The following is a 55,572-nucleotide window of genomic DNA, read 5'->3' as shown; positions in this document are numbered from 1 at the left end:
CGTCATCGACTGCGCCGACCTCGACGAGGCCATCGAGGTCGCGTCCAAGCACCCGATGGCGTGGGCCGGGATGATCGAGCTGCGTCCGTTCTGGACGGACGGCGAGGACTAGCCGCAGGTGAAGGACGAGATCGCCGGGATCTACGCCGACGGGTGGAGCCGGATCGTGGCCACCATGATCCGGTTCACCGGCGGCGACTGGGACCTGGCCGAGGAGTGCGCGCAGGACGCGTTCACCAAGGCGCTCCAGAAATGGCCGGAGTCCGGGGTGCCCGACCAGCCGCTGGCGTGGCTGACCACCACGGCCCGTCACCGCGCGATCGACCGGATGCGCCGCGCGGCCGGCGAGGCGGCGAAGCTGCGGGAGGCGGCCGCCATGGAACCACCGCCCTACCTGCGCGACAGCGAGATCCCTGACGAGCGCCTGGAGCTCATGTTCACCTGCTGCCATCCGTCACTGAACCTCGATGCCCAGGTGGCGCTGACCCTGCGGAGCCTGACCGGCATGAGCACCGCCGAGATCGCGCGGGCGTTCCTGGTGCCCGAACGCACCATGGGCCAGCGCATCTTCCGCGCCAAGCAGAAGGTCGCGCACGCGGCCATCCCCTTCCGGGTGCCGCCCGCGCACCTGCTGCCCGACCGCCTCCCCGCCGTGCTGCACGTGCTCTACCTGCTGTTCAACGAAGGGTACGGAGATCCGGCGAAGGCCCGGCTCTGCCAGGAGGCCATCCGCCTCGCCCGGGTGGTGACGGCGCTGATGCCCGACGAACCCGAGGCGCAGGGCGTGCTCGCGCTGATGCTGCTGCACGACGCCCGGCGACCGGCGCGCGTGGACGCGGCCGGAGACCTGGTCACCCTCGACGAGCAGGACCGCACGCTGTGGGACCAGGCGCGGATCGCGGAGGGCGCCGCGATCTGCGAGCGGGCGCTGCGCCGGGGCCGCGCCGGGCCGTTCCAGCTCCAGGCGGCCATCGCGGCGTGCCACGCGACCGCGCCGCTCGCCTCCCGGACGGACTGGCCGCAGATCGCCGGACTGTACGCGGAGCTCGCGCGCATCGCGCCGAGCCCGATCGTGGAGCTGAACCGTGCCGTGGCGATCGGCATGGTCAGCGGGCCCGAGGCGGCGCTCCGCCTGGTCGACGGGATCACCGGGCTCGACGGCTATTACCTGTTGCACGCCACCCGTGCTGAACTGCTGCGACGCGCGGGCCGCGGGCAGGAGGCGGAGGGACACTACCGGGCGGCGCTCGACCTCGCGCCCACCGACGCGGAGCGTCGTTTCCTGCGCGGCCGGCTACAGCAGCCGTAGCCGCCGCATCGCGTCCTCCTCGATGCGCGAGAGTTCACGGAGGATGGCCCCGGCCTGCTCCAGGTGCGCCGCGTCGCCGCTCTCCCCCGCCTTCGCGATCAGGCCGGACACGTCCGTCCACAGGACGGCGGCCTCCGCGTACAGCCGGTGACCCGCGCGGAGGTTGCCGTCGTCGATCAGCCCGGCGCACTCTTCGAGGAAGTCGCGGTAAAGGACGCGGAACAGGGCGCCGCCGGTGCCGGCCTGCTCCATGAGGAGGGCGGCCCGCGGCAGGTCCCGCGCCGGGTCGTCGGCGCGGAGCAGCCATCGGGGCACCTGTTTGGCGGCTTTCGCGATGCCGCGGTGACCCAGGTTCGCGATGGGCGCGGCGAGGAAGGCGTCGGCGCAGTCCCTGATGGCACCGGCGAGCTGCTCCTGCCAGGGCGGCGTCGGGTGAGGCGGCAGGGTGATGGTGAAGGACCGGTGCCGGGCGGTCATCGGGCCGCGTTCGGCCCGCGCCCTGGCGAGGCCGGCCCGGCTCGTGCGCACCGCTCCGCCCTGCTGGCCGGTGTCCACGAGGTGGACGTCCTGCTCGTCGTAGCCGTACATGGCGACGACATGGCCGCCGAAGTGCACCTTTGTCGAGAAATAGTCCAGATGGTACGAGTCGAGCTGGAGCCCGACCGGCCGGCCGGCGTCGATGGGGGCGGCCACGTTCTCCCACGCCTTGCGCGGTGAGGCGGTCTCCTGCACCGTCAACGTCAGCCCCAGCCTGGCCGCCAGGTTCCTGGTCAGCTCGAAAGGCTTGACGCGGCCGCCGAGGAACGGGAACGGCATGCTCTTGCCGTCCCAGTAGACGAAGGACAGTCCCGACCCCAGCCCGAACAGCAGAGGTTCGGACAGATCGAGCCCTTCGTGCCGCAGCAGCACCCCGAGCGCCGTCGTCTCGCAATGGTGCAGGCCGCGGGCCTCGATGTCCTTGACGATGGTCATGCGCCGCTCTCCTCGTGTCCGGTCACCAGCATGGGGCCTCCCCCCGTGGGAGAGTCCAATCGGCCTACGATCACGCAATGATCAGGAGACCGACAGACACCTGGCGCGCACATGTCGCCGACTTCGCCGCGCCCTATCCGGAGCCGTTCGTGGCGGCGGCCGAACGGGTCCTGACGTCTTTCGAGGCCGAGGTACGGCGCTTCGGCGCGCCCTCCGACGACGAGGTCCTCGCGGCGATCCGGCGGGTGGTCGAAGGGCTCAACGCCGTGGACGGGACGCACGACCACGACTTCGACACCGTCGAGCGGGAGGAGTTGTGCGAGTTCATCGACGACGTGCTCACCGAGGCGGGGATAGACCTCGACGTGCTCGCGGCCCGTCGCGGCATCAAGCGGTTCGAGCTCACGGACGAATGGCGCGACTGGTGACCCACCCCTTCTTACCGAACCCCGCACGCGCCCGGGACAGCCGCGTCTGGGACCTGTTGTGCGTCGGGATCGCCGTCGGGGTCGTCTCGTGGGGCGCCGTCGGCGCCTGGACGGCGGTCACGGTCGGGAACTACCCGTGGAACAAGTGGATCCCGTTCGCCTACGGTGCCACCAAGGGCGTGCTCCTCGGCCTGCTCGCCGCCGCCGGCGCCCTCGCCGTGCTCCGTACCGGGCGGCGCTTGCCGGTGTTCGTCCTCGCCTTCGTCGGCGGCGGCCTCCTCGGCACGGTGCGAGATCTTCTCGGCCCCCCGGCCCCCATGCTGTACTTCTCGGACCCTCTTCCGGCCGAGCGGTGGTACTGGACGACGACGATGCTGCTGCACTGGGCGGGCAAGGTGGCGCTGCCCGCCGTCGTCTGCGCCGCGGCCCTGACCCTGCTGGCGGCCCGCCCGTACCGGCCGCGCCAGTCGACCGCGGCCGGTGCGGCGCTCCTGCTCGCGGGCTTCGCGCTGCTCCTGCTGCCGATGATCGCCTCTTCTCTCTCACCAGAGATCCAGGGCAACGGTGAGCATACGAACCAGGAAGTCTGGGCGTTCCTGCGCTGCTGGGGGCTCGGGATGCCGGTGCTGGCGGCAGGGGCGGTCCGTTTCTCCTCGCATCTCGCCGGGCGCGGAAGGCCCGGTGGCGTGGGCGATCAGGTCCGTACGACGGCGGGTTCGGGGCGGTGCACGCCGCGCGGTCGGTAGCCGAGAGCGTCCGCGACGCCCGCGAGGTCGGACAGCAGCCAGAGGATCGCCAGCCACATCTCCGTCCCCTGCAGCCCCGGCACGGTCGCGGCGGCGCCGGCCGTGGTGGGGTGCGGGGCCTGGAACCCGAAGCCCTGGCCGTCGGTCCAGTGCCCGAGCGCGTCGGTGAGCAGGGTCCTGGCCAGGGTCGTCACCTCTTCGGCGCGGTAGCCGGTGTGCCGGGTCAGCCACAGCGGGTGCGCGATGTCGAGGACGTCGCAGGCGTTCTGCCGCTCCGGGCGGACGTACCGCGGATCGCGGGCGTGCCGCAGCACCGTGTCGACGACCCGCTCCGGGTACGGCAGCGGCACCCCGAACTGGGCGAAGGTGCCGCGCGACGCGCGGTAGAAGCCGTTGACGATCCGCAGCAGACCGTCGATCGGCCGCGCCGAGCCCCACATCCCGGTGTCCGGATCGGCGTGCGTGACCAGCCATCCGAACAGGGCCTCCGTGGCCCCGGGGCGGCCCCGTCCGTCGTTCCACAGGATGGCGGTGCCCAGGATGTCGACCCAGTGCCCCGCTCCCCAGGCGTCCCGCGTCCAGGGCAGGCTTTCCACGAAGGCGATCAGGTCGGCGGCCTCCATGTCGGCGACGGGCCGGACCGGCCCGGGGAACCGGCTGCCCAGCAGGTCGAGCGCGTAGCCGACGCACAGGACGTGGTAGCCGACATCCGGATCGGACAGCCCCGGCTCGGGCCGTCGTCCGCCATCCGCGAGCGGCGTCTCCGCCAGGCCCGCATCAGGCCGGCCGCCGGCCGCGAGCAGCGTCTCCGCCAAGCCTGGATCGGGCGCCCTCTGGCTGCCGTCCGCGAGGAGCGTACCCACCAGGCCCGTCGCCGGGTCCTGCCACGAACGCAGCCGGTCGGCCTGCTCGCCCGCCGGCATCGGGCCGGGGGCCCGGCCGAGCAGCAGGTCGGCGATCTCGATCGCGTCGCACTGGGCGCGGACGGTGACGGCAGCGCCCGGCCGGTCGACGAACGCCCCGCCGAGGAGCCGGGGGTCGAAGCAGCGTGCCAGGACGTCCTCCGCCTGCTCACGCGCGGTCTCCGCGAACCCCGCCACCGCCGCGGCCAGGTCGCCGGCGGGCGGCCTCGACCCGGGAACCCGCCAGCGCAGCACCTTCGCCGGGTTGCCGCCGACGATCGCGCCGGCCGGGACGTCCTTGGTGACGACCGCGCCGGCCCCGATCACCGCGCGGTCGCCGACGGTCACGCCGTCCAGGACGACCACGTGGGAGCCGATCCAGACATCGTCCCCGATCTCGATGCCCCGGCTGGTGAGCGGCTGCCGGAAGACCTCGACGTCGGGATCGGACATCGTGTGGTTGAACCCCAGCAGCGAGGTGTGGGCGCCGATCCGGACCGCGTCGCCGAGCCGCACGTCGCCCCGGACGACGGTGTAGGGGTTCATGGAGCAGTCGCGTCCCGTCCGCACCGAGCCGCTCAGGTAGGCGCCGGCGGCGACGTAGGTGCGCGGGCCGAGCCGCAGTTCCTCGTTCTGCACCGAGGCGAGCTCGGAGACGAAGCACCTCTCGCCGAACTCGTAGCCGGCGTGCCGTCCGGTGAGAGCGCGCTGGAGTTCGAGCTGCCTGTCCTGTTCTTCCTGACCGGCTTCGTCCCAGAAGGACCAGGGTGAGTAGTCGTGATGGTGACGGGCGAACGGCGCGTCGCCGTCGAGAGCGGTGGTGCCCATGCCAACCCCCGGGAAAGCGTTTGCCTACACGCTAACCCATGGTTCGCCGCCACGATCATGGCCCGGCTTCGATGGGATACGCTCGTCTCCCTCCGGAGCGTCCGAGGAGCGTGACCGCATGAGGCGCTACAGGAACGGCCGGCTCGCCGCGGTTCTCGCCGGTCTCTACGCCGGGCTGGTGATGCTCCTCGGCATCCCCTCGGTGGTGATCCTGCTGACCGTGCAGGACCCGATCCTGCTGTCCGGCTTCGCCCTCATGGTCGTCACATTCCCGCTCGGGCCGCTCATCTGGTGGGGATGGCACTCGGTCCCGCCGCAGCTGGACGACCCCGTACTGCTCATCGTGCTGCTCACCGGAGCGGGCCTGCTGCAGGCGTATCTGCTCTGGCGCGTCGCGCGTGGCCCCGCGACCTCGGAGTGATGCCACGCGGGCGCCCCGTCATGGGACGGGGCGCCCGTGTCGCGTCAGAAGTCGTCGGCGGTGCGGATCCGGTCGCGGACCCAGACACCGGCCTCCTTGAGCCTGCTCGTCCCGGCGAACGGGCCGCTCGGGCAGGTTCCGGTGGTGAAGACGGCGCCCGTACGGAAGTCGTCCGAGAAGTTCCAGTTCACCCAGCTGATCTTCTTCTGGGCCATGAGGTCGAGATACTGCTGCGACCTGGCGAAGTTGTTGGCCCCGTCGCCGGACGCGGTCTGCGTGCCGAACTCGGTCACGAAGATCGGCAGCCGGTCGGCGGCCCGGGACAGCGTGTTCAGGTACAGGCTGTCGTGCGAGGCCGCGTAGAAGTGGAACGTGTACATGATGTTGGCCGCGTTGACCGGGTTGTTGATGATCTCGGTCTCGTTGCCGCCGGCGGAGACGCCGAGTGACGACCAGCCCCGGGTGCCGACCAGGATCGGGGCGTCGGCGTCGTGCTGCCGGATCACCGGGATGAGCTGGTGCGCGTAGTCGCGGATGACGGGCCAGGTGACGGCGTCGCCGTTCGGCTCGTTGGCGATCTCGTACAGGACGTTCTTCTTGCCGTCGTGCCGCTGGGCGATCTCGGTGAAGAAGGTCTTGGCCCGGCTGAGGTTGTACATCGGGTCACCCGGGGTGAGCATGTGCCAGTCGACGATCGCGTACATCCCGCGGGCGGTGGCCATCTCGATCAGGGAGTGCACCCGGTCGGTGAACAGCCGGGGGTTGGTCTCGTACCCGCCCTCCTGGATGTACATGGAGATGCGCAGAACGTCGGCCTTCCAGTCGTTCGCCAGCGCGTCGAGCGACGCGCTGTTGAGGCACTGGTCGTACCACTGGATGCCGTGGCTGCTCATGCCGCGCAGCTGGATCTGCTTGCCGTTCTCGTTGCAGAGCTTGATGCCGCACACCCGCAGCTGCCCGTTGGCCTGGACCGGGGTGCCGCCGCCGCTGCCGCCCGTGGGAGTCCCGAAGACCTCCAGCTCCCACAGGGAGTAGCCCCACTGGGTGCCGCGCTGCGTGCCGTAGACCCGCACGTACCGGCCGCTGCCGCTGACCGTGAGGTCGTCGGTCCCCCCGTCACCGGAGGCGGTGGAGTAGACGTCGCTCCAGGTGGAGCCGTCGGGCGAGGTCTGCACCCGGTACGCCCTGGCGTGGGCGACCTCCCAGGTCAGCCGGACCCGGGAGATGGTGTGCGCGGCGCCGAGGTCCACCCGGATCCACTGCGGGTCCACCCCCTCGGCGCTGGCCCACCGCGTGGACGCGTTGCCGTCGACCGCCTTGTCCGGCTCCAGACCGGCGGCCTCGACCGAGGAGGCCGCGACGGGCCTGCCCTGCGACACCAGCGGGTCGGCCACGGCCGCGCTCGCGCCGGAGGGCACCATCAACGGCGCCACCAGCGCGGCCACGACCGCGAAGATCCTCGCACCTGCACTTCGCCTCACGAACGACTCCGATTTCTCCGGGGCGTATTCGGTTAGGAAAGTTTCTTAACGTGCGGCGCAGCATAGGTTGACACGGAACCCTCACACAAGGCCCAAGTTCCAGAAAAGGACGTCGGCCAGCGTCAGCCGAGCCCTCGTAGGAGGACGACTGATACCCGCCATCCGCAGCCCGGGATCCCGCCCCTCAAGGGTGATCGTCCCACCCACCGCGGCGGCGGTCTGCCCCTGTCCGGTTCCTGCCGGCCGGCGACACACCAGCCGGCACCGGCGATAAATTGAATTTCTCACCGCCCGCTATACCTGACGCCCGGCCGGACAAATTCCCGACCATTCCAGTTGCGGTAACGACTTGGCCACTCTTAGCTATCCGCCATTCCACCCAGGCCGATCGCATGTCAAATTCGAGGGCGTCATGCCGACAGGGGAGGGGTCGCATGCAAGAATTACCCACGCTCACGGTCTCTATGATCGGCGCCCCGGGTTCCGGAAAATCCACTTATCTGCATGCGCTGTACGCGACGATGACGCGCGGCGTCGGCAATTGCAACCTTCACGAAGTCACCAACAATGCCGATGTCCAGATCCTGGAGAGCTGGCATGACCTGGGCCAGGGCACTTCGCTGCCACAGACGTCGGTCAAGCCGATCAGTTACCGATTCGTCTTCTCGCGGGAGATGAATCCGTCGGCGCTGCTCGACTGGACCGATTTCCGCGGGGGCGCGCTGCACGATTTCGTCGGCGTGGACGGCTCGCTCGACACACAAACGCTGCTCAACAAGATATCGCTTTCCCAGGCCATCTTCGTGACGCTCGACGGGGAGCACTTCCGTAAGCCCGTGACCCCCGAACGCCGCGAACCACTGGCCCGCGCGATGGTCACCCACCGCATTTCCAGTGTGATCACGGAAACTCTCACCCGCAGGACCGCGCGCGGGCTCGCGTGGCCGTCGATAACCATCCTCATCACGAAGGCGGACCTCATCGACTGGGGCGGCGGCCCGGGGCGGACCCTGACCGGCGTCGTCGACGAGGTCAGGAACCTGCTGCCGGTGGCCTTCCAGCCGCGCGTGTGCACCGCCGTCTGCCCCGTCACGGTCGGTCCCCTGCAGACGTTGCCGGACGGCAACGTCCGGCCGGACGGCGTGGACCCGAACGACGTCCACCTGCCGCTCATGTTCACCATGACGCACTACTACCGGACCGCCGCCCACCTGGACGATCAGCACCTGGGGAAGCTCGCGGCCGAGCGCGGCAGCCTCAAGGAGCGGCTGGCCGCGTTGCCCCAGAGCAGCCGGCGCGCCGTACGCGACCAGCGGCTACGGCTGGAGCAGGAGCTGCGGGCGGTCGAAGCGGAGATCGGCCACAACCAGCGCCGTTACGACCAGTCCACCCAGGCGATCTCCGCGCTGGCCGCACGGCTCGGCAACCTGCGCGTGTTCGAGGGCGGGTCGCCGGCCCGCTGGGCGGCCGGCCGCCGTGCCTGAGCAGACCTGGGCGCCGGTGGTCTTCGGCCGTACCGCCGGGGCCGACGTGTGGTGGCGGGTCCGCCCGCCGGGCGCCGACCGCCAGTGGCTGGAGAACGCCATCCACACCGTCATCGCCGGCGGCAGGCGACTGGAGGGCCGTCCCCGCTTCCTCATCACCGTCCGGCCGGGCGCGCGGCTGGTGGGAGTGGCCTGCCGGGCGATCGAGCTGAGCCGGTCGATGCACACCGACGGCAGCAGGGAGATGTACTGCTTCGTCGGCTGGTTCTCCGCCGCCGACAGCGGCGGTCCCGAGCTCCCGGACCTGTACGACCACTACCCCGCCTGGGCCGGAGCCGTCTACGAACGCCACATGGAGCCCGTCTGGAACGCTCCTGTCAGCGCGGTGCGACGGCCCGACCCCGGCCGGCCGGGCCCGCCACCGTGGCCGGTCGCCCCGCCGCCTCCGGTCGATCCGCACCTCGTGCTCCCGCCGGTGATCCACGTGAACGACTGGGACATCGTGTGGAACCACGCCCTGGCGAGCCCCGCCCCGGCCAGTGTCATGCTCGGCTGGAGCGCGGCGGGGCGGCCCGGTGCCGGCGTCACCCACCTGGGCGTACTCGACCGCGGCGTCCCCCGTCTCGACCGCTCCGGCCCCTTGGAGCCTTCAAAGCGCGTGGGCCCCGTCGACCCCCACCCCCTGGAGCACCCCGAACGCCGACCACCACCGCCGGTCGCCGGAACCCCCGGGCCACCCCGCAAGAACGGATCGTCCCCGATCCTGCTCGGCGGCGCGGCCGTGTTCGTCCTGCTGGTCGTCGGCGTGGCCGTCTCCTCGCGCGCCCCGCTGGAGGCGTCGGCCCCCGAGCCCGCCACCCGGTCAACCGTCCCGGCGGCGCCGAAGCGTCCGCAGACCGGGCGAAGGATCGTCAACCAGCCCCTCACCCTCAAGGACCAGGCCGGGAAACGGCTCGTCCCCGGCTTCGAAACCGGCAAGGGCCCGTGGGTGAGCTACCGCCGCGGAACCGGCGTCTCGCTGGAGTTCGCCCCGAAGACCCCCATCCTGACCGGCACGGCCCGCACCCTCCCCGGATGCCGGAAGGCCGACATGTACCCGCACCCGGCGCCGCACGTCGCGACCGGCCTCCACGAGGTGACCTGCCTGATGATCGGCGAAAAGGGCCGGCTCATCGGAATCAGGGTGACGGAGCAGGGAGAGCGGACCGCGCGCATGACCGCGTACGTCTGGAGATCCGCGCAAGAGCCCGACGAAGAGATGGCGAGGCATGGTGGACGCTTCTGAGATTCAGGCCAGGATCAACGCCGTGCTGGACGCCCGCCGGGCGCGGCAGGCACAGGCGGAGGAGTCGTACACGGCCTGGGAGGCGCTGCGGCAGGCGTTCGCGGACCTGGTGGCCCTGGCCGAGGAGGCCCGGCGCGACGCCGCGGCCCACGAGCTGAGCCCCGGGCTGAGCACCGCGCTGCGGGCTTTCCTCGACGAGGGCGACGCCCGGTCCGTGCTGGCGGAGCTGACCGAGGCGGCCGGGCAGTTGCAGGCGGTCCGGGGACGCACCTCGCGGACGACGCTCAACATCGGCGTGGTCGGTCAGACCCAGATGGGCAAGAGCACGCTGCTCCGGGCGATCTCCGGGCTGGACCGCCTGCCCGTCGACGTCCTGCCGACCTCGCGGGACTCGCTGCCCACCACCGCGACCCGCAGCCGGATCTCCAACTCGGACACCGCGCGCGCGGAGGTCGTGCTGCGGGACTTCGCCGAGTTCAGGGACGTCTATCTCAGGCCGCGCCACGACGCCCTGGGGCTGAGCCTGCCGTACACGATCACAGAGTTCGCCCGTTACCGCTATCCGGCCTGGGAGGACTACCGGAGCGACCCCCGATCGGCCGGCCGGGACCTCACCGCCGCCCCCGAGCACCTGCGCCGGCTCCACGAGGCGCAGGCGTCGCTGCGCTCCTACGAGCCGCACCTGGTCCGCGACCAGGTGCGGGAGATCCCGCTCGACCAGGTGGCCGCGCACGTCTCCTATCCCCCGGCCTCGGGCCCGGTGGACGCGCCGCGCCCCTACCTGGCCGTGCGCGACGTCCGGATCTACTGCCCGTTCCCGAACAATCCCGTACGCGATCTCACGCTGATCGACCTCCCCGGCACGCAGGAGCGGGGCATCGACGTGGCCCAGCAGTTCATGCAGGACCTGCGGAACGAGGTGGACCTGCTGCTGCAGATCAAACGGCCCCGGCAGACCACGGTGCACTTCAGCGAGAGCGACACCGAGATCCAGCGGCTCGCGCGCGCCGCGAGCGCCGGAGCGGCCATCGGCGACTTCATGATCATCTTGCTCAACCACGACGCCGAGCACACCGACCTGACCAAGAGCCAGTTCGACACCGCGACCCAGCAGGCCCGCGGCGCCGTGGGCATGCACGGCATCCAGGTGCTGACCGCCGACGTCGTCCAGGAGCACGAGGTACGCGAGCGCGTGCTGGTCCCCGTCCTGTCGCATCTGGCCGCGCGGCTGGCCACGATGGACCAGGCCGCGTTCGGCGCGGCGCGGCAGGGCACGGAGGCGGCCGGGCGCCGCGCGGTCGAGGCGGTCGCCGGCCTGGCCGAGACGCTGCGGCGGGAGAACGTCGCCCTGCCCACGGAGGACGCGCTCGTCAGCGAGCTCGTGACGCGGATCCGCCGCGGGCTCTCGGACGCCCTCGGCGACATCGCGGACGACTACCTGCGGCGGGTGCAGGAAGGCAGGCGGACGGACGAACTCGACGCGGCGGTGGAGAAGGCCGTCGAGGAGGTCAGGGCGTGGATGGCCGCCGGGTTCGGCCACAGCGCCCCCGGCGAGTGGCTCAGCGAGGTCCGCTCCGACGCCAAGATGCTCCGGCTCGACACCGTGGAGCAGGAGTTCATCCGCAGCCGCCACTACGTGTCCGACACCTTCAAGAAGGTCGTGGACGCCTCCATGGACCAGGCGATCGTCGAGCTGCAGCAGCAGGTGACAGAGGCGTTGTGGAGCCATCTGCCGGAGGAGACGCTGCCGGAGCGGCGCTCGCTGACGGTGCTGGCCGAGTCGCTGCGCGGCGACGGGCACATGGCCCTCGCCACGACCGTGGCCGACCTGGCCGACCTGAGCACCGGCTACGGGGTCCGGAGCCTGTTCCTGCGGATCGTGCAGCCGATCGTGATGGACATCGACGTCAGGGGGAAGATCCCCGGCGGCCACGCGCGGGAGGGCAGCTCGTACGACCCGCCGCGTGAGGACGCCCGCCGTACGGACCCGGACGACGACGTGCCCACCTGGGCGAGGAAGAAGGGAACCGGATCGGACTCCAGGCCGGCTCCCGAGGAGGACTTCGTCGACCACAGGACCGAAGGGCTGACCGTGGAGGCCGCGCTGAAGGTGGTGTCCACCCGGCAGCGCGCGGAGGAGACCGCGCAGTGGGTGTCGGAGACGCTCACCGACATGGTCGAGCAGGCGCTCGGCCGCCTGCGGGAGGAGCTGGAGACCGAGTCGGCGACGGCCGTCCGCGCCCTGTACGCCTGCGCGGACCAGTTCTTCGACGGTGTCCTGCGCGGGCAGCGCACCAAGCAGGAGTTGCGGGACCTGTGCCGGGCCGCGCTCGACCGTACGCCGCCCGGCGACGGACCCGCCAGGCTGGCGGCGCTGCTGCGGGCCCTGGCCGCGGGCGGCACAGCCGTGCGCGACAGCTATGACGCGTACGAGCGCGCGTCGATCGGCTGAGGGCGCGCGACGCTCATCCGTTTCACAGGCACCGCTCAGCACTGGTGAAACAGAGTGTGATGTACGACACTCCTCCTAGAACACTGTTTTAGAACCGTGTTCTGGCGCTTTCCGTGCCCGGAGCCCCACCCCGGGGAGCGCCCACCGCGGAGGAGAAGTCATGGTCAAGGCCGTCGCCCGCCAACGCCGCAGACTCGGATCCCCGCCGCCCGGCGGCATCAGCCCGACCGACCCCAACCCCTTCGGGTGGGGGCCGTTCATCGTCCTGTTCGTCGTCGGCATGGTCGATCGCATCGAAGCCAACCTGCTGTCCGGCGTACTGCCTCTGGTCCAGGCCGAATGGGGCTTCAGCGACACCGCGGCGGGATCCATCCCCACCGCCGCGGCGCTGGCCGCCACCCTCGTCGCCCTGCCCGCCGGCTACCTCGCCGACCGCTACAACCGCACCAGGATCCTGGGGATCGTGGTGCTCTGCTGGGCTCTGGCCACCCTCGGCACCGGCCTGGCCGCCGGCTTCGCCGTCTTCTACCTCATGCGGGTCCTGCTCGCCGCCGCCGAGAACATCGACAACCCCGCCGTCAGCAGCCTGCTCGCCGACTTCTACCCCGCCGCGACCCGCATGCAGGTGTACGGCTGGACCCGGATGACCTCCTACCTCGGCGGCGTCGGCACCCTGCTGGGCGGCGTCATCGGGCAGGCATTCGGCTGGCGGGCGGCCTTCGTGCTGATGGCGATCCCGGGAGCGCTGACCGCCCTCCTCGTCTGGCGCCTGCGCGAGCCGGAACGCGGCCAGATCGACAAGATCATGGCCGCCGTGTCCGTACCCCGGCAGGACCCGGCGCCACCGCGGGAAGCCGAGGCGAAACTGCTCTTCTGGCCCCAGCTCCGCCAGGTCCTGGCCACCCGCACCCTCGTCCTCGTCTCCGTCGGCGTGAGCATCCTCACCCTCGGCCTCGGCGGCGTCTACTACTGGCTGCCTTCCCTGATGGTCCGCGTCCTCGGCATGCAGACCGGCGTCGCCAGCAGCATCAGCGGCGGCGTCACCATCGTGGGCGTGCTGGCCGGCACCCTGATCGGCACCCACTTCGGGAAGCGGGTGCACGGCCGCGTCAAGGGCGGCCGGCTGCTCATCGGCGGCTCCGGCATCACCGTGGGCTCGGCTCTCCTCGGCGTCGCCCTGCTGATGAACTCGCCGGTGGCCATGGTGACCCTCATCCTGCTGGCCGTCACGATCTCCGCCACCGCCATCCCCACCTGCACGGCCTGCATCGCCGACGTGGTGGCGGCCAGGTCGCGCGGCGTCGGCTTCGCCGTCCTGCAGCTGCTCCTGACGATCGGCGTCGCCTTCGGTCCGCTGATCATCGGCATGACCTCCGACGCCACCGGCTCCCTCCTGATGGCCATGTACGCGCTGATCGTGCCCATGATCCTGGGCGGCCTGGTGGTGCTGGCCGCCCGCGCCCCGTACGAGCGAGAGGCCGCCCGCGTCCTCGACGACGCCCGCGACTCCTGACCACCCCGTGTCTCTGGTCACTTTCCGTGGCGAGCGGGAGCCGCCTCCCAGACGAAGCCGTCCGGGTCGGTGAAGGGCCCGGTGTCACCGCCGATGGCGAGCCGGTGCGATCCGGCGCCCTCGGGAGCGACGCCGGCGACCTTCGCCAGGGCACGCCTCTTGTAGAGCGACAGTGTGACGGGACTCGACGGGGTGGCGAGCTCGACGTACTTGCGGCCGTAGCTCTTCGCCACGGAGAAACCGCGGTCGACGTAGAACTTCTTGCTCGCGGCCACGTCTTCCACTCCCAGTTGGAGCACGATCTCGTCGATCTGCGGGGAGGCCGGGCCGGTGTCCTTCTTCGACGAGGAGGCGACCGTCCAGATCGCCCCGCCCGGGTCCTGGACGACACCGCCATACCCCCACAGCGACTTCGCGGCCGGCTTCAACGCCGTGGCACCGGCGTCGACGGCGGCGTCGATGAGACCGTTGACGGTGGCCGGCTGGGACACGACGAGCGACAGCGTGAATCCGCGGAAGCCGGTCGTCGGCGCCTCCGAGGCCCGCAGACGCAACCAAGCGTCCGAACCGGGAACAGTGGTGGTGAACCGGGTGGCCGCCGTGGGGTCGGCAACCTCTAGGGTGACGAATTCGATGGAAGCCATAGCAGTCACGCTAGACGCGGCCCGGTGATCCCCACTTCTCGAATCCTGATCGGTCTGGTCATGCCGGCTCCGGCCCACAGCGGGGACCGGCGCCGCGGCGCTCGCGGGTCAGCGTGGACGGCTGAGAGCGGCCTCGGCCAGATCGGTCCACTTATCGGCCGAGGAGTGAGGCACGACCACCCAGTCCTTCACCACCCTGCCCTGCCCCGTGGGGTCGAACAGGGACGCCCCGGCCAACTGGAGCGCGGCCGCATGTTCGGGGGTGTCCCTGACCAGCCGGAACACCATCGCGCCGTCACGCTGCAGGCTCGCGAACACCTTCCCCGCCTGGTCCTTGAGCGCGGGACGCCCCATCATCCTGGAGATCCCCACACCCAGATCAGCCAGCTCCGCGCCGACCTGCTGGAAATCCTCTTCCGCGCTCATCGTCAGTAGGCCCCGGAACTCCCTCGTGACGCGATCGTCTCGACCCCGCCTCCTGCAGCACGGCGATCATGCTAATCGTCCCGGCAGCACCGATCAAGGCCGGGCGAAAGGCGCCGGCTCGGCGATCCGCGCGTCCACCTCGGCGATCTTCGCCTGGGCGCCGGCCCGCAGGTCCGGGGTGGGGTGGCCACGCCGCCCGGTGTCGATCAGCTCGGCCACCTCGTCCAAGCCGAGCCGCTGAGCGGCCTTGATCACCGATAGCAGGACGACGGTCTCCGGCGGCAAGTACCGGCTTACCGTCGACACATGACCACTACCAGCGCAGATCCCCACCATGATCACGATGGGTCACTGAAGTACTGGTCGGTCGTTCGCTCAACAGGCGCTCCACAGATTCTCAACATCGGCCTGACTACCTTCGCGGTGTCCAGTACGACGAGCACCAAGGAGAACCCGATGCGAACGCTCAACACGATGGTCCTCGGTGCGGCGGTCGCCGCCGCGGCTCTGACCGCGGGCGCCCCCGCGCAGGCCGCCGTCCAGACCAGCGCCCAGACCTCCCCCACCACCGTCACCCCGGCCGCCGCGGCGACCGGCTCGACGGCGATGTCCTGCCGTGAGGTGCGTGTGTACCGTCCGGAGATGCGCAAGGGACACGTGGCCGCGACCGGCTGGTCGAGAGGCTGCTCCCGCAACCAGCGCACCAAGATCATGCTCCAGCGCAAGCGCTGGTACGGCTGGCAGAACATCTCCAGCGCCTCCTGGTACGGGGCCGGCAAGAAGACGTTGTACAAGGGCTGCAAGCGGGGAACCGTCTTCACCTACCGCCTGCAGGGCCAGGTCAGCTACTACGCAGGAAGCAAGTACGTCGTCCGCAACGGCTGGAGCCCCAAGATGCGCGCGAAGTGCCCGTGACGCGCTCCGATGACCACCCAGTACTCCAGTGACTGATCTCGAGGCGTTGGGGTCGCGTGGAGACGGCCACCGCGTGATCATCCGGAGTTCGCGGACGCGCGGTGGCCGCGAGCGTAGGCCCTGACAGCTGGATGGTCATCGTCGACGAGCCGGCCTTCCACCGCTGCCACGCGCCAGCCCGGCCTGAATCGCAATCACCCGACTGTCACGCGCCAGGAGCCCGGTACGCCACCTCCATCCGCGTGGCGTCGTCGATCTCCTCCGTCGTCAGCAGGACGGTCGTCTTCGTCCGTACGGCCCCGGTCGCCGATATCGTGAGCCCCACAGCGGCCGAAGCCGCATTGTTCGGCAGGTCGAGAACCACATACGTGTCCGTCTCCCCGAACGCGAAGTACATCTGCTCGACCCGGCCACCGACGCTTTCCGCCATGCGCTCCACCGCCTGCCGACGCCCGGTGCCGCCGTCTCGCAACACTCCTTTGAGGCCGTCTGCGGTGTAAGTCGCCTGAATCAGGTACTTGGGCATGGTCGAGTCCCTCTTCTCGTGCCGCCACCCTGCACTGGGGCGGCCATCGCGGTCACGGGATCGAAGTTCTCGGCTTCGGATGACGGTAATCCCACCCTCTGTACTGATTTTCCCCTGTCGCAGCCTTAGCTCGGCCGTGGCAAGCCGCCTGCCAGGCATGCGTTCATCACGTCGTTGATGCGTACAGAAGCTCAAGCTGTCGAGAGTGTTCGGAAAGAGGCGGACGAGTCATGCTGACAGGTGTCGAGGGCGTGAGCGGACTCTGGAGCAGGCAGATGATCAACGAGACGCCGTACCTGCGGCTTCAGGCAGACTACGTCGGCCGGTTGGGGGCCGAGGTCGGCATCTTCGTCGCCGTCGACCACCTGCGACGCAAGAACTTGCTCACGCCGGAGGAGGAAGAGCTCTACTTCGACATCGACGACTGGTTCCGCGAGCACCTACCCGAGCCGCCTTTCTACGCGGACGGAAACACCATCGGCGCGATCACCTGGTTCAAACACGCCACCACAGGCGCGATGCTCGCCCGTCTCAGGCCGCTGCGGGACCTCCTGTCGGTGCACGACGTGCGATGCGACCTCGTACGGGCGAGCGATCCAGGCAAGCTCGTCTACGAGGACCAGTACCAGGTCGGCGTGATTCCCAGGATCCGGAAACGCCCCTCACCGCTGCCGCCCGGCGTCACACTCGGACCGACCACCTCGGGTTCCAAACGGCACCTCGCCCGCCGTCCACCCGAACCCAGATGACGCGCCGGATCTGGTCTCGGCGATCTCGGCCATGTCGAAGGACTCCTCGGTGAGACGGCGTCCACGCGGCCGCGCCGAAGCCGCTGACCAGGTCTTGACGCCTGCCTTACCGACGCGGGCGGATGCCCGGATCTAACCTTGAGCTGGAAGGGGCATGCCATGATCACCACTATCGTGATCGGGCTGATCGCCATCCTCGTAGCTTTGCTGGTGGTCAGCGTCCGAGTCGTCAACCAAGTCGAGCGAGGCGTGGTCTTCCGCTTCGGCAAGGCTCAGCAGGAGATCCGCCCGCCAGGGCTCACCTTCCTCATCCCGGTCGTGGATCGGATGAAGAAAGTGAATATCCAGATCGTCACGATGCCGGTGCCCACGCAGGAAGGCATCACCCGTGACAACGTCTCCGTCCAGGTCGACGCCGTCGCGTACTTCCGGGTCGAGGAGCCGATGCGGGCGGCCATCGCGGTGCAGAACTACCTGTTCGCGATCGAGCAGGTAGCCCAGACGTCACTGCGCTCGATCATCGGCAAGAGCGATCTGGACGACCTGCTCTCCAACCGCGAGGAGCTGAACAAGGGCTTGGCGCTGATGATCGACAGCCCCGCGCTCGGCTGGGGCATCCACATCGACCGCGTGGAGATCAAGGATGTCCATCTTCCCGAGGGCATGAAGCGATCCATCGCCCGCCAGGCCGAGGCCGAGCGGGAGCGCAGGGCCCGTGTGATCACCGCGGACGGGGAGTTCCAGGCCGCGCAGAGGCTCGCCGACGCCTCGGCCATCATGAACGAGGCCCCCGGCGCGCTCCAGCTGCGCCTGCTGCAGACCATGGTGGAAGTGGCGGCCGAGAAGACCTCCACGCTGGTCATGCCGGTGCCCGTGGAGCTCCTGCGCTTCTTCGAACGCTCCGCGAACAGCGCTCCGGTCGCGGAGACCACGGAGCAGCCCGCCAGTTCCGCAGAGGAGGAGCCCGAAAGGCAGCCTGCCGTGACGAACTCCGCCACGCCCGAACTGGCCCCGTCAGGGCGCTCCTTCGACCGGTCCGCCGCGGAATCGGCCATGAAGAACGGCGCCTCGCGTACTCCATAGACCATCAGCCTCTCCAGGACCGGATGGGACGGTGTGCCGGCGCAGGGGTCCGCTCCGTCAGCGGAGGATCGCGAAGTTGAAGTCCGAGGTCCGTAGGGTGCCGCTAAGGGATATCCAGAGCAGCACGAGGGGCTCGACGCAGCGGGCGGCAGCCAGGCCGCCGAGGTCGAGGATCTGCCGATCGGCCCACCCGAACGACTTCAGCAGATCCGCGACTTGCACCCTGGCGGCCTGGTCGTCCCCGCACACGAACACGTTGTGCGGTCCCGGGACCTGCGCCGGATCAGTCATCAGTGTGTTGTGCATCGTGTTGAGCGTCTTGACGATGCGGGTGCGGGGGAAGGCTTGCTGCAGTTGTTCGGCGACGCTTCCAGCCGCGGGCACGACCAGCCGGGGCGGGAAGCCCTGCGAGAAGTCCAGCGGGTTGGACACGTCCACCACGATCTTGCCGTCGAGGTTGGCGGTCCCCGCGGCCTTCAGGGCGGCGAGTGCCACGAGCCCGCCGGTGGCGTTGACGACGAGCTCGCCGTGGGTGGCCGCGCCGGCGAAGGTGTCGTGGTGCCCTTGATGCTCGCGCGCCCACGCGGCGGCGACCGGATTGTCCGCCGTACGGGAGCCGAGCGTCACCTCGTGGCCGAGACCGGAGAGCCTGGAGGCGAGCCGGCGGCCGACGTCTCCGGTGCCCAGGACCCCGATCTTCACTGCTGCGTCCTTGGTGCCGGTTCACGGTCGTCGGCGGCCAGCTCCGCGGCGACGGCGTCGGCGCCCAGCCCGACCAGCCAGTCCATCCGCGCATCGGGGGAAAAACGCGTCATGGTCCGCGTGAGCTCATGCTTGTCGTCGTCAGTGAGGCTGGAAGCTCCGCGGGCGAGCCGTTCGATCGTCTCGCGGTACATCATCAGGTACCGGCGTTGCGCGTCCAGCATGGAAGCATCGCCGGACGGCCCGTGACCGGGCAACAGCGGCACCCCGCGGAGGTCGCGAGCGATCCGGTCGAGGGCGGCCAGCCAGTGCCCGGAGTGGCCGTCGCTCAGGTACGAGTGCATCGACCCGAACGCCAGGTCCCCGATGAACGCGGCACGCCGGTCGCCGCTCCGGGCCACGATGTAGGAGTCGGCGTGGCTCTCGGCCGGGCCGATGTCGTGCACGGTCACCCGCAGGCCACCGACGTCGACGCCGTCGCCGGTGGCGAGCAGATGCTCAGGCACCCGGTAGCGGTCGGGCCACTGGTCGCCGTACACGGGCCGCCATTGCTCCCGCTTGGCGTCGGCGCTCTGCTCGATCTCCTTCGCGACTGCCGCGGTGGCGTACACGGGGACGGTTTCGGGCACGACGTACGGCAGCCCGTTGAAGTGGTCGGGGTGTGGATGGGTCACGAAGGCGGCCAGCAGCGGCTTGCGCAGCGCGGCGAGGCGGGCGGCCAGGGCCTCGGCGTCGGCGACCAGCAGGTTCGCGTCGATCAGCACTACGCCGTCGTCCGTCTCCAGCAGGTAGCTGTTGGCGAAGATCCCTGGCTCTGCGGCGGTGTAGACATGACACTGGAAGTCCGTCATCGGCGGCGTCTCTCTTCCTTACGTTCGCGGTGCTGTCGAACGTAAGGGCTGGGACGCCCCTCTCCCAGAAGGCACTTTGAAGTGCCCTTGCCACTCCCGCCGGAGGCGCCCGTGGACCTGACGATCCCTGACGTGCTGGAGGAGTCCTGTGCCACCCGCCAGGCGTTGGAGCGGCTGGCGGCCAAGTGGCGGATCCTGCTGATCTACGCCCTGATGGACGGCCCGCAGCGGCCTGCCCGCCTGCGCCAGCGCCTGCCCGGCATCACGCAGAAGGTGCTGACCGAGACGCTGCGCGGCATGGAGGCGGACGGGCTCATCACCCGTGACGTCCACAAGGAGACCGTTCCGCAGCACGTCGAGTACGCCCTCACCGATCTCGGCAGGTCCCTGCAGGAACCCCTCGCGGCCATCTGCGCCTGGGCCGTCGAGCACGCCTGACAGTCGGCGAAGACGACCCGGGCTACGCGGCGCGTCCTGCGGCGAAAAATGACACAACATCAATTGTCCGGCGAGAAAGCCATGTACATCCCGGCAGTACGGTTGAGGTTTGACAGCGATCGCGCACGAGGCAGGATCGGCATGCTCGGGGAGGACTCGCCGTACCCACTGGTGGTGACCGGCGTCTCAGGCGCCGTCGAACAGGCGAACGAGGCCGCCCGGTCACTGTTCCACGACGGGCCGGCCTGGCTCGCCGAAGCCCAACGCGGGCTCTCGGCTCGACTGACGACGGGCCGGGAGGGTCTGGCGTGCGCGCCGGTCCGCGGACCGATCGGTGAGCGAGTGTTCGAGGCGCATCCCGTGTGGGCCGACGGCGGCCACGTCACCTGGTTGCTGATCGACGTCACCGGACAGCAGCAGGCCATGGAGACCTTGCAGGCCGAGCGCGACTCCGTCTTGTCCATGGTGCAGGCCGCCACCGAGTTGTTGTCCACCCTGAACCTCGACCGCTGCCTGGAGACCACCGCGCGGCTGGCGGTGCGGCATTTCGCCGAGTCCGCGCTGGTCGTCATGCCGCTGGGAAGCCGCCAGTACGAGCTCGCCTTCCGCACTTCGGAGGGCGAGGCCGGACGCGAAAACGTGGACCTCGACCCGCGGACGATCCCGGGGCTCAACGAGGCGTTGCAGGGGTTCCCGCCGGTGCCCGCCCGCTGGATCGACCCCGCCCTGGTGCCCGGCCGGGTGCTCCCCGGCCGGCGGCGCGGGATCCGTTCCGCGGCCGTGATCTCGCTGCCCGGACACGGCATGCCCGTAGGCGCGCTCATCCTGCTGCGCCATACGGCCGGGTTCTCCCCCCGCGAGGAGATGTTCGCCCGGCTGTTCGCCGCACGGGCCGGCACCGCGATCTCCATCGCCCGCCTGTACTCCGACCAGGTGGCCATCACCGAACTGCTGATGGCCGGCCTGCTGCCGCCGGTGATACCGCAGCTGGACGGCGTCGAAGTGGCGGCCCGCTATCGGGCGGCAGGCGGCAGCTCGCGGATCGGCGGGGATTTCTACGACGTGTACCCGGCCGTCGGCTCGGGGCGGCACTCCCTGGTGGTGCTGGGCGACGTCTCCGGCAAGGGGCTGGAGGCCGCCGTCCTCACCGGGAAGATCCGTGACACGTTGCGCGCCCTGCTGCCGCTGGCCGATGACCACCAGCAGGTGCTGGAGCGGCTCAACGACGTGCTGCTCGCCGGCGAGAGTCTCCGCTACGTCACGCTCGTGCTGGCCGGCGTCGAGCGCCGCGGCACGCGAGTCGCCTTGCGGCTGACCAGCGCCGGGCATCCGCCGCCGATGATCGTGCGCGACGACGGCCGGGTGGACGTCACCACAGCCCACGGCACGGCGATCGGTCTCCTGGACGAGGTCACCAGCTCCACCGAGACGGTGCTCCTGCAGCCCGGGGAGAAGTGCCTGCTCTATAGCGACGGCGTCATCGAGGCCAGAGGGGGGCCGCTCGGCGACGAGTGGTTCGGCGACGAACGGTTGCGCGAGGAACTGCGGCGGAGCGTCGGCGTGCCGACGGACACCCTGGCGGAACACGTGCAGATGCTCGCGTTGCAATGGGCGGGCGACCGTGAGCACGACGACATAGCGATCGTCGCCATCGGCGCCCCAGGTGAGGCACCCCCTGCGGCGACCGGAGGACCGGGGCCGTGAAGGACGACATGGAGCAGTACGTCGAGGCGCTGCGGGCGGCGGCGACGGCCGGCGACGAGTACGCCGCGGTAAAGGTGGCGCAGGACGCGCACGACGCCGGTGTCTCCTTGGAGCGCCTCCTCCTCGACGTCGTCGCCGTCGCGCAGGCACGCATCGGCGAGGAGTGGGCGGCCAACCGCCTCACCGTCGCCCAGGAGCACATGGCGACCGCCGTCAACGAGGGCGTGCTCGCCGTCCTCGCCAACACGATCGACACGACGGACCACGGTTCCGCGCCGCTCAAGTGGCGGATCTGCGTGGCGTGCGTCGAGGGCGAGTGGCACACCTTCCCCGCCCGGTTGCTGACCGAGGTGCTGCGGCTGCGCGGCTGGATGGTCGACTACCTGGGAGCCCATGTGCCGACCCGGCACCTGATCGTGCACCTGCACAGGACGGCCCCGGACATGGTCGCGCTTTCCAGCTCGATCGCCACCCGCCTGCCCGCTGCGCACTCCGCGATCAGCGCGTGCCAGGCGGCCGGCACGCCCGTGCTCGTGGGCGGCGCCGCCTTCGGCCCCGACGGCCGTTACGCCCGCCTGCTAGGAGCCGACGCCTGGACGCCCGACGCCCGTGCCGCCGCTGACCTGCTCGACGCCGGGCCGCTGCCCCGGAGGCACGCGCCCGGCCTGAGCGCCGAGCGGCGACCGCATCTCGCCTCCCATGAGTACGCCCTGTTCACCGACCGCAAGCCAGACCTGGTCAGAGGCGCCCTGGAAGAGCTGAGCCGCTGCGTCCCCGAGACCGGGCCCCGGCCTGCGGAACCGCCCGTCCTCACCGCGGAGGACGTGGCGTTCACCGTCGATTTCCTGGGCACCGCCGTGTACGTGAACGATCCCGAGCTGTTCGTCTCCTACACGAGGTGGCTGGCATGGACGCTCACCCAGCGCGACGCGCCGCCGCACGCACTGACCGCCGTACTTGACGCCCTGGGCGCCCGCCTCACGGGCCTCCCGCACGCCCTCGACACCCTGGCACGGGGCCGTGAGGCGACGGCGGGCTCTCAGCAGGCCGGCGAGTCTCCAGAAGGTGAAATCCCTCCCCGCGAAGATGGACAGAGGTAATAAACAGGTAGTGAGGGTGGGGAAGGAGACATGCGCAGGTCGGCTGCTGTACTTCCCGGCTGTACCGTGCGCATTTCCTTGGGTGGCCCGAAGCACACCCAGCCACCAAGATCCTTTGTACGTACGGTGATGGGCCGCGGCATACGGTCGCCTTCGATGACACCTGGCTGCGTACCCCAGAAACGCTAGAAAAGGCCGCGAAGCCATCGCAAACGGCAAAACTTCACCCTGCTTCATGACGACTCAGAGTGGGCTCACCGGAGCTGGGGCAGCATCTGTGAGCGGTTCCGACAAGCCGCTCACCGGCGCCACTTCAACGTCCCGGAGGATCCCGATGCAGATGCCTGTAGTGAACGAATGCGATGTGGATGCGTGCGCCTACAACACCGACCGCAGGTGTCATGCACTGGCCATCACCGTAGGTGATATCCGCCATGCCCATTGCGACACCTTCTTCCGCACTTCCGCCAAGGGCGGCGATCCCACCACCGTGGGCCACGTCGGCGCATGCAAGATGTCCGACTGCCGGCACAACGTCCAGTTCGAGTGCCAGGCTCCCAACATCACGGTCGGCTATGTGGAGAACACCGCGGACTGTCTCACCTATTCGCCCGCCTGAGGCCCACTCGAGCTCGGCACGGTAGCGGGTCTTCGACTCGACTGCCCGCCTCCTTGTCCTCAAGGTCATCGGAGGTTGCATCCCCACCGAAGGCAGACTGTCAAGCGGCCATCGTCAGCGTGGGGGTTCCCGGCCCGTCAAGCTCGTCCAGCGCCACTCGTCGCCCTGAGATGGCCAGGAGGAGCGAAAGCGCGGTTCCGCTCACTTCCAGGCCGTCTCCGATCGACAGGTCGGCGTCCGTCGCCGTAAGCCGGATACGCGCCATCAGTTCCTTGGCCCCACCGAAAGCCGCTGGCGTACGAGCCTGATAGCGCAGCGATCTGACCACAGCCGCCTGCGGGTAGACGCGGGTGAGCCCCAAGGGCCGAGGGATCTGCGGCAACAGGCCGCTCACGGCGGCATCCGGCTGCATGACCCCTGAAACGCAGAAGAGGCCCCGTAGGGCCTCTGACCTGCTGCTACTGCTGGTGGCAAGGTGCAAGGGTCGAAGTTCCAGGCTGCGTTAGGCCTCTGACCTCCGCGTACAGCTCTCGCTTGCCTCCACCGGGGAAGGCCATCCCGCGTATATCTCACGAGGCCAGGCACGATTGAGAACCCAGCAGATGACTGATTAGTACCTATGCCCGATTAGTAACACCTGCCAAGATTTGTTGGAGCGGATCGATCAGGCGGTAGCGGTGGAGGCGCGGGCATGAACTGGGCAGAACCGTACGGACCCGTGATTGAAACTCGCGTGCGCCTACTGACCTGGAACGTGTGGGGCGAGCACGGCCCCTACGCCGAGCGCGCCGAGCGCATCGAAAAGGTGATAGGTGAACTGGCGCCCGATGTAGTGACTCTGCAGGAGCCGACCGGGCATACGTTCGGCTACAAGCACACCGCAGTGGCCTCAGAGAAATCCTCATGCGCGTTACTGTCACGCTGGCCGATCGCGCGAAGTGAGGAGCGGCACCTGCCGGGCGGTGCACTGCCGGGCCACGCGTTGTTCTGTGAGCTGGCGGGACCACGGGGCCCGCTACAGATATTCAGCGTGATGATCGGCGCGTATCGGCTGGATGAGTCGGAAGCTCGCCAAATGCAGGTGCGGGCATTAACCGCTTTCGTGGGCGAGGTGGCCTCGCGGCGACGTCCAACAGTTGTCTGCGGGGATTTCAACGCGTCGCCCGACAGTGACGAGATCAGAATGCTGACCGGACGTAGCGCACCAGGGACGCCCGGCGTGGTCTTCTACGACGCTTGGGAGATCGCTGGCGACGGCGGTCCTGGGTACACATGGAGCAACGCCAACCCATGGGCACGTCCTGGACTTTATCCCGATCGCCGCTTTGACTACGTCCTGAGCGCCTGGCCGCGTGCAGGAGGGGCGGGGCATCCGGTGCGCTGCGAGGTGGTGGGCGCTGGCCCCCAAACCGCCTCTGACCACTACGCCGTACTGGCCGAGCTGCGGTATTGATGCAGTTCAGGCAGTAGCAGCGATCGGCCCCACCGCCCCGGTGTGGCCGATCGCCCCCAAGCATGTACGGCGTCCAGCCATGCAGCGGCGATCGTGGGCCTGCATCTGTGCGGCGACGCGGTAATCCCCGACCGAAGCGTTCGGTTGGTGCGGCGGGGCCGACGTGCAGTGCCCGGCCCGGTGTCCCGCCGCCGTCCGGGACCCGGCCCTCAGGCCGCACGCCCGGGCGGCGGGCGGGCGGAGGGCCGGGGGTACGGCGGCACGCCGCGCCGCCGCTTGATCTCTACAAGAACAATTCGGCAGTGTGATCGCCATGGCCGGATGTCCTGTCTCGCTTAATGGTTGACACTCTGGCCTCGCTTGATGCTTGACACCTTGATCGTTTCCTGTGCCTGCTCGTGGCGTTATCGACGCTTCGGGGCAGGCCGGGATGGCATTGGTGGAGTTGAGCGTCGCGGAACAGCGCTATCACGCGGTGATCGAGGTGTTGTCGGGGGCAAAGGTCACCGACGTAGCAGGCCGGTATGGGGTGTCACGACAGTCGGTGCATGTCTGGGTGCGCCGATATCAGGACGGCGGTCTAGCGGGGCTGGCCGATCGGTCGCATGCGCCCAAAGCGCAACCGATGCAGACGCCGGCGGCGATCAAGGCGCTGATCTGTGAGCTGCGGCGCGCCCATCCGCGGTGGGGCCCGCGCACTCTGTTGTGGGAGCTGGGCCGGCGCGGGGTGGAGCCGTTGCCGTCACGGGCGAGCATCTATCGGGTGCTGGTGCGTAACGGGCTGGTCGAGCCGGTCACCCGCCGGCGCAGACGCGAGGACTACCGCCGCTGGGAACGGCCGGGGCCGATGCAGCTGTGGCAGATGGACATCATGGGCGGGCTGCTGCTGGCCGACAACGGCAAGCAGTTCACCGGCCGGTTCGGCGGGCCGAAAGCGGGTGAGGTGCTGTTCGAACGAGTCTGCCGGGAGAACGGCATCAAGCTGCGTCACACCGCTCCAGGACTCCGACCACCACCGGGAAGATCGAGCGTTTCCACCAGAGCGTGCGCCGCGAACTGCTGACCGAGGCGCTGCCGTTCGCCTCACTCGAAGCCGCCCAACCCGAGGTGGACGCGTTCGCCGAGCATTACAACACCGCCCGCCCGCACCAGGCGCTGGACATGGCCTTGCCCACCGACCGGTTCTTCATCGAGCGCAGCGACGGCCTCCGCCGGGCCGAGCGCGAACTGCCGCTGCACCTGCCCGCCGGCCTGACCACGGTGACCGCTCCGGCTCTCGGAGCCCCTTTGCAGCTTGTCCTACTCCCCCGCCCGCCGATCCCCCGGTTCCTGCCGCCGATCAGCCCGAACGGCCCGAACCCATCCTGACGACCACGATCGATCCGCTGTCGCGCCAGGCCATCGAGGTCGACCGGATCGTGCCCGCATCAGGCAACCTGTCAATCGGAGGCCAGCAGCTCTGGCTCGGCCCCGACCGGGCGGGCATGCCGATCACCTTGTTGATCAGCACGCAACGGCTGCATGTGTTCACCACCAGCGGCGGCAGGCTCAAGAGCGTGGCCTCCCGACTGACCGTCAAGGACCTGGCCGCGCTGCTCGCCTCGGGCCAAGCCCGCCCGGCACCGACCGAGCCCGCCGGTGAACCGGCCATCGAAGCGAGCGCCGTCGAGGTCGACCGGCAGGTCAGCTCGATCGGTTGCATCAGCCTGGCAGGCCGCGCCCTGTGCATCGGCGCCCACCTCGCCGGTCGGCGCGTCACCGTGCGCCTGGACGGCATCACCGCCCGCGTCATGGACGGGCAACGCCTCCTGCTGCGCGCCGTGCCCTGCCCGCTTCCGCTCGCCGAGTGCGGTAGCCTGCGCAACGCCCGCCCCGCCGGGCCACCGCCCACCTCCCCGTCCGAACCTGTCACCGTCCAGCGGGTGGTCTGCAGCCGCGGCCACTCCGCCGGTCAGGCAGAACGCCAGCGGTCGTCCGGTGCCTTCGCAGACCAGGTGGATCTTGCTGGTCAGCCCGCCGCGGGATCGGCCGAGGGCGTTATCTGCCGGCGAGCCTGTGACGAGCCCCCTTTACGGGCACCGGCGGCGTGCTGGTGCGCACGCACGATGGTCGAGTCCACCGCCACCAGCCAATCGAGGGCACCGTGCGCATCGGCCCGGGCCTGCACCGCATGCGGCATCGCGGTGAACGTGCCGTCCCTGGCCCAGCGCCGGAACCGCGTGTACAGGCTCTGCCAGGACCCGTACCGGGGCGGAACGTCACGCCATGCCACACCGGTACGGATCTTCCACACGATGCCGTTCAGTACCCGCCGGTCATCCTCACGCGGACGACCTAACCGCGAGACAGGCAGAAACGGCCGCAGCTTCTCCCACTCCTCATCAGTGAGCTCATGACGCCGGATCACCACACCATGATCCCCTACCTAGATCACTTTGAAGACACGACCTAGCAGCTCGAGATCAGCAAGGGAGGTGGTGGCCCAACTCCTCCGGCGCTGCCACGGCCGACGGCCCTGCCGCTCCGCTCGACCTCGCGAAAACAATCACCGGAGGATCGTCATCTGATGCAGAATTTACGGGGGACTACCGCTAGGAGCTTCGGGCATGGGTGAAGGCGAGTCCAAGCGGCGGCGTCAGACCACATTAGCTGAGGTCTCACACCTCAGAGGCGTCGGCCGGTACGAGGAGGCCGCCACCGCGCTCATTGCCGAGCTGATGCAATCACCCCACGTCGAGCTGCTCATGGCAAACGACAATCTCCTTGGCGAGTGCATCGCCCGCGGTGAACTGATCGCGGCCAAGGTTCTCGCCGAAGCCGGCTGGACGCTGACTCGGGCCGTACGCCAGGCCGACGACCCGCCGGTCCTTGAACGCGCCACCACAGTCATGCTCCTCGCTGACCGACTTGGCGACTCCGCGGAGGCCTCACGGATGGCTGAGTACATCCTCGGCGCCCGCCGTGGCTTCCTCCCTGCCCGCCACCCCGACCTGGTGCAGGCTCTGGAGGACAGCGCCAAGTACCTGATGGAGGCCGGGGAGCCGGAGCGGGCCAAGGCGGTGTACGAGGAAATCGCCGGCGGCGCTCCCGAGGACACGGGGCGGCCTCCTGACCTGGGCGACGCCCGTTCCCGCAGCGCCGCTCACTACCTGCTCGGCAACTGGTGTCTGCGTCTGGGCGACGGGGACGGCGCCGACGAGCACTGGACCAGGTGCCTGCAGTGGAGCGAGGCCCTGCCGCCGAGAGAAGGCAGACCGCTGCGGGTCGCCGCCCTGGCTCACCTCGGACGGCTGATGTACGGCTTCGGCGACACGTCGGGCGCGCTGCCTAGGCTGGTGCAAGCCTACGAGCTCGCCTGCGAGGAGTTGGACGACTCACGTGAGCCAGCCTGGATCGGCGAGGACGGCGACGCGCGCCAAGTGGCCACCGACTTGGCCAACCTCGGGATGCTCCAACGGGACAAGCAGGACCTGACGGGAGCGGAGGGGTCGCTGCAGCTCGCCGTCGAGCTGTACAGGCGGGTGGGCGAGCGCGCGGGTGTGGCGTCGGCCTTGAACGCGCTCGGACAGGTCTACCACTCGGCCGGCGCGCTCGAATCGGCCGAACGTCACTACCGCCACGCCCTGAAGGTGCTGCGGGGATCGGCTCAGGCGCCGCCGTCCCGCGCGACGTCGGTTCTCATCGCCCTGGGCGCGCTGCACGAGATGCGCGGTCAGTACGACGAGGCCCGCACGCTCCTGGAGGAGGCCGTCGGCCTGCTGTCGAAGGACACCGACCCGGCGACCCACGCCACGGCTCTGAACAACCTCGCCCGGCTAGCCTACAAGACGCACCGAGACGAGGAGGCGGAGCAGCTGCTGGCACAGGCCATCGACCTGATTCGCGGGCTCCCCGGGCCCCCGCACAACCTCAGGGACACCCTGTTCAACCTGGGCGAGTTGCACGCCGCCAGTGGGCGCCCCCATGACGCGCTGGCCGTCTTCCGGGAGGCGCTCGAACGAGAGGACGACTGGCTCAGCGCCGTGTTCGCCACGGGCTCGCGGGGGCAGTGGCTCACCGCGCTGTCAGGGAGCCGGTTCCGCGTGGACCAGTTGCTCGGCCTGGTGCTCACCGAGCTGAACACGGACGCCGACGCGGTGGCCGTCGCCGCCGACGCACTCCTGAGGCACAAGGGCCTGGCCGCGCAGCTCACCATCCTGCAGCGGGACGTGCTGTACGCTGGCGACCACGATCCCCGGCTGCGTGACCTGCACAAGCAGCGGGACCGGTTGCAGGCCGCCATCAACGCCAGGCAGCTGGCCGGACCGTCGGACGGCGCGATGAACACGCATCGGCAACGGCTGGCGGACGACAGGCAGCGGCTCGACGCAGTCGAGTCGGAGATCGCCCAGCGCACACACAGCGCGGGCCATCGCCTGTTCGAGCTGACGTGGCAGGACATCGCCACCACGCTGGCCTCCGACACGGCACTCGTCGAGCTGCGCCGGCGCGCCGTCTTCGACTTCCACGCGGCCGACCGTACCGAGGGAGTCCACGCGGGCGCCCGCTACAGCGCGCTCGTCCTGCGTCCCGGCGCGCCGCCTGCCTTCGTCGACCTGGGCGATGCAGAGCACATCGACGAGCTGACCAGCCAAGTCACCGCGATCATGAGCGGGCGAAACCAGGAGGAGGACACCGGTGAAGCGGCCCGGCTGCGCCGCGCCGTACTGGATCCCCTGACGCCTGCGCTCGGCGCGGCCTCTCGCCTGCTGCTGGCTCCCGATGGCGCGTTGAGCACGCTGCCGTACGAGGCGCTGCCGCTAGACGACGGACGGCTCGTCATGGACCGGTGGCTGGTGTGCTACCTGCCGACGGGCCGGGACGCGCTGCACCTGAGCCTGCCCTCGCCCGCACCTTGCGGCCCGCCACTCGTGCTGGCCGACCCCGACCTCGAGCTCGGCACACCGGGCGGCCGGAAGGCCAGCGAGCGAGCGCCGTTCACCCCGTTGCCGGGAGCGCGCGAGGAAGGCCTGCAGATCGCCGAGTTCCTGGGCGTCACGCCGCTGGCAGGCGCCGACGCCGTAAAGGGACGGGTGACGGGCGCTCGCAGCCCGCTCGTCCTGCACATCGCCAGTCACGGGTTCCTCAGCCCCAGCGTCCCGCGCGCGATAGACCTGGCGGACATCGCCGTCGGAGACATCGTGACGCCGGTCGACGCCCATCGCCGAATCCTCGTGCTCGACGGGGCGCTGGCCACCCCCATGGACTTCACCCTGGCGCGCGACGACCCCTTCGAGCGGCTGTCCGGCCGGGACGTGGACGACCCGATGCTCCGCTGCGGCGTTGCGCTGGCAGGCGCGAACACCTGGCTCTCGGGTGGCGACTTGCCGCCTGAGGCGGGCAACGGCGTGCTGACCGCCGCGGATCTCGCGCTCACGGATCTGAACGGCACCCGGCTGGTCGTGCTGTCAGCGTGCGACAGCGCGCTGGGCGAGGCATGGGTGGGCGAAGGGGTGTTCGGGCTGCGCCGCGCGGTCTCCATCGCCGGAGCCCGGTCGCTGGTCATGAGTTTGTGGAGGGTTCCCGACCGGCAGACCCGCGACCTGATGACCGACCTGTACCGGCGGCTCTGGGCGGGCGATGGCTTGGCTGAGGCGCTGACCGGGGCGCGGCAGGCGATGCGCCGTAAGTATCCGCACCCGGCCTACTGGGCTGCGTTCGTCTGTCAGGGCGACCCAGGACGCATCATCGACACCCGGCACCAGGAGGACCGATGACGAGTATCGCCACGCTCACGAACCGGCTCGGCCGCGACCGCTCCGAGGGCGGAGCGGTGATCATCGTGGACGCCGAGGAGGACGTGGCTCCGGCACTGGCAGCCGCCCTACGCTACTTCGACGCCGACGACGCGCACGAAGTGGTCATCGTCCTGAACCAGGGCCGTGTCCTGGGCTCCCTGCGTCGGTTCGACGCCTACAGCCTGCCGCCGCCCATCGGGCATGAGGTTCGCAGCTACGGAGCGGCCGACCAGAGCCTTCTGCCGGGCGTGGCAAGGTACGACATGGTCACGCTGACATGCCCTCGCCCCGGCTGCCCCACCCGGCTCGGGCTGGTCCTCTACCCGGCGCATGAGCCTCGCTGCCCCCGGCACCCGGACCAGGTGCTGGTTTCATGAGCATTCCCGGGCTGCCCGGTCTCGGGCAGGACCTCGGCCGCCGCTTCACCGTGACCGGTGCGCTCCCCGTGCTCGCGGTGATGCTCACCGTGCTGGTCGAGCTCGGGGCGGGCGCCCCCGCCCAGCCGCCGAGCAGGCAGCAGCTGACGCAGACTCTTATGTCGCTCACGGCAGGCGAATGGACGCTGCTCGTATTGGTCCTCATCGTGGGTGCCCTGCTGCTACAGCCGCTGCAGCGGCCGACCGTGCGGCTCATGGAGGGCTATAGTCTGCTGCAGGGACCCGCCCGGCTGATCGGCATCCCGCTACTTGCACTGTGGCAAAGGCGCTGGGACCGGCTGGAGGCGCGCCAGCGCGTCACCGAGCCGAATGCGGCCGATCTTCCAGCAATGGTCGACGCAGCGGCCCGCCTGCGCAGGCTTCCGCGCGAGCGCGACCGCCTGCTGCCCACCCGGCTCGGCAACACGTTACGGGCGGCGGAGGACCGCCCCGGCGACGACTACGGGCTCGACGTGGTGGCCACGTGGCCGCTGCTCTACCCCCTGCTGCCCGAGCGGACGGCGGCGATGGTGGACGATGCCCGCGACCAACTCGACGCCGCGTGCCGCCTGTCAGGCTCATTCGCCCTCATGGGAGTGATCTCCGCCGCGCTGCTTCCCCTGGGCTGGTGGACACTCCTTGCCTTCACCATGGTCGTTCTCGCCGCTCTGGCCTACCGGGGCGCGGTGCACGCCGCGTACGCGTATGGTGAGCTGGTCTACGCGGCGGTCGCCCTCCACCGCTTCGACCTCCTCGCTGCCCTCCATCTACCGCTCCCCGATACCCCGGAGCAGGAACGCGACCGGTTCCTCGCCCTGTCGCGGCAGCTTCGCCAGGGCTGGCCGGGCACCAAGGCCTACCAGCACGACACCTGAGCATGCCGGGTCGGTCCGGCTGGTGCCCTTGCGTAGGCTGTGCCGACGGTTTACAGTGCGTGACCGTTATGAATGACACAAGGCCTCCCGCCTGCACCGGAGCCATGTCTCATGGACGCAAGGTCCATGATCATTGCACGCATATTGCACGGCGGCTGCTGAGCCGGGACCACCCAGGACGCGAACACAGGGGCCTTCGGAGCCCAGCGTCGCAATGGTCGATGATCTAGGAGTAGAAGCCCCGCCCGTACTTTTCGCGCGGTTCGACGAAGTCTCCGGGACGAGTCTCCCGAAGGCGCTCGTAGCGCTCGGCGAACCTGTCGATGGCTTCGTGAATGGTGTCGCCATGGCTTCCCGGGGATCTTCCACAAGACCATCTTCCCGCTGTCAGCTTGGGAACTGCATCGATCACATCTCGTTCGGGCGCTGAACTGGGCGGAGAGCGGCACCGGCCCGGGCGGAGCGGGCCGCGGCCGATGCCGCGCTCGCCGAGGAGATCAGGCAGATCCACGGTGAGTTCGACGGCACCTACGGCAGTCCGCGCATCACCGCTGAGCTGCGCGCCCGGGGCCGGGCGGTCAACCACAAGCGGGTGGCGCGGGTGATGCGCCGCTTCGGCATCGTCGGGCTGCACCTGCGCAAGAAGGTGCGCACCACGGCGCCGGAACCCTCGCATCAGAAGGTGCCCGACCTGATCCGGCGGGACTTCACCGCGCCGGCTCCGAACCAGCGTTACGTCGGTGACATCACCTACCTGCCCGTCGGTGACGGCCGGTTCCTCTACCTAGCCACCGTGCTGGACCTGGGCTCACGCCGGCTGACGGGCTGGTCGATCGCCGATCACATGCGCACCGAGCTGGTGATCGACGCGCTGCGGGCCGCGGCCGCGACGCGGGGCAGCCTGGACGGGGCGATTTTTCATGCCGATCATGGGGCGCAGTACACCTCGGCCGAGTTCGCCCAGGTCTGTGCCGAGCTCGGGGTGCGCCAGTCCATGGGAGCGGTCGGCTCGAGCGCCGATAATGCCGCTGCGGAGGCGTTCAATGCCACCCTGAAACGCGAGGCCCTCCAGGGCGCTACGTGCTGGTCCTCGGCGTGGGAGGCTCGCCTGGCGGTGTTCAAGTGGATCGTCCGCTACAACACGCGCAGGAGGCATTCCACCATCGGCTACCTCAGCCCGATCGACTACGAGCAGCAGACCATCGATAAGGTGCAGCTCGCCGCATAACGACCGGTGTCCACACTTCGGGGCGAGCCCCCGCATGTACTTCGCCGCGCTCCGGCCCGAAGAGGTCGTAGACCTACGTCAGGAACACCTCGTCAGCCTTCCTGCGGACGACTGGGGAGAGATGCGGCTCACCAACGCGGAGCCCCGCTCAGGCAGTCACTGGACCAACAGCGGCAAGGTGAGGGAACGCCGGGAACTCAAGCACCGAGCCGTAGGCGAGATACGGCGAGTGCCCATCCACCCCGAGCTGTCCAACATGCTGATCGAGCACCTCAAGGAGTTCGGCGCCGGCCCCGGCAGACGCATCTTCATCGGCCCTCGCGGCGGCCTCATGACCGACCGCGCCGACCTCAAGGTCTTCCACGCAGCCAGAGCGAAAGCCTTCACACCGTCGGAGGCCGAGTCGCCCCTGATGGAGGTCCCCTACGCCCTGCGCCATGCCGCCGTCTCCACATGGCTCAACGCCAGCGTCCCCGCACCCCAAGTGGCCGAATGGGCAGGCCACAGCGTTGACGTCCTGCTACGCGTCTACGCCAAATGCATCTACGGACAGCAGAGCGAGGCCATGCGCCGAATCTGGGATGCGACACGATGAGATGCCCAACAGCGCCAAGCCGCAACAGGCTCGGCAGCTATGAAGGGCGCTGAGGGGCGGTGCGCCGCCTCTCAGCCGCATATAAAAGTCAGATTGCGCCTCACTGGCCCCACGAAACTTGTTGCGCTACAAGGCCCCGCGCATCCTGCAACCCCTAGCGATATCTCTTTCGCAGCCTAGACCCCAAGCTGCGCGTTCTATGACTTTGAAAAATCTGGCGGCTCGGATTTTTAGTCCCAGCCGCCCTATCCAGAAGTGCGGAAGCAAGCAGAAGCCGACCACTATATACGAGATCTGGCACCCTTTCTGGATCCATTCGGTATGCAACATCATGCTTGAGCATGTTGTAGGTATGCCAGAAATCTTTGCACCAATCCTCCGCGTTGCCCACCCACGCGCTGAAGGGCTTGCCCACTCGGCCAGCCAACGCCTGCATATATTTGCCATTGGCCCATGCAGCTGGACGATTACTCTTAACCCAGTACTCGATACCAGCAGCAACGTCCCTTAAAGCCACCTCGGCCGTCGCTGGACCGAAGCGATAAGGGTTCACGACAGGGTTAACTGCCCGTGGATGTGCGCCGTACAAGCGAATCCAACGAGCCAACCCTGGAACTCCACCTAGATCAGCTAGATCGAAAAGAGGATACTCATTTATGGACTTCGGACCTTGAATCCCTGGGAGGGGGATCATAAGAGCACCATTCCAGAGCCTAGGCCTCGATGTCTCACCTCCATCGACAGGATATGTGTGCAGGTCGGCCGCACCGTCGGCAGCTGTGACGAAACCTTCCCATGCCAGGTTTAGTAGATCCTGCACGAAAAGCAACGGCTGCAGAAGATCCCATACGTCGCGTGGCCGCTTGCTTGAGCAGGCGAGCGTGACAGGCGCACTGGCGATTCGTCGATCTTGATCGCCGCCCACTTGCCAAGTGGTTGACAGGACAACTTCTCGACCGTGAGAGATTTTGCGACTCTCAGGCTCTGTCGCACCGAGAGTAAAGGTCCACGACTTGGGTCGCCCGTCGTCCCCATGCGTAACGCTTTCCTTCGCTGCCGACACACCGGCCCAATCGCTGACACCATGAAAGCGGGCTTCGACGCATGTTACTCGCGCACTCTTCAATCTATCGAACGGAATATCTCCAATCATGGTGCGCGCACGGTACCGCTTGGACGATGCCCGATATCCCGAACGCGTCGTCCAACCACTCCCTATTACTTCCAAAAAAAGGGCTGACTTCTCCGGCATGAGAGCCGCGATAGCTTCCGGAGTCCCTTCCGCCTTGCGTTGAGAGTATTTCTTTCTGATATTTTCATCCAGCGTCTCGATGAGAAGCCACCCACCATCGCGACGGACATACCCGCGCTCCGGGTCCCCGTTCAAGCTTGGAACCTTCTTCGTGAAGGGCCAGAAGAATCCCAAACTACCTTCGATAACTTGGCCGAGAGGAACATCGCTCACGATCGTGACCTCCTGGTTCCGTCCAAAGCCTCGCTGAGGATACGTTTCTCCGTCGTCGAAGAGGCCATGACGTTCGAAACAGCAGACCCTACTCGCCCGCCTTAAGTCAACCTCCAAGAAGCACCATGCAGGTTCCCTGGTTGTAGGGGCAGGCAAGCATCCGAACCTTCACACCTCGTCCTAGGGACTCCAGGGGTCTCGATCTCTTCAGCGGTCGAGCCATGATGAGCGAGACGCTCAGCGACTTTCGGCCACCCATCGCGCGAACAGCAGGGCCTGCAAGTCTCAAGGCGCCACTGTCGTTAGCGTGCACAGCCCGAGGTACGAAGCACTCGGAGTCTCCCGTAACTTCGCCTCCCGCCTTGACGACGAGGTCGCCGACGTCGACACACGAAGGGCGGAACGCCCGGCAGCTCATCTGCGCTCAGGCGTCCACCTGTACGCAATGGTCCCAGTCATGCCCTCAATCTGCCCCGGGAAGTGGGGTCGAGCGAGGCGGTGATCTCCTCTGAGCTGCCAAGCAGGACCTGAACCGTCCGTTGCCGCTTCAGATCGGCAAGCTCGGCGAACTGGCCACGGCCCCTCTCCTTGATCACTAGGGAACGTCTAGGGAACGATCAACCGTAGAGCGCCGGTCTCAGCCGTAGACGGCCGGACACAACGTAAGAGGCCCGTCACCGTGTTTCCGCTGGTGACGGGCCTCTTCCCGCTGGTGTGGCAGGTGCAAGGTTCGAACTTGCGTAGGCTGAGCCGACGGTTTTACAGCGGGTCGACGTTCCTAGCCGCATCAGGCCCCTGACCTTCGGGGACGGCTCTCGCTTGTCCGGTGCCGGGGAAGATCATCCCGCGTATATCCCGCGAGGGAAAGGCAGGCACGATCGTCTCTGGAACCTGCGGATTGAAAGATCGATCTCGCACTGTTCCGGGCAGTTCGATGCAGGTCAGGGCGGGTGCACGGTCCCGCTTGAAGGCCTCGCGATACATATTGCCGACAATTCGGATCCGAATCCAATCAAGGCCATCAAGACCATGAACCGGAGCTACCCTAATGACATGGTCGACCTTAGCCTCCCAGACGCGTGGAATCTATGGCTTTCCGGTAGATCCATCAGCGACATGACCCTATGGGGAATCCCGACCATTTGGTGGGGAAGAGGTGGGAAAGTATTATCATTTCTGGCCGCGGCTACCGTGATCCTAGACATTATTGGCCCAGAGACCCTGAAAGCATATGCACAGCGGGCGCGCGAGAAAGACAAGACATGGAACGATCATCCTCTCTATTCGACCAAACCTCGGCGCACAATAGGCTGTTTAGCGCTATTCATTGTGCCACCAATCATTATTGCCATGCTCGCAAACCCCGACGTTGTACAGGCCATACATCCCCTACTATATGAGCAGATTCTCTTTTGGATATCCATCGCAGGTATGGGCTTTGTCTATGTATACAACTTCAAGCGCTACATCGTTGAAAGCGTGGCACTATTCGCCGGACTACTTGAACATCGCCGCTTCGCCGCCGTGGTCCGCATCTTAGGGTTCACCGCTCTAGCGATAGGCTTTCATTTCGACCTACTCGCAACTTGAATTGTGAGAAGTTCGATGTAATGGCTCGCCGCGCATGCAAAGTATGAGGCTCTCGGAGAGCCGCCACGATGCTCGGTGAGCCAGGGTGAGGAACGAACCCTGGATCGTCGATCGCCCCCAAGCACTTACGGTGGCCAGCCATGCAGTGGCGATCGTAGGGCTGCATCTGTGCGACGGCGCGGCAACCCCGGTCGGAGCGTTCGGTTGGTACGACGGGGCCGGCGTGCGGTGCCCGGCCCGGTGTCCCGCCGCCGTCCGGGACCGGCCCCCAGGCCGCACGCCCGGACGGCGGGCGGGCGGAGGGCCGGGGGTACGGCGGCGCGCCGCGCCGCCGCTTGATACCTATGAGATCAATTCGGCAATGTGTGGCGCTCAGGCTGATCCCGTCTTCCGGGACTTCAGCACAGACTTCACGAAGGCCACACGAGCTCGGATCTGGATGGAGAAGGCCTCAGCGGTTGCGGTGGCAAGCGGCTCGTTGTAGACGATGCCTTCGTCGGTGACCTTTGTCGTCACGAACCAGCCGGCTTGATAAATATTTTCTCCGAGAAAGCGCCGAACCATCTCCTGGTAGCGCTGATTGTAGGACATACCGCCGAATACAGGATCGGTCGGGAAGAGCGCACTTGTCCCCCGATCCCTCTGCTCGCTCTCGTTGTCTTCTTGGAGGATGAAGACGTATCCTAGCCAGGCCCCCACATCTCCGTAGGGGTTGTTCTTGATCTGCGCTGCGTGAGTGTCTGTTGCGGAGCCAAGCGCTTCCTCGAATCGATTGTTGAGATTCTTGCCCACACTGCCAACCATGGACTTGAACTCGAAGGCTGCGACTAACATATCTTCGAGGATCACTACAAGGTCCCATTGCTTGCGAACCCTGTAGAATCCGGGCAGGTATGCTTGGCGTGTTGTGATGCATTCTGCCGGAACGCCTGCATTTAGAAATTCATCGGCAACAATCTTCTCGATGCCACCCATATGACCATTTGCGCGTGCTGCACCGCCCGACTTCCCCGCATCTTCAAGTCTGGCCCTCTGACTCTCCCTCGTAGACCAGAACGATTCGATTGCGCGCTGTACATCTTCTTTCTGCACCCTAGGTGCTCCCTTCGGCCCTGGATCTGGTCCCCGAATCCGATCAAGGTTAGGGCATGACCCCGGTCTCATGCTGGGCGAAGTTCGGACCTGCGGGCTGCCCTCCATCCCTACTCCCCGTAAGGTGGCGCTTGTGAGAACGCTCGCCCTGGACATCAACCTCGTCCCTCGTGCCTCTCTGGGGGAGATCCCTGACGAGGCCGTTGAACACGGTGAGGTCTTCACCCGTCGATGGATCATCGAGATGATCCTCGACCTTCTCAACTACCGCTCTGACCAGGACCTAGCTGCCCTCCGCCTGATGGAGCCGGCCTGCGGCGGCGGAGCATTCCTAGAAGTCATAGCCCAGAGAGTCAGTGACTCCTGCCGGGCGCACGCTCGCAACATCATCGATGCGGCCGACGCCGTCTCGGCCTACGACCTCCTCCCCCGGAACGTGATGGCTGCCCAGTCACGCGTCGAGAGACTGCTGACGGAGGAAGGGTGGTCGACAGCTGAGGCGACCAAGGTAGCCGAATCATGGGTTCGCCGCGGTGACTACCTTCTGGAACAGGAAGCACGGCCTAGCGTGGATGTCGTGGTCGGCAACCCCCCGTACATCCGTCTGGAAGATGTCCCAGAGAAGCGGACGAGCCTCTATCGCGCGCTATGGCCGACGATGGTAGGCCGAGCAGACATCTACATCGGGTTCTTCGAAGCGGGCCTCCGCTCCCTCAAAGAGGGGGGCCGACTCGGCTTCATCTGCGCCGACCGGTGGATGCGTAACCAGTACGGGCGAGAGCTACGCAAGCTAGTCAGCGAGGAGTTCGCTCTAGACGCCTGTGTGACTATGCACGACGTCGATGCCTTTGAAGAGCAGGTAGCTGCGTACCCGGCGGTGACCATCATCCGACGCGGAGAGCAGGGGCCGGCGGTTGTCGCCGATACGAAGCGAGAGTTCAACGACACTGCGGCCCGCGACCTGGTGAGCTGGGCGCGCCACAACAAAGAGGCATCGAAGCAGACCCCCACCTATGAAGCGGCCCGGATGCCGCATTGGTTCTCCGGTGATGACCTGTGGCCGTCCGGCTCCCCCGCAAGGCTTGCGGCACTGGAGGACCTGACAGAGCGCTTCACGGTTCTTGGGGATAAGGCATCCAGGGTCCGGGTGGGTATCGGTATCGCGACCGGCGCCGACAAGGTCTTCATCACCAACGATGCCGATCTGGTGGAGGCGGAACGTCTCCTCCCTCTTGCGATGGTGCGCGACACCACAAGCGGGCATCTCTCGTGGGGCGGACACTATCTCGTCAATCCCTGGGATGAGAACGGACGGCTCATTGAATTGAGCCGTTATCCGCGGCTCGCAGCATGGTTTCGCCGAAACCGTGCGGTACTCAGCGGGCGTTACATCGCCAAGAAGGCCCCCGATAAGTGGTACAAAACGATCGATAAAGTTGAGCACGGCCTGACCGGCCAACCCAAGTTGCTCTTTCCGGATATGAAGCTCAGCAGTCACCCGGTACTGGACGAAGGCGGCTTCTATCCGCACCACAATCTGTACTTCATCACCTCGGACACGTGGGACCTTGAGGTTCTCGGCGGTCTGCTGCTGTCCAAGGTTGCTGAGGCCTTCGTCGAGGCCTTTGCCGTGAAGATGCGCGGTAAGACGCTCCGTTTCCAAGCTCAGTACCTTCGCCGAATTCCCGTGCCCGACCCTGGCGACATCAAAGACGAATACAAGGCTCAGCTCGCTTCAGCGTTCCGTATCCGGGATGTCGACGCGGCAACAGCAACGGCCTTGAAGGTCTATGGGCTCGACGAGTGGCCGAGCTGAACGACCATGCATGTGCACATAGAAGTTCGGGTAACCGTCGCCAATCTCGACGAGGTCGAGCGAATCGCATCGGCGATCATAGATCGGCGGTTGGCTGCTGCTGTGCAGATCACCGCGCCTATCACGTCCATCTACTGGTGGAGGGGCGCGGTGCACCGAACTCAGGAATGGCTCTTGCTGATCAAAACGACAGGCGACCGGTTCAACGAGCTGGCCGCCTGCGTCCGTGAGTTGCACTCGTACGAGGTGCCGCAGATCATCGCCGTTCCGCTGGTGGCCGGGACGGCCGACTACCTGGAGTGGATCAGGCAGGAGACGTCCCCAGAGCCCGGCGCGTAGCGATCAGGTCACCGAGCAGTTCGCGAGCGGCGGGGTCCTGCTGACTGGTGAGGGTCTTCTCTACGGTGCCCAGGTGTTGCAGGCCCCACGTTGACTCAGTTCGCTGGGCCGAGTCCAGAGCACGGCGAGCGTAGGTGACGCCGGTCGGGATGTCACCGATCTGGAACTGAGCTTGGGCGACGTCAGCGTAGATGACGGCGATGCGCTTGTGGTCGCTGTCATCATCGAGCGAGCTGAGAGCCTGCTGCCCTGCTGTGATCACCTGGCGTTCGTCGCCCAGCCGGACCTGAACGGAGAGCTGGAAGGCGGCCATGCGCCCGCCGTCCAGGAAGCGTGTCCAGGCACGTTCGCGATGCGGGCGGGAGCGGTCGAAAGCCTCTTCGGCCTGCCGTAGCCGTTCCGCAGCTTGCCTGTCCCCCAGCGTGGCGAGGTGTTCGGCCTCCAGGCAGAGCAGCCATGCCCGTGTGGCGTCGTCGCCCTGGGCCGGTAGGAACTGCTGCGCCCGCCGTACCGCCTCCAGCGCGGCTCGGCCCTCCAGCATGTACGAGCGGTAGGCGTGGGTGCATGCCTGGATGATCGGGTGCCCGCTCTCCTTCGCGGCGAGTGCTGAGACGCGGTTGAACGATGCCGACTGCGCGGGCCGCTTGAGATCCCAGGCGAGCCACGATGCCAGCGTCGCCGCTTCTCCAGCGGTGGCAGCCAGTCTGCGGCGGAACCGCTCGGGTGCGCCTTGAAGCAGCGTGCTCAGCTCGTTGAGGTGGCTGGTCAACCCTTGGTAGAGGGCGCTGGCTGGAAGTTCGTACTCCAGCCGGTGGAACCCGATGGTCCGAGCTTCGAGGCGTTCGACGGTGTCCTCGTCGAGCACCTGAGGGCCGGCAAGTGCCCGGGTCAGTCGTTCCCAGGGGTCGGCGACGGAGGCGGCGGCTTCGGCGGTCAGTCCGGCCGCGAGCAGGAGCATCGTTCGGCGGTCCACGTGTGCGTCCAGCCTTCCCACGATCCAGGCCAGCGTCAGCACGTCAACATCAAGAAGGTCGGCGCTCTGGCGCGGGCTGACAACAAGTTCGACTTGTTCCACGCTAAGAAGGCCGCTTGCTGGTGTTCCATCCCGAGCCGGGATGGGTGCTGACAAGACCGGGGTGCCGGTGATGACGCGCGGAGCCAGACCGAGAGTCATCCGCGCCGCATCCGGCAGTCGCAGACCCTCGGCGATGCGCTCGAACACCTCGAATGAGGTGACCTGGACTGCGCCGTTCATGATCTCGCTGACTTTGCCCTGGCTGAGGCCGACGGCGACGCCGATGCGGGTCTGGCTGACGCCTGCGTACTGGCGCACGAGCCGGAAGAGGTGGCCGATGTCGCGATTTGTGAGCGCGGTGAGCATTTCGGGGCGTTGCCACAGGTCAGCCGGTACGACGACCGGTTCGGCCCCGTCTGCGGGCATCTGCCGTTTCCCCTTGCGTCCTTGGACTGCCGGTGACTCCACCGTCACGGCTCGCAGTCATCCCGTCAAGGGATAACACCCATCCCGTCCAGAGATCTCGGCTCGGGATGGGCTGTCTCCGTCCAGGTCAAGACGCTTGTCCCATGACTGCGAACAAGCTGCTGACACGTGAGAGGTGCCGCGCCTGCCGGGGCAAGGGCTGGCGCTGGGTGAGGGCCAGCCGCGCTGACGCGCTGCGCCGTATCGACGGCACCACGGTTGATCTTGCCCAGGTTGATTGCTTCGAGTGCTCCGGCGTGGGCAGAAGGCGGGCCGCGTGATGGAGATCGTCACTGACTGCGTGGCCCCGCACGTGCCCAGGGCGCTGCCGAATCACATGGAGATCGTGTGGCTCGACAGGCTTCGGGCGGAAGACCGTGTACGGGTGATCACCTGGACCTGCGACTGCCAAGCCGTCTACTACGAGTTGTGTCACGCCGCCGGTCGCGCGTACATCCGGCGTACCCTGCGCAAGGACGGCACGGTTCACGAGACGTACCGCTGGCTGTTCCGCGAAGCCGCACAAGTCTGGGACGCGCTGCTGCTCGGCCAGGCCCAGTAGGCGGGGTACGACTTTCTGACCGAACCGAGGGTTGCCCAAGCTACCTGCGCTGATAGCCTGCTTGGCTAGACAGGCATGGTGATTGCGGGGCTTCCTGATGTCATTCGAATACACGCCTCCGAAGTACGCCCAGTTGATCGCGGAGCTGGAAAGACGCATCGACTCGGGCGAGTACCCGCCCGGCTCCATGCTGCCCAGCGAACATCAGCTCATGGCCGAGTTCGGCATGGCCCGACCGACCGTGGTCAAGGCGCTCGGCGTGCTGCGGGACCAAGGCTGGATCGTCACCCACCAGGGCAAGGGCCGTTTCGTGCGCGGTCGCCCGGCCATTCCCACCGGTCAGCAGGTACGGACCGGGCGGGAGCTGCTGGAGCGTAAAGAGGTCCAGGTCTCCACTCGACTGCTGACGGCCGAAGAGGTGCAGGCGCCCAACAGGATCGCCGCCTATCTCAACCTCAAGCCCAAGTCCGCGGTGGTGCTGCGCCGGTCGCTGGTCGAGCATGACGGGGAACCCACCGAGATCTCCTCGACGTGGCTGCCGGTCGAGGTGGCGTCCGGAACGCCGCTGACCGAGCCGGAGGAGTTGAAGCAGGGCGTTCGCCGGTACGTCGAGAGCGCGGCCGGCACTTCGCTGGACCACATCATCGAGCACGTCACCGCGCGGAACCCGACCAAGGAGGAGTCCAGCCTCCTGGACGTGAAGCCCTCCGCCGCGCTGCTCACCGTCTACGCCGTGGCCTGCGATGCCACCGGCAAGCCGTGGGTCGTGGTCGAGTCCGTGCTTCCCGGTGATCGGCATGAACTAGAGGACGCGTATCCGATCCGGTAATCCCGGATTTCTTTACCTTCCGAGCCCACTTGGCCTACTTGACTGGCCAAGTGGGCTCAGTGCTTAATAGAGCCACAACTTGGTCAGTCAAGGTGGCTGACCGCGCAAGACAAGGAGGTTCGCACCATGGCAATCCAAGGCCCCATCCCCGTCACGTACGCCCAGGTCTTCCCGCACGGCTGCTACAGCGTCGGGGACGTCGAGCCGGTCAAGGACTTCGAGGCATCCACCAACGGCCGGTTCGTCCAGGCGCGGGACAAGCAGACGGGCGAACTCGTCTGGCAGATCCCCGTCATGGACGCCGACCCGACGCTCAAGGCCGCACAGAAGACCGTGGCCGTGAAGATCCTGAGCCCGGTTCAGCCGGTGCCCCCGGCTCCCGTCGCGGGGCTGCCGTTCACGCCGGTCGAGTTCGACGGCATGACCGTCACCCCGTACGTCAACGGCTCCGGACGGCTCGCCTACTCCATCAAGGCGCGGCAGATGCTCGCGCCCCGCACCACTACCGCACCCGCCACCACCAACGCCAAGTCCAGCAGCAAGGAGGCCGCTGCCGCATGACCGGTTCCAGCTACACCACGATCAGCATCAAGCCCGACGCCGAACCCCGCATCGGGGTCTCCATCCACCCGGACAGGCTGACCAAGGTCGAGTACTACGCCGCCGATCAGCACGCCTGCGTCTTCCTCTGCATCCGCCACGGCGCCTGCCAGGTGTTCATCAGCACCACCAGCGACACCGAGATCACCGGCGAACACCTGCGGTTCGCCAACGAGCTCGTCGAAGCGGCCACCAGCTTCCTGGCCGACTGCGAGCGCCTGCACGCCGAGCAGAACGCGGCGGCCTGACACACGAAAGCGGGGCCGCTGGAACTGGTCCTTCCGGCGGCCCCTTCTTCTCCCCTGACGCCAATCACGAGAGGAGTTCAGCCTAATGTTCAAGAAGCTCCCCGGCGACGAGACGCGCAACCTCGTCACCACCACGCCGGACACTGCCGTCGTCTTCCGTCCCGCCGTGGTGAAGACCCCGGCCATTCTCACCCTGCTCGTCTTCGCCTGCCGCTTCCTCGCCGCCCTCGCGCGGACGGTGTGGCGGCATCCCGTGGCCGTCGCCATTCCCGTGAGCCTCGGGGTCGTCTGGCTGCTCTACGACTGGCCGCTCGCGGTCTCCCTGCTCGGGTTCGTCGTCCTGGCGCTGCTCGGCTGGGCCTTCACCGACCGGACCTCCTTCGCCCGCCTGATCGGCTGGCGGCTACTGGCCTGGTGGCGGCTCGTCTCCGTCTACCGCCGTCACTGGCAGCCCGTCATGGACGTCTCCGGTCTGGCCCGGCGCGTCCACGGCCGCGACTACCTCCCTCGGCTCGTCCGCGTCCAGTGCGACGGCTGGGCCGACCGGATCACCGTCCGCATGCTCAAAGGCCAAGCGGTCAAGGACTGGGCCGACCGGACCGACAACCTCGCCCACGGCTTCGGCACCACCTCATGCCGCGTCGCGCTCATCAAGGGCGGCCGGTTGCTGCTCACCTTCCCGCGCAGCGACCCACTGGCCGCCCCGATCCCGGCACTGCCCATCCCGGATGAGCCGACCGTGGGACCGGTCGAGATCGGCAAGCAGGAAGACGGCAAGCCGCTGCGGCTCAAGGTGCATGGCACCCACGTCCTGATCGCGGGAGCCACAGGGGCCGGCAAAGGCTCCTTCTTGTGGGACACCATCCGCGGCCTGCTTCCCGCCATGCGCGCGGGCCTAGCTGAGGTGTGGGCGCTCGACCCGAAGCTGATGGAGCTGTCCTACGGCCGCGAACTCTTCCGGGGCCGCTACGCCGCCGACCCGGCCGACTGCGCCGACCTGCTGGATGAGGCCGTCACCGTCATGCACAAGCGCGCCGCCCGCTTCGCCGGACTCCAGCGCTCCCACGTCCCGACCATCGAGGACCCGTTCGTCCTGGTCCTCGTCGACGAAGTGGCGTTCCTGACCGCCTACCAACCCGACAAGCAACTGCGCCACCGCATCTCCGCCGCCCTGGCCACGCTCGCCACCCAAGGCCGCTCGGTCGGCGTCGGCGTCATGGCCGCACTCCAGGACCCACGCAAGGAGGTCATGAACATCCGCAACCTGTTCCCCGACAAGATCGCCCTCCGCCTCGACGAATCCGAGCAGGTGGACATGGTCCTCGGCGACGGCGCCCGCGATCGTGGCGCTCTGGCCGATCACATCTCCCCCGTCCCGGAGCTGGGCGCGGGAGTGGCGTACATGCGCCTGGAGACGAGCCCTGAACCGATCCGGGTCCGCGCCGCCTACGTCTCCGATCACGACATCCGGCAGATGGTCGCCCTGTTCACCGAGCGGGGTGAGGCCGCATGACGAACCCGCACGACCGCGCCCTGCCTCGCGCCGTCCGGCTGGCCATGCCGCTCGCTCAGGACGTCGTGGAGGAGGTCGCCAAGCAACACGGCGTGTGCATCCGGCCCGTCCCGCTCAAGCGGCTCGACACCCAGACCGGACAGTGGGAGATCGTCGATGTCCCTTGCGGCTCGCCGATGGAGGCCAAGTGCCCTCCGTGCGCCAAGCGCAACCGGCACCTGCGCATGGCCCAGTGCCGCGAGGGCTGGCACCTCGACGAGGAACCCGTCATCACACCGGATGAGCCGAACGACGAACAGCGCTGGCTGGTCGAGTTCCGCGCCGACATCCAGGCCCAGCGCGACGACGCCGACAAGGCAGGCGCCGACACCGCCGAGCTGGACGCGCTCATCGAGGGCCTGGACGAAGAGATCAACAACGCTGGGATGCGCGGCAACGTCCTCGGCCGTACCGCTCCAAAGCGGACGCGTTCGACCAAGCGGCGACAGGACGCGCCTGACCTGCCCAAGCGCACGATGACCAACACCACCCTCGGCCGGACCTTCCAGGCCCCGGACGGCAAGACCTACCGGCCGTCGCTGTTCGTTACGCTCACCCTGCCCTCCTACGGCAAGGTCCGCGACGGGGTGCCCCTCGATCCCGAGACGTACGACTACCAGCGTGCCGCCCGCGACGCGCTGCACTTCTCCAAGCTGATCGACCGCTTCGTGCAGAACCTACGCCGCGTCGCGGGCTATGACGTGCAGTACTTCGCCACCGTCGAACCTCAGAAGCGGCTCGCCCCGCACCTGCACATGGCCATCCGCGGAACCCTTCCGCGTGCGGAGATCAAGCAGATAGCCGCCGCCACCTACCACCAAGTGTGGTGGCCACAGGCCGACAAGGTCGTCTTCGACGGCGAGCACCTGCCCATCTGGCAGGACGGGGCCGGCTACCTCGACCCAGCGACCGGCGAAGTCCTGCCCACCTGGGACCAAGCCCTCGACCAGCTCGACGCCGACGACGACGCCGAACCACTGCATGTGATCCGCTTCGGCGACCAAGTAGACGTCAAGGGCGTGCTCTCCGGCACCCCGGACGCCGACCAGTGCATCCGCTACCTGTCCAAGTACCTGACCAAGAGCCTCGGCCAAAGCCTCGACGGCGGCCAAGCCCAGCGCGAGCACGCGGCCCGGTTCATCGACGCCCTGCGCTACGAACCCTGCTCGCCGACCTGCGCCAACTGGCTGCGCTACGGCATCCAGCCCAAGAACGCCAAAGCCGGGATGACCCCTGGCCGGTGCCGCTCCAAGGCCCACAAGCCCGAACACCTCGGCTACGCCGGACGCCGCGTCCTGGTGTCCCGCAAGTGGTCCAACAAGACCCTCGCCGAGCACAAGCAGGACCGCCGCACCTGGGTCCTGGAAGCCCTCGGCCAGACCGGCGAACCGATCGACCCACACCGCTACGTCTGGCGCCCCCTCCCGGCCGGAGACGCCAACGTGCCGCCGCTGTCGGTGCGGCTGCTGCGATCCGTACGAGAACGCCAACGCTGGCGCGCTCACATGGCCCAACTCGAAGCTCAAGCACAGGGCCAAGATCTTTCGGCAACTGAGCAGACAGGGAGGGCGGCATGAGCAGGCGCAATGAACTTCTCACCGTCGCCCAAGTCCTCGAAGAACTCGGCGGCGTCTCCCGTCGCACCTTCTACCGCTGGCGCGAGATCGGTAAGGCTCCGCGCGGCATCCGCCTGCCCAACGGCGAACTCCGCATCTACCGCAGCGACCTCGAATCCTGGCTCGAATCCCTCCGGAGCGCAGCATGACGACCTCGTACGACGTGAAGTTCTGGGAGATCCGCCGAAACAAGTCCAGCAAGTCCCCCTCCTTTGAGGCGCGCTGGAAGGTCGGCGGCCGGGAGAAGTCCAAAACGTACAAGACCAAGGCCCTCGGCGAGAGTTTCCTGTCCGACCTGCGGCAGGCGGCGAGACGCGGTGAGGCGTTCGACCTGGAGACCGGTCTCCCTGAGTCGATGATCAAAGCCAAGGACGCGCGGACCGTCCTTGACTTCGTGAAGGCGTACGTCGAAGCACGTTGGCCGCACGCGGCTGCCAAGAGCCGTGACAGCATGTCCGACGCCCTGGCAACGGCTCTCCCAGCCTTGACTACGGACAAGGCAGGTCGGCCGGATGCTGCCCTCCTCCGTACGGCCCTACGCCAGTACGTTCTGCTGCCTGAGGACAAGCGATGCGCGATGCCTGCTGACATCGCGCGGGCCGTCCGCTGGCTGGAGGCGGCATCGCTCAACATGGAAGACCTCAACGAGACGAAAGCGGTACGCCCGGCCCTCGACGCCCTCGCGCTCCGCCTCGACGGCAAGCAGGCCGGCGCCAACACGATCAGGCGGAAGCGCGCTGTCCTTCACCACGTCTTCGAGTACGCGGTGGAACTGGAAGAACTGCCGTCCAACCCGCTGCACCGGATCAAGTGGAAGCTACCGAAGACGACCGAGACCGTGGATCCGCGGGTCGTGGTCAACCCTGGCCAGGCCAGGGAACTGCTCGTGGCGCTCACCTACGTGGGCAAGCGCCAGCGCAACGGAAAAGGACGGGGCCGGCGGTTGATGGCGATGTTCGCCTGCATGTACTTCGCCGCGCTCCGGCCCGGTGAGGCGGTCAGTCTCCGTGACCAGGACTGTTATCTCCCGCACGAGGGCTGGGGGCGGCTCACCCTCGACGGCTCCCGCCCTGAGGTAAACCGTCGCTGGACCGACACGGGCGACGCTCACGAGCTGCGCGGTCTCAAGCATCGAGGCGAGGATGACGTCCGGCGGATCCCGATCCCTCCGGAGCTGGTCAAGATCCTTCGGCAACATATCGATGAGTTCGGCGTCGCCCCTGATGGGCGGCTGTTCCGCAGTGAGCGCGGGGGCGTGGTCGCCTCGACGGCCTACACCGAGGTCTGGCAGGAAGCCCGTACCCTCGCCCTCACACCCGCCCAGGTCGCCTCACCACTCGCCCGGCGACCTTACGACCTCCGGCACGCGGCCGTCTCGCTCTGGCTCAACGGCGGCGTACCGGCTCCGGAGGTGGCCGCCCGTGCCGGTCACGGCGTGGATGTCCTGCTACGCGTCTACGCCAAGTGCATCGACGGCCAGGAGGACATCGTCAACCAGCGGATCGCGGACGTACTGACCGCATGAGATCACGAACAGCACCACTCGAAGGGCTCCGGCTTCCCCCGGGCCTTTCGGCGTTGCAGGGCCGTGTCATCCCGCGCATATTCCGGATCATGGGCGTTCACCTGGGGAAACGCACCCGGATCCATCCCGCGTATATCCCGCGACCACCGACAAACGGCCGCTCAGGGCTGCATCTGGCTGCACACCCCTGAAACGCAGAAGAGGCCCCGTAGGGCCTCTGACCTGCAGCTACTGCTGGTGGCAGGTGCAAGGTTCGAACTTGCGTAGGCTGAGCCGACGGTTTTACAGACCGCTCCCTTTGGCCACTCGGGCAACCTGCCGTGTCTTCCGCTCTCGCGGCGACAGAGAAAAGGATAGCGGACTTCCGCAGTGCACGTGACACCAGTTTGTCCCCGTCCCGAATCGCTCCGACCCCCTCGTTCCCGCGGACACCCCACCGAGGTCAGCCCCACGACACGGAGCTTTTCCACAGGGCCGGAGGCGGACCCTGCACCGGGCGGAGATGCTGGCTAGGCTCGTGGGCTGGATGCGTTCGGAGTCGGACGCTCACCGGTGCTGACGCAGCTGAGAGGAAGTGTGCTTTGGCCGATTCATCGTTCGACATCGTGAGCAAGATCGACCGGCAGGAGGTCGACAACGCGCTCAACCAGACCGTGAAGGAGATCGGGCACCGCTTCGACTTCAAGGGTACGGGGGCGAGCATCAGCTGGTCCGGTCAGGAGCATATCGAGATCAAGGCCAACAGCGAGGAGCGGGCGAGCGCCGCGCTCGACGTGTTCAAGGAGAAGGTGATCAAGCGCGGCCTCTCCCTGAAGATCCTCGACGCGGGCGAGCCCAAGCTGTCGGGCAAGGAATACAAGATGCTGGTCGCGCTCAAGGAGGGCATCGACCAGGAGAACGCGAAGAAGATCTCGAAGATGATCCGCGACGAGGGCCCCAAGGGCGTCAAGGCGCAGATCCAGGGCGAGGAGCTGCGGGTCAGCTCAAAGAAGAAGGACGACCTGCAGGAGATCATCGCCCTGCTCAAGGGCAAGGATCTCGACATCGCCCTTCAGTTCACGAACTACCGGTAGCGGAGCGGGGCGCGAGGCCGTGCGCGGTCGTCGCGCTCCCGCCGGCACCGTAGGCGGTCGGGAGCGCTTTCCCCTTTGCCGACCGCGCTGAGCAGTGAGAAGACCTCTGGTCAGGTCGCCGCCGTGGCCTGTTCCAGCACCTCCAGCACCGTGGCCGTCAGCAGCGTGACCTTGTACCCGTTCGAGGCCGTCGGCGCGCACCGGGAAGCGGCCCGCCCGGCCGCCACCTCCATGGGCTCCCCCGCGGCGAGAGCCTGTTCCACCTCCGGCAGCCGCAACGGGACGCGGGCGACGCCCCCGACGCTCACTGCCGCCGCACCGTCAGGCGTCACCCGTGCCACGGCCTCCACCAGCGGCCACTCGGCCTCGGACCGGCTGGTGGCGCGGTGGTACGCGGCCCGTTCGCCGGCCACGGGCGGCGGCAGGTGGACCGCCAGGAGGATTTCCCCGGGGTCGAGCAGATGGTCACGCGTCGGGTCGGATCCGTACAGGGAGCCGACCGGGAAGGGGCTCCTCCCGTGCACCTCCACCTCGGCGGCGTAGACCAGCAGCGCCATCGCCATCGACGACGGATGGGGGGCGACGCACGGGCTGGTGTCGATCACCGCGGAGTAGAGGCTGAGCCCGTCGCGGGCGGGGCAGGAGTCGCCGCCGTTCTGGTGGCAGGAGAAGGCCGGGTTGCGGAAGTACGAGCAGCGGTTGCGCTGGAGCAGGTTGCCGCCGATGGTGGCCACGGCGCGGATCTGGGGTGTGGCCAGCGCTCCCGCGGTGAGGGTCAGCGCGGGGTAGGCGGCGCGGAGCCGTTCGTCGCGGGCGATCTCGGCGATCGTGGTCAGCGCGCCGATGTGGGCGGAGCCGTCCGGCTGCCAGGTCACGCCCGACGGCCCCGGCAGATCCCGCAGGTCCACGTACGGTCCGGTGCCCGGCAGGCTCATCAGGTCGGTGCCGCCCGCGCGGAGCCGGCCGTGCGGCGGGTTCTCAAAGATGGTCACGCTCTGATCCCTTCGAGGAGCCGGTCGGGGCGGATGGGCAGGTCGTGGGGGCGCCAGCCGGTGGCGTTGTGCACGGCGTTGGCGACGGAGGCGGCCACGCCGATCGTGGAGACCTCGCCCAGGCCGACGCCGCGGCCGTTGACGTGGTCCCAGCCGTCCTGGTGGAAGTGGATGGTCATCTCCGGGGTGTCGCCGATGCCGGGGATGCGGTAGTCCTCCAGGTTCGCGGTGAGGACGGTTCCGGTGGTGGGGTCGACGTGGCGTTCCTCGTACAGGGCGTAGCCGATGCCCTGGATGATGCCGCCCTCGCACTGGTTGCGGGCCGGTCTGTCGGCGTAGATGTGGCCGGTCGCGATGCCGCCCCAGACGCGCAGCGGCCTGACCGTGCCCATGCGGGTGTCGACCTCCACTTCGGTGACGTGGACGGCGCCGCTGAATCCGCGGCCGATCGCCATGCCCTGCACTGCGAACGGGGTCACGTAGCCGCCCCGGTCGCGCCGCCGCTTGCCGACCACCTTGGTGCCGGGAGTCATGCCCTGGGCCCGCAGGCGGCGGGCCGCGTCGCGTGCGGCGGGGGCCACCGAGGTGGTGGTGCGGCTGCCCAGGGACGCCGGTCCCGGCACGGTGCCGGATCGGCCGATCTCGACGCGGATCCGGTCGGCGGGCAGGCCGAGCTCCTCGCGCAGGATGCCGGCGATGACGCTGCGGATGCCGGTCCCGATGTCCTGCGTGGCGGTGCGGGCGACCACCACGTCGTCCTCGACCTCCAGCTCGACCTCGGTGCCGGGGCTGACCGCGTAGAACCAGTTGGCGGCGGCCACGCCGACGCCGCGGCGGTGGCGGCCCGTCTGCGATCCGGTGCGCGGCCTGTCCCGCCAGAGGGGCAGCTCCGCCGCCCGTTCGTAGAGCGCGCGGCGCTTCGGGTTGCCGTCCCAGCGGCGGCGCAGCGCGATCGGGTCCTCCTCCAGGCGGTGGGCCATCTCGTCGACGGCCTGCTCCAGGGCCCACAGCAGGGGCGGGGCGCCGGGGCCGCGGAACGGCGTGCCGGGCGGTTCGTTCGTGACGACGTCGAAGTCGCGCAGCCGCCGGGGCGCGGTGCCGTACACGAGGCGGGCGTGCAGGGCGACGGCGGATCCGACGGACACGCCGCCGCGGCCGTGCACGTCCACGGCGAGGGCCGACAGATCGCCCTTCTCGTCGGCGAGCAGGGCGATCCCGGCCCGGGTGCCCGGCCGGTTGCCGGCGTCGGTGAGCTCCTCGGCGCGGCTGAGCACGACGCGTACGGGGGCCCGGCAGGCGCGGGCGAGCTCGACCGCGGCGACCGTCTCCACGGTGATCCCCGCCTTGGCCCCGAAGCCGCCGCCGACGTGCTCGGCGACGACGTGGACCCGGTTCGCGTCGAGCTTCCAGCGCTTGGCCGCCCGCTCGGCGGCCATGGCCACCGTCTGGGTGGACAGGTGCAGGTGGAGGTCTCCCCGCTCGTCCCATCGAGCCACGCACGCGTGCGGCTCCAGCGGCGTGTGGACCTGCACGGCGGTGGTGTACGTCCCGGTGACCAGGAGCGGGTCGGCGCGCCGGCGGGCGGCCTCGATCCGTTTCACCGCGGTGCCGCCGCGCCGGCTCGCCCCGGTGAACGGGCCGTGCACGTTGCCGTTCCAGCCGCCGGGCAGCGTGAGCCCTTCCCCGGAGGACGGGGCCTTCTTCCTGGTCCGCTCGTCGTAGACCGGCGGGGCGCCGGGCGTGTCGTCGAGCGCGGCGGGGAGCGGCTCGTAGCCGATCCTGGCGGCCTCCGCGACGGCCAGCGCCTCGCGGCGCGTGGGCGCGGCGACGGCGGCGATCGGCTGGCCGGCGTAGCGGACGATGCGGTCGGGCGGGAGCAGGTCGACCGTGGTCCCGTCCACGTCGACCGAGGTGACCAGCGCGTGCGCCCGGGTCGAACGGATGATCACGCCTTCCCACTGGCCGTCGTGCCGGATGTCGGTGGTGTAGCGGGCGCGGCCGGTGACCTTCTCGACGGCCTCGACCCGGGCGGGCGTCGGGGTGCCGGAGTCGTGCTCGCCCCGGCACGCGGCCTCGATCGCGGCGTAGATCCCCGCGTACGCTCCGCAGCGGCACAGATGACCGGCCATGGCGGCGGCGATCCGCTCGCGCGGCGGCGCGACGTCGCCGTGCTCTTCGCGCCAGGCGTCGACGAAGGCGGCGGCCTCCACCACGAAGCCGGGCGTGCAGTAGCCGCACTGCAGCCCGTCATGGGCCATGAACGCCCTCTGCACGGGATGGTCGAGCCCTTCGGCCGTGACGACGGCCCGTCCCTCCACCGCGGTGGCCGGGAGCAGGCAGCTCACCTGCGGGGTTCCGTCCACCTTGATCGTGCACGCTCCGCAGACTCCGGTACGGCAGACCGCTTTGGCCCCGGTGAGGCCCAGGCCGTCGCGTAGGACGTCGACGACCACGTCGTCCGGGCCGGCGTCCGCCTCGGTGGGCACGCCGTTTATGGTGATTTTCATGTCACTCCTGCTGACGCCGTCAACATCGGATGTTGACAGTGTCAGCTACCATCGCTGACGTTGTCAACATGGGAGGTCGTGAGAGGGTGGACGCATGGTGGACGACACCAGGAAGCGGCTGATCGAGAGCGCGCTGAGCCTGCTGCGCGAGGAGGGCCTCGACGCCGTGACGTTGCGTGCGGTCGGCGAGCTGGCCGGTCTGTCGCGGATGGCCCCCTACCGGCACTTCACCGACAAGACCGCCCTGCTGGCGGCCCTCGCCGCCCGGGTCATCACCGACCTCAGCACTCACGTCGCCGCCGCCGTCCTGCGCCACGCCGGCCGTCAGGAGCGGCTCCAGGCCTTCTACGGCAGCTACGTCGAGTACGCCGTGGCGCATCGCGAGGAATACCGGCTCGTCTTCGCCTCGGCGTTCTCCGCCGGCGACCATCCGGAGATGGAGAAGGCGCTCGACGAGGTGATGACCGCGCTCAGCCTCGACATCACCGACCACGGGCCGGTCAACAAGGCCACGATGATGGCCCTGATGTCCACCGCCCACGGCCTCGCCGAGCTGGCGACGGCGGGCCACCTCGCGCACAAGGCGATCAGCCTGGAGGACGTCATCGACATCATCATCAGGGGCGTCGGCCGGTCCGGTGCTCAGCCGGGGGCCACCAGGCGGTAGCCGACTCCCCTGACGGTCTGGATGAGCGTGTCGTCGGTGTCGCCGAGACGGGCGCGCAGGCGCTTGACGTGCACCGCGATCGTGTTGGTGGCGATGTTGTCCCCCGAGGCGTGCCAGACGTGCCGCATGATCTGCTCGCGGGTGACGGTCCTGTCGAGGTTGCGCATCAGGTAGTGGAGCAGCTCGAACTCGCGCAGCGGCAGGTGGACGACCCGGCCGGCGACCTTCACCTGGTAGGCGTCGGCGTCGAGCTCCACGTCGCCCACGGCGATGAGCCGGCCGGCCTCGCCCGCCGCCGTCGCCTGGATCAGGGGCAGCAGCTCGTGCAGCCGGTACGGCATGGCCACACAGGCGGTCGCCCCCGCCGTGAGCGCCTGCACGGCCAGCTCCGCGTGCCCCTCCCCGATGCCGAGGAGCACCGGCATCGGATGGCTGATGCGGATGGCCCTGACGAAGTCCACGGCGCTGATGAGCGGCAGCGACGCGCTCACCAGCACCACGTCCGGGCGCAGCGCTCCCGTCTGGATGAGCGCCTGGGCGCCGTCGGCCACGCCCGTGACCTCCACGCCCTCGCGGGCCAGGGCCGCCGCGAGCACCTCGACCCCGGCCGAGTCGGGGTCGGCCACCAGCAGCAGCGGCACCGAAGGCGCCCCCGCCCGCGCGCCCCCGCCGAGCGTCGCCTGCGGCTGGATCACCCGGGTCCTCCTCTGAGTCGGGTCACCCGAAGCGACCGGTGATGTAATCCTCGGTGCGCTTGTCGGTCGGGTTCGTGAAGATGCGGCTGGTCTCGTCGAACTCCACCAGGCGGCCGTGCCGCTCGCCCTTGTCGTCCACCTCCGCGGTGAAGAACGCGGTGCGGTGGGAGACGCGGGCGGCCTGCTGCATGTTGTGCGTGACGATGACGATCGTGTAGTCGCGCGCCAGCTCCTGCATCAGGTCTTCGATCTTGGTGGTGGCGATCGGGTCGAGCGCGGAGCAGGGCTCGTCCATGAGGATCACCTCGGGCTTGACCGCGATCGCCCGCGCGATGCACAGCCGCTGCTGCTGGCCGCCGGAGAGGGACAGCGCGTTCTGCTTCAGCTTGTCCTTGACCTCGTCCCACAGGGCCGCCCGGGTGAGCGCCTCCTCGACGAGGTCGTCCATCTTGCCCTTCAGGCCGTTGACGCGGGGGCCGTAGGCGATGTTGTCGTAGATGGACTTGGGGAACGGGTTCGGCTTCTGGAACACCATGCCGATGCGCCGCCGGACCTCGATCGGGTCGACGTGGTCGCCGTAGAGGTCCTCGTCGTGGTAGAGGATCTTGCCTTCGGCGCGGGCGCCGGGGATGAGGTCGTTCATCCGGTTGAAGCAGCGCAGCACGGTGCTCTTGCCGCAGCCGGACGGGCCGATCATGGCAGTGATCTCACGATTGCCGATGATCATGTCGACGCCGCGGACGGCCTCGTACTCGCCGTAGAAAACACTGAGACCCGACACGGTGAAGACCGGGTCGAGGGATTCGATGGTACGGGGGGCGCCGGGGGCGTTGACCGCGATGTTCTTCATGGTTGTCGTCTCTGTCTCGCTCATGTTTCTTCCCTCACCAGCGCTTCTGGTAGCGGTTACGAAGCCAGATGGCGGCGGAGTTCATCAGCAGCAGGATCGCGAGGAGGATCACGATCGCCGCGGCGGCCAGGTAGTGGAACCCTTCGCGCGAC

Annotated in this window: 51 protein-coding genes, 1 tRNA gene and 4 pseudogenes (2 of these 56 running past the window's edge); 36 read left to right on the top strand and 20 right to left on the bottom strand. The window is 68.3% G+C overall.

Annotated features, from left to right (window positions below):
- Positions 1 to 112 carry the final stretch of a YciI family protein gene (locus ACIBF7_RS41070; RefSeq protein WP_148036525.1) on the top strand. Its footprint begins 230 nt before the window's first position, so only the last 112 of its 342 coding nucleotides appear in the window; the start codon falls outside the window, past its left edge; it ends in the stop codon at positions 110 to 112.
- Between the two features lie 6 nt (positions 113 to 118).
- The gene (locus tag ACIBF7_RS41065) at positions 119 to 1,309 is read left to right on the top strand and encodes an RNA polymerase sigma factor (protein WP_271277687.1); all 1,191 of its coding nucleotides are present in this window, start codon (positions 119 to 121) and stop codon (positions 1,307 to 1,309) included.
- Here the strand turns inward: ACIBF7_RS41065 and ACIBF7_RS41060 are convergent.
- Positions 1,295 to 2,281 carry a BtrH N-terminal domain-containing protein gene (locus ACIBF7_RS41060; protein ID WP_271277688.1) on the bottom strand — a complete coding sequence of 329 codons (987 nt, stop codon included), beginning with the start codon at positions 2,279 to 2,281 and terminating at the stop codon, positions 1,295 to 1,297. The two genes, ACIBF7_RS41065 and ACIBF7_RS41060, sit on opposite strands and share 15 nt — an antisense overlap.
- A 77-nt stretch (positions 2,282 to 2,358) precedes the next feature.
- On the opposite strand from ACIBF7_RS41060, the gene ACIBF7_RS41055 reads away from it, so the two are divergent.
- Together ACIBF7_RS41055 and ACIBF7_RS41050 are read left to right on the top strand one after the other, a co-directional pair.
- Positions 2,359 to 2,709 carry a hypothetical protein gene (locus ACIBF7_RS41055; RefSeq protein WP_397199547.1) on the top strand — a complete coding sequence of 117 codons (351 nt, stop codon included), beginning with the start codon at positions 2,359 to 2,361 and terminating at the stop codon, positions 2,707 to 2,709.
- Positions 2,694 to 3,455: a hypothetical protein gene (locus ACIBF7_RS41050; protein ID WP_397199546.1), complete on the top strand. Its 762-nt coding sequence runs from the start codon at positions 2,694 to 2,696 to the stop codon at positions 3,453 to 3,455. Before ACIBF7_RS41055 ends, ACIBF7_RS41050 begins: the two co-directional genes overlap by 16 nt.
- Before the next feature lie 1,142 nt (positions 3,456 to 4,597).
- Here the strand turns inward: ACIBF7_RS41050 and ACIBF7_RS41045 are convergent.
- Positions 4,598 to 4,753, bottom strand: a pseudogene (locus tag ACIBF7_RS41045) (DapH/DapD/GlmU-related protein); the annotation flags it as partial.
- A 550-nt stretch (positions 4,754 to 5,303) separates the two neighbouring features.
- Between ACIBF7_RS41045 and ACIBF7_RS41040 the strand changes: the two are divergent.
- On the top strand, positions 5,304 to 5,606 hold the full coding sequence (locus ACIBF7_RS41040) for an SCO4225 family membrane protein (protein WP_397199545.1): 303 nt from the start codon (positions 5,304 to 5,306) through the stop codon (positions 5,604 to 5,606).
- Positions 5,607 to 5,650: 44 nt separating this feature from the next.
- On the opposite strand, the gene ACIBF7_RS41035 is transcribed toward ACIBF7_RS41040, so the two are convergent.
- Positions 5,651 to 7,087: a cellulase family glycosylhydrolase gene (locus tag ACIBF7_RS41035; protein ID WP_397199544.1), complete on the bottom strand. Its 1,437-nt coding sequence runs from the start codon at positions 7,085 to 7,087 to the stop codon at positions 5,651 to 5,653.
- 464 nt (positions 7,088 to 7,551) lie between these two features.
- On the opposite strand from ACIBF7_RS41035, the gene ACIBF7_RS41030 reads away from it, so the two are divergent.
- The 4 genes from ACIBF7_RS41030 (at position 7,552) to ACIBF7_RS41015 (ending at position 13,821) form a co-directional block, all read left to right on the top strand.
- On the top strand, positions 7,552 to 8,571 hold the full coding sequence (locus tag ACIBF7_RS41030) for a hypothetical protein (protein WP_364232803.1): 1,020 nt from the start codon (positions 7,552 to 7,554) through the stop codon (positions 8,569 to 8,571).
- Complete coding sequence (locus ACIBF7_RS41025) at positions 8,564 to 9,856, top strand: hypothetical protein (RefSeq protein WP_271277697.1); 1,293 nt, start codon at positions 8,564 to 8,566, stop codon at positions 9,854 to 9,856. The genes ACIBF7_RS41030 and ACIBF7_RS41025 overlap by 8 nt, the downstream gene beginning before the upstream one ends.
- Positions 9,840 to 12,308: a hypothetical protein gene (locus tag ACIBF7_RS41020; protein ID WP_397199543.1), complete on the top strand. Its 2,469-nt coding sequence runs from the start codon at positions 9,840 to 9,842 to the stop codon at positions 12,306 to 12,308. Before ACIBF7_RS41025 ends, ACIBF7_RS41020 begins: the two co-directional genes overlap by 17 nt.
- 160 nt (positions 12,309 to 12,468) lie before the next feature.
- Entirely contained in the window at positions 12,469 to 13,821 is a 1,353-nt protein-coding gene (locus ACIBF7_RS41015) for an MFS transporter (protein ID WP_397199542.1), read from the top strand.
- A gap of 17 nt (positions 13,822 to 13,838) precedes the next feature.
- On the opposite strand, the gene ACIBF7_RS41010 is transcribed toward ACIBF7_RS41015, so the two are convergent.
- The 3 genes from ACIBF7_RS41010 to ACIBF7_RS41000 form a co-directional block, all read right to left on the bottom strand.
- Complete coding sequence (locus tag ACIBF7_RS41010; RefSeq protein WP_397199541.1) at positions 13,839 to 14,465, bottom strand: glyoxalase; 627 nt, start codon at positions 14,463 to 14,465, stop codon at positions 13,839 to 13,841.
- A 108-nt stretch (positions 14,466 to 14,573) separates the two neighbouring features.
- The gene (locus ACIBF7_RS41005; RefSeq protein WP_397199540.1) at positions 14,574 to 14,891 is read right to left on the bottom strand and encodes a hypothetical protein; all 318 of its coding nucleotides are present in this window, start codon (positions 14,889 to 14,891) and stop codon (positions 14,574 to 14,576) included.
- 93 nt (positions 14,892 to 14,984) lie between these two features.
- Positions 14,985 to 15,146, bottom strand: a complete 162-nt coding sequence (locus ACIBF7_RS41000; protein WP_261809048.1) for a MerR family DNA-binding protein — start codon at positions 15,144 to 15,146, stop codon at positions 14,985 to 14,987.
- A 201-nt stretch (positions 15,147 to 15,347) separates the two neighbouring features.
- On the opposite strand from ACIBF7_RS41000, the gene ACIBF7_RS40995 reads away from it, so the two are divergent.
- Positions 15,348 to 15,806: a hypothetical protein gene (locus ACIBF7_RS40995; protein ID WP_148036510.1), complete on the top strand. Its 459-nt coding sequence runs from the start codon at positions 15,348 to 15,350 to the stop codon at positions 15,804 to 15,806.
- Positions 15,807 to 16,011: 205 nt separating this feature from the next.
- Here the strand turns inward: ACIBF7_RS40995 and ACIBF7_RS40990 are convergent, their stop codons facing one another.
- The gene (locus tag ACIBF7_RS40990) at positions 16,012 to 16,332 is read right to left on the bottom strand and encodes a GYD domain-containing protein (protein WP_148036509.1); all 321 of its coding nucleotides are present in this window, start codon (positions 16,330 to 16,332) and stop codon (positions 16,012 to 16,014) included.
- 251 nt (positions 16,333 to 16,583) lie between these two features.
- Here ACIBF7_RS40990 and ACIBF7_RS40985 point away from each other — a divergent pair, with 251 nt between their 5' ends.
- Both ACIBF7_RS40985 and ACIBF7_RS40980 read left to right on the top strand, forming a co-directional pair.
- Positions 16,584 to 17,081 carry a hypothetical protein gene (locus ACIBF7_RS40985; protein WP_397199539.1) on the top strand — a complete coding sequence of 166 codons (498 nt, stop codon included), beginning with the start codon at positions 16,584 to 16,586 and terminating at the stop codon, positions 17,079 to 17,081.
- Between the two features lie 159 nt (positions 17,082 to 17,240).
- A complete protein-coding gene (locus ACIBF7_RS40980) occupies positions 17,241 to 18,164 on the top strand; it encodes a slipin family protein (protein ID WP_364232774.1) in 924 nt (307 codons plus the stop codon).
- Between the two features lie 57 nt (positions 18,165 to 18,221).
- On the opposite strand, the gene ACIBF7_RS40975 is transcribed toward ACIBF7_RS40980, so the two are convergent.
- The gene (locus ACIBF7_RS40975; RefSeq protein WP_397199538.1) at positions 18,222 to 18,866 is read right to left on the bottom strand and encodes an NADPH-dependent F420 reductase; all 645 of its coding nucleotides are present in this window, start codon (positions 18,864 to 18,866) and stop codon (positions 18,222 to 18,224) included.
- On the bottom strand, positions 18,863 to 19,717 hold the full coding sequence (locus ACIBF7_RS40970; RefSeq protein WP_397199537.1) for an MBL fold metallo-hydrolase: 855 nt from the start codon (positions 19,715 to 19,717) through the stop codon (positions 18,863 to 18,865). The genes ACIBF7_RS40975 and ACIBF7_RS40970 overlap by 4 nt, the downstream gene beginning before the upstream one ends.
- A gap of 111 nt (positions 19,718 to 19,828) precedes the next feature.
- Here ACIBF7_RS40970 and ACIBF7_RS40965 point away from each other — a divergent pair, with 111 nt between their 5' ends.
- The 4 genes from ACIBF7_RS40965 (at position 19,829) to ACIBF7_RS40950 (ending at position 23,578) form a co-directional block, all read left to right on the top strand.
- Entirely contained in the window at positions 19,829 to 20,155 is a 327-nt protein-coding gene (locus ACIBF7_RS40965; RefSeq protein WP_397199536.1) for a winged helix-turn-helix transcriptional regulator, read from the top strand.
- A gap of 141 nt (positions 20,156 to 20,296) precedes the next feature.
- Positions 20,297 to 21,859, top strand: coding sequence for a PP2C family protein-serine/threonine phosphatase (locus tag ACIBF7_RS40960; protein WP_397199535.1), 1,563 nt, complete (start codon positions 20,297 to 20,299; stop codon positions 21,857 to 21,859).
- A complete protein-coding gene (locus ACIBF7_RS40955; RefSeq protein ID WP_397199534.1) occupies positions 21,856 to 22,959 on the top strand; it encodes a B12-binding domain-containing protein in 1,104 nt (367 codons plus the stop codon). The genes ACIBF7_RS40960 and ACIBF7_RS40955 overlap by 4 nt, the downstream gene beginning before the upstream one ends.
- A 277-nt stretch (positions 22,960 to 23,236) precedes the next feature.
- Positions 23,237 to 23,578: a DUF1540 domain-containing protein gene (locus ACIBF7_RS40950; protein ID WP_397199533.1), complete on the top strand. Its 342-nt coding sequence runs from the start codon at positions 23,237 to 23,239 to the stop codon at positions 23,576 to 23,578.
- Positions 23,579 to 23,678: 100 nt separating this feature from the next.
- On the opposite strand, the gene ACIBF7_RS40945 is transcribed toward ACIBF7_RS40950, so the two are convergent.
- Positions 23,679 to 23,972 (bottom strand): hypothetical protein, encoded by a 294-nt coding sequence (locus ACIBF7_RS40945; RefSeq protein WP_397199532.1) that lies wholly within the window; start codon positions 23,970 to 23,972, stop codon positions 23,679 to 23,681.
- A gap of 297 nt (positions 23,973 to 24,269) precedes the next feature.
- Here ACIBF7_RS40945 and ACIBF7_RS40940 point away from each other — a divergent pair, with 297 nt between their 5' ends.
- Positions 24,270 to 25,031 carry an endonuclease/exonuclease/phosphatase family protein gene (locus tag ACIBF7_RS40940; RefSeq protein ID WP_364232759.1) on the top strand — a complete coding sequence of 254 codons (762 nt, stop codon included), beginning with the start codon at positions 24,270 to 24,272 and terminating at the stop codon, positions 25,029 to 25,031.
- 445 nt (positions 25,032 to 25,476) lie between these two features.
- A pseudogene (locus ACIBF7_RS40935) lies at positions 25,477 to 26,318 on the top strand (integrase core domain-containing protein); the annotation flags it as partial.
- Positions 26,319 to 26,974: 656 nt separating this feature from the next.
- Here ACIBF7_RS40935 and ACIBF7_RS40930 read toward each other — a convergent pair.
- Positions 26,975 to 27,441 (bottom strand): annotated as a pseudogene (locus ACIBF7_RS40930) (IS5 family transposase); the annotation flags it as partial.
- A gap of 196 nt (positions 27,442 to 27,637) precedes the next feature.
- Here ACIBF7_RS40930 and ACIBF7_RS40925 point away from each other — a divergent pair.
- The 5 genes and pseudogenes from ACIBF7_RS40925 (at position 27,638) to ACIBF7_RS40905 (ending at position 33,922) form a co-directional block, all read left to right on the top strand.
- On the top strand, positions 27,638 to 30,787 hold the full coding sequence (locus tag ACIBF7_RS40925; protein WP_397199531.1) for a CHAT domain-containing protein: 3,150 nt from the start codon (positions 27,638 to 27,640) through the stop codon (positions 30,785 to 30,787).
- The gene (locus ACIBF7_RS40920; RefSeq protein ID WP_364232748.1) at positions 30,784 to 31,185 is read left to right on the top strand and encodes a hypothetical protein; all 402 of its coding nucleotides are present in this window, start codon (positions 30,784 to 30,786) and stop codon (positions 31,183 to 31,185) included. The genes ACIBF7_RS40925 and ACIBF7_RS40920 overlap by 4 nt, the downstream gene beginning before the upstream one ends.
- On the top strand, positions 31,182 to 32,099 hold the full coding sequence (locus ACIBF7_RS40915) for a hypothetical protein (RefSeq protein WP_364232746.1): 918 nt from the start codon (positions 31,182 to 31,184) through the stop codon (positions 32,097 to 32,099). Before ACIBF7_RS40920 ends, ACIBF7_RS40915 begins: the two co-directional genes overlap by 4 nt.
- Positions 32,100 to 32,535: 436 nt before the next feature.
- Positions 32,536 to 33,327 (top strand): annotated as a pseudogene (locus tag ACIBF7_RS40910) (IS3 family transposase); the annotation flags it as partial.
- 34 nt (positions 33,328 to 33,361) lie between these two features.
- Positions 33,362 to 33,922 carry a hypothetical protein gene (locus ACIBF7_RS40905; protein WP_364232743.1) on the top strand — a complete coding sequence of 187 codons (561 nt, stop codon included), beginning with the start codon at positions 33,362 to 33,364 and terminating at the stop codon, positions 33,920 to 33,922.
- A gap of 154 nt (positions 33,923 to 34,076) precedes the next feature.
- On the opposite strand, the gene ACIBF7_RS40900 is transcribed toward ACIBF7_RS40905, so the two are convergent.
- Complete coding sequence (locus tag ACIBF7_RS40900; RefSeq protein ID WP_364232741.1) at positions 34,077 to 35,387, bottom strand: hypothetical protein; 1,311 nt, start codon at positions 35,385 to 35,387, stop codon at positions 34,077 to 34,079.
- Positions 35,388 to 36,440: 1,053 nt separating this feature from the next.
- On the opposite strand from ACIBF7_RS40900, the gene ACIBF7_RS40895 reads away from it, so the two are divergent.
- Positions 36,441 to 36,977, top strand: a complete 537-nt coding sequence (locus ACIBF7_RS40895; RefSeq protein WP_397199530.1) for a hypothetical protein — start codon at positions 36,441 to 36,443, stop codon at positions 36,975 to 36,977.
- A 372-nt stretch (positions 36,978 to 37,349) separates the two neighbouring features.
- Here ACIBF7_RS40895 and ACIBF7_RS40890 read toward each other — a convergent pair whose 3' ends face one another.
- Positions 37,350 to 38,069, bottom strand: a complete 720-nt coding sequence (locus ACIBF7_RS40890) for a PaeR7I family type II restriction endonuclease (protein ID WP_397199529.1) — start codon at positions 38,067 to 38,069, stop codon at positions 37,350 to 37,352.
- A gap of 133 nt (positions 38,070 to 38,202) precedes the next feature.
- Here ACIBF7_RS40890 and ACIBF7_RS40885 point away from each other — a divergent pair, with 133 nt between their 5' ends.
- The gene (locus ACIBF7_RS40885) at positions 38,203 to 39,885 is read left to right on the top strand and encodes an Eco57I restriction-modification methylase domain-containing protein (RefSeq protein WP_397199528.1); all 1,683 of its coding nucleotides are present in this window, start codon (positions 38,203 to 38,205) and stop codon (positions 39,883 to 39,885) included.
- A 6-nt stretch (positions 39,886 to 39,891) separates the two neighbouring features.
- Positions 39,892 to 40,224, top strand: coding sequence for a divalent-cation tolerance protein CutA (gene cutA, locus ACIBF7_RS40880; protein ID WP_397199527.1), 333 nt, complete (start codon positions 39,892 to 39,894; stop codon positions 40,222 to 40,224).
- Here cutA and ACIBF7_RS40875 read toward each other — a convergent pair.
- The gene (locus ACIBF7_RS40875) at positions 40,190 to 41,665 is read right to left on the bottom strand and encodes a helix-turn-helix domain-containing protein (RefSeq protein WP_397199526.1); all 1,476 of its coding nucleotides are present in this window, start codon (positions 41,663 to 41,665) and stop codon (positions 40,190 to 40,192) included. The two genes, cutA and ACIBF7_RS40875, sit on opposite strands and share 35 nt — an antisense overlap.
- Before the next feature lie 319 nt (positions 41,666 to 41,984).
- On the opposite strand from ACIBF7_RS40875, the gene ACIBF7_RS40870 reads away from it, so the two are divergent.
- From ACIBF7_RS40870 to ACIBF7_RS40835, 8 genes are all read left to right on the top strand, one after another.
- Positions 41,985 to 42,266, top strand: a complete 282-nt coding sequence (locus tag ACIBF7_RS40870; protein ID WP_397199525.1) for a hypothetical protein — start codon at positions 41,985 to 41,987, stop codon at positions 42,264 to 42,266.
- 97 nt (positions 42,267 to 42,363) lie between these two features.
- A complete protein-coding gene (locus tag ACIBF7_RS40865) occupies positions 42,364 to 43,095 on the top strand; it encodes a GntR family transcriptional regulator (RefSeq protein ID WP_397199524.1) in 732 nt (243 codons plus the stop codon).
- A 126-nt stretch (positions 43,096 to 43,221) separates the two neighbouring features.
- Entirely contained in the window at positions 43,222 to 43,656 is a 435-nt protein-coding gene (locus tag ACIBF7_RS40860; RefSeq protein WP_397199523.1) for a plasmid replication, integration and excision activator, read from the top strand.
- A complete protein-coding gene (locus ACIBF7_RS40855) occupies positions 43,653 to 43,943 on the top strand; it encodes a hypothetical protein (RefSeq protein ID WP_397199522.1) in 291 nt (96 codons plus the stop codon). The genes ACIBF7_RS40860 and ACIBF7_RS40855 overlap by 4 nt, the downstream gene beginning before the upstream one ends.
- Before the next feature lie 85 nt (positions 43,944 to 44,028).
- Positions 44,029 to 45,456 (top strand): FtsK/SpoIIIE domain-containing protein, encoded by a 1,428-nt coding sequence (locus ACIBF7_RS40850; RefSeq protein WP_397199521.1) that lies wholly within the window; start codon positions 44,029 to 44,031, stop codon positions 45,454 to 45,456.
- The gene (locus ACIBF7_RS40845) at positions 45,453 to 47,072 is read left to right on the top strand and encodes a replication initiator (RefSeq protein ID WP_397199520.1); all 1,620 of its coding nucleotides are present in this window, start codon (positions 45,453 to 45,455) and stop codon (positions 47,070 to 47,072) included. The genes ACIBF7_RS40850 and ACIBF7_RS40845 overlap by 4 nt, the downstream gene beginning before the upstream one ends.
- On the top strand, positions 47,069 to 47,260 hold the full coding sequence (locus tag ACIBF7_RS40840; protein ID WP_397199519.1) for a helix-turn-helix transcriptional regulator: 192 nt from the start codon (positions 47,069 to 47,071) through the stop codon (positions 47,258 to 47,260). The genes ACIBF7_RS40845 and ACIBF7_RS40840 overlap by 4 nt, the downstream gene beginning before the upstream one ends.
- On the top strand, positions 47,257 to 48,636 hold the full coding sequence (locus ACIBF7_RS40835) for a tyrosine-type recombinase/integrase (protein ID WP_397199518.1): 1,380 nt from the start codon (positions 47,257 to 47,259) through the stop codon (positions 48,634 to 48,636). Before ACIBF7_RS40840 ends, ACIBF7_RS40835 begins: the two co-directional genes overlap by 4 nt.
- Positions 48,637 to 48,871: 235 nt before the next feature.
- On the opposite strand, the gene ACIBF7_RS40830 is transcribed toward ACIBF7_RS40835, so the two are convergent.
- Positions 48,872 to 48,956, bottom strand: a tRNA-Tyr gene (locus ACIBF7_RS40830).
- 261 nt (positions 48,957 to 49,217) lie between these two features.
- Here ACIBF7_RS40830 and ACIBF7_RS40825 point away from each other — a divergent pair.
- On the top strand, positions 49,218 to 49,709 hold the full coding sequence (locus ACIBF7_RS40825) for a YajQ family cyclic di-GMP-binding protein (RefSeq protein ID WP_148036498.1): 492 nt from the start codon (positions 49,218 to 49,220) through the stop codon (positions 49,707 to 49,709).
- Positions 49,710 to 49,819: 110 nt separating this feature from the next.
- Here ACIBF7_RS40825 and ACIBF7_RS40820 read toward each other — a convergent pair whose 3' ends face one another.
- Positions 49,820 to 50,701 (bottom strand): FAD binding domain-containing protein, encoded by an 882-nt coding sequence (locus ACIBF7_RS40820; RefSeq protein WP_397199517.1) that lies wholly within the window; start codon positions 50,699 to 50,701, stop codon positions 49,820 to 49,822.
- On the bottom strand, positions 50,698 to 53,208 hold the full coding sequence (locus tag ACIBF7_RS40815; RefSeq protein ID WP_397199516.1) for a molybdopterin-dependent oxidoreductase: 2,511 nt from the start codon (positions 53,206 to 53,208) through the stop codon (positions 50,698 to 50,700). Before ACIBF7_RS40815 ends, ACIBF7_RS40820 begins: the two co-directional genes overlap by 4 nt.
- Before the next feature lie 94 nt (positions 53,209 to 53,302).
- On the opposite strand from ACIBF7_RS40815, the gene ACIBF7_RS40810 reads away from it, so the two are divergent.
- Positions 53,303 to 53,875: a TetR/AcrR family transcriptional regulator gene (locus tag ACIBF7_RS40810; RefSeq protein ID WP_364232737.1), complete on the top strand. Its 573-nt coding sequence runs from the start codon at positions 53,303 to 53,305 to the stop codon at positions 53,873 to 53,875.
- On the opposite strand, the gene ACIBF7_RS40805 is transcribed toward ACIBF7_RS40810, so the two are convergent.
- The 3 genes in view from ACIBF7_RS40805 to pstA are tightly spaced (at most 34 nt apart) and all read right to left on the bottom strand, a layout consistent with a single transcriptional unit that may run on beyond the window.
- Positions 53,851 to 54,570, bottom strand: a complete 720-nt coding sequence (locus ACIBF7_RS40805) for a response regulator transcription factor (protein ID WP_261809046.1) — start codon at positions 54,568 to 54,570, stop codon at positions 53,851 to 53,853. The two genes, ACIBF7_RS40810 and ACIBF7_RS40805, sit on opposite strands and share 25 nt — an antisense overlap.
- 22 nt (positions 54,571 to 54,592) lie before the next feature.
- On the bottom strand, positions 54,593 to 55,420 hold the full coding sequence (gene pstB / locus ACIBF7_RS40800) for a phosphate ABC transporter ATP-binding protein PstB (RefSeq protein ID WP_222709350.1): 828 nt from the start codon (positions 55,418 to 55,420) through the stop codon (positions 54,593 to 54,595).
- Between the two features lie 34 nt (positions 55,421 to 55,454).
- Positions 55,455 to 55,572, bottom strand: the final stretch of a protein-coding gene (pstA, locus tag ACIBF7_RS40795; protein WP_148036493.1) for a phosphate ABC transporter permease PstA. 773 nt of this gene lie beyond the right edge of the window; the window shows 118 of its 891 coding nt (coding positions 774–891); its start codon lies beyond the right edge, outside the window; it ends in the stop codon at positions 55,455 to 55,457.

The sequence above is a fragment of the Nonomuraea sp. NPDC050478 genome (assembly GCF_044458265.1).
Taxonomy (GTDB): domain Bacteria; phylum Actinomycetota; class Actinomycetes; order Streptosporangiales; family Streptosporangiaceae; genus Nonomuraea; species Nonomuraea ferruginea.
This window is presented reverse-complemented; position numbering and strand designations above follow the sequence as displayed.

Bases quoted from the DNA above. Each gene is read 5' to 3' on its own strand.
- ACIBF7_RS40940 (WP_364232759.1), top strand. From the start codon at position 24,270: ATGAACTGGGCAGAACCGTACGGACCCGTGATTGAAACTCGCGTGCGC.
- ACIBF7_RS40995 (WP_148036510.1), top strand. From the start codon at position 15,348: ATGCGAACGCTCAACACGATGGTCCTCGGTGCGGCGGTCGCCGCCGCG.
- ACIBF7_RS41010 (WP_397199541.1), bottom strand. From the start codon at position 14,465: ATGGCTTCCATCGAATTCGTCACCCTAGAGGTTGCCGACCCCACGGCG.
- ACIBF7_RS40845 (WP_397199520.1), top strand. From the start codon at position 45,453: ATGACGAACCCGCACGACCGCGCCCTGCCTCGCGCCGTCCGGCTGGCC.
- ACIBF7_RS40970 (WP_397199537.1), bottom strand. From the start codon at position 19,717: ATGACGGACTTCCAGTGTCATGTCTACACCGCCGCAGAGCCAGGGATC.
- ACIBF7_RS41050 (WP_397199546.1), top strand. From the start codon at position 2,694: ATGGCGCGACTGGTGACCCACCCCTTCTTACCGAACCCCGCACGCGCC.
- ACIBF7_RS41055 (WP_397199547.1), top strand. From the start codon at position 2,359: ATGATCAGGAGACCGACAGACACCTGGCGCGCACATGTCGCCGACTTC.
- pstB (WP_222709350.1), bottom strand. From the start codon at position 55,420: ATGAAGAACATCGCGGTCAACGCCCCCGGCGCCCCCCGTACCATCGAA.
- ACIBF7_RS40905 (WP_364232743.1), top strand. From the start codon at position 33,362: ATGTACTTCGCCGCGCTCCGGCCCGAAGAGGTCGTAGACCTACGTCAG.
- ACIBF7_RS40990 (WP_148036509.1), bottom strand. From the start codon at position 16,332: ATGCCCAAGTACCTGATTCAGGCGACTTACACCGCAGACGGCCTCAAA.
- ACIBF7_RS40915 (WP_364232746.1), top strand. From the start codon at position 31,182: ATGAGCATTCCCGGGCTGCCCGGTCTCGGGCAGGACCTCGGCCGCCGC.
- ACIBF7_RS41040 (WP_397199545.1), top strand. From the start codon at position 5,304: ATGAGGCGCTACAGGAACGGCCGGCTCGCCGCGGTTCTCGCCGGTCTC.
- ACIBF7_RS40815 (WP_397199516.1), bottom strand. From the start codon at position 53,208: ATGAAAATCACCATAAACGGCGTGCCCACCGAGGCGGACGCCGGCCCG.
- ACIBF7_RS40835 (WP_397199518.1), top strand. From the start codon at position 47,257: ATGACGACCTCGTACGACGTGAAGTTCTGGGAGATCCGCCGAAACAAG.
- ACIBF7_RS41005 (WP_397199540.1), bottom strand. From the start codon at position 14,891: ATGAGCGCGGAAGAGGATTTCCAGCAGGTCGGCGCGGAGCTGGCTGAT.
- ACIBF7_RS40920 (WP_364232748.1), top strand. From the start codon at position 30,784: ATGACGAGTATCGCCACGCTCACGAACCGGCTCGGCCGCGACCGCTCC.
- ACIBF7_RS40895 (WP_397199530.1), top strand. From the start codon at position 36,441: ATGGTCGACCTTAGCCTCCCAGACGCGTGGAATCTATGGCTTTCCGGT.
- ACIBF7_RS40840 (WP_397199519.1), top strand. From the start codon at position 47,069: ATGAGCAGGCGCAATGAACTTCTCACCGTCGCCCAAGTCCTCGAAGAA.
- ACIBF7_RS40855 (WP_397199522.1), top strand. From the start codon at position 43,653: ATGACCGGTTCCAGCTACACCACGATCAGCATCAAGCCCGACGCCGAA.
- ACIBF7_RS41030 (WP_364232803.1), top strand. From the start codon at position 7,552: ATGATCGGCGCCCCGGGTTCCGGAAAATCCACTTATCTGCATGCGCTG.
- ACIBF7_RS41015 (WP_397199542.1), top strand. From the start codon at position 12,469: ATGGTCAAGGCCGTCGCCCGCCAACGCCGCAGACTCGGATCCCCGCCG.
- ACIBF7_RS40925 (WP_397199531.1), top strand. From the start codon at position 27,638: ATGGGTGAAGGCGAGTCCAAGCGGCGGCGTCAGACCACATTAGCTGAG.
- ACIBF7_RS40865 (WP_397199524.1), top strand. From the start codon at position 42,364: ATGTCATTCGAATACACGCCTCCGAAGTACGCCCAGTTGATCGCGGAG.
- ACIBF7_RS41020 (WP_397199543.1), top strand. From the start codon at position 9,840: ATGGTGGACGCTTCTGAGATTCAGGCCAGGATCAACGCCGTGCTGGAC.
- ACIBF7_RS40875 (WP_397199526.1), bottom strand. From the start codon at position 41,665: ATGCCCGCAGACGGGGCCGAACCGGTCGTCGTACCGGCTGACCTGTGG.
- ACIBF7_RS40870 (WP_397199525.1), top strand. From the start codon at position 41,985: ATGGAGATCGTCACTGACTGCGTGGCCCCGCACGTGCCCAGGGCGCTG.
- ACIBF7_RS40860 (WP_397199523.1), top strand. From the start codon at position 43,222: ATGGCAATCCAAGGCCCCATCCCCGTCACGTACGCCCAGGTCTTCCCG.
- ACIBF7_RS40810 (WP_364232737.1), top strand. From the start codon at position 53,303: ATGGTGGACGACACCAGGAAGCGGCTGATCGAGAGCGCGCTGAGCCTG.
- ACIBF7_RS40980 (WP_364232774.1), top strand. From the start codon at position 17,241: ATGATCACCACTATCGTGATCGGGCTGATCGCCATCCTCGTAGCTTTG.
- ACIBF7_RS41060 (WP_271277688.1), bottom strand. From the start codon at position 2,281: ATGACCATCGTCAAGGACATCGAGGCCCGCGGCCTGCACCATTGCGAG.
- ACIBF7_RS40960 (WP_397199535.1), top strand. From the start codon at position 20,297: ATGCTCGGGGAGGACTCGCCGTACCCACTGGTGGTGACCGGCGTCTCA.
- cutA (WP_397199527.1), top strand. From the start codon at position 39,892: ATGCATGTGCACATAGAAGTTCGGGTAACCGTCGCCAATCTCGACGAG.
- ACIBF7_RS40850 (WP_397199521.1), top strand. From the start codon at position 44,029: ATGTTCAAGAAGCTCCCCGGCGACGAGACGCGCAACCTCGTCACCACC.